This is a genomic window from Streptococcus sp. F0441 (genome assembly GCF_000314775.2).
Taxonomy (GTDB): Bacteria; Bacillota; Bacilli; order Lactobacillales; family Streptococcaceae; genus Streptococcus.
Window position 1 is genome coordinate 1,740,024 of the sequence record NZ_KB373321.1, and the last position, 57,671, is coordinate 1,797,694.

Consider the following 57,671-nt stretch of genomic DNA (forward strand, 5'->3'; position numbering starts at 1 on the left):
TGGTCTGCTGGAAGCAAGGATTTCACTTCTTGTGGAAGGTCTTTTCCTGGCGTTCCGCTTACAAATTCATGTGTTGCCTTGTAAGTTGGTGCTGGGGTAAATTCCCAAGTACCGACGAAGTGGGCATCCGCTCCATTGATGGTTTCTGATGCCTTGTCATAGGACTTAAAGCTCCATGTACCTTCTGCTGTCTTCACTTCTGTTTGACTTGGTTGAGTCGGAGTCGCTTGACTACCATCTTTCAAGTCTGTTTGGTCTGCTGGAAGCAAGGATTTCACTTCTTGCGGAAGTTCTTTTCCTGGCGTTCCGCTTACAAATTCATGTGTTGCCTTGTAAGTTGGCGCTGGAGTGAATTCCCATTTACCGATGAATTTCACATCTCCATTTTCAACAACTTCTGAAACCTTATCGTAACCTTTGAATACCCAGTTTCCTTCTGGAACAGATACTTTAGTAGTTGTTGGTTGAGTAGGATTTACAGTCGTTCCATTTGCAAGACCTGATACTTTAGCTGGTAACAAGTTTGTAACTTCTTGTGGAAGGGTCTTACCAGGTGTACCGCTCTCAAATTCATGAATCTTGTTGTAAAGTAAGGTCGTTGTTACCTTGTTTGATGCGAAATAAAGGTTATCTGGTTGCATAGCTACAATGTTTTCGATAGGTCCTGAAGCTTTGTCACCAACCTTATTATTTGTTACTGTATTATAAGTAATACGAATAGGTGTTCCGGCCTTATCTTTGTTCAAGTAGGCAGCAGCCATCTTGACAGTTACTTTTTGACCTGACTTCTCAACAGTATAGTCTGTATCCTTTGCCAACACAACACCATCTGCATCAACTGTAAGATCTTTGAAATCTAAACGATCATCAAAGGTATCAACGAAATCAAGGCTTGATAAAGCTGCAATGATTTCTTTACCTGGTTTTGGAATCTTGAAAAGAGTTTTATAAGTAACTGCCTCTCCTGCTTGTGCTGGGATTTGAGCTGGATCTACCTCCTTTTCTGGGGCAAACTGTACTTGTTCCATGTAAAGAGAGAAAGTTGCAGAGGCATAGTTCGCTGAACGGTAACCAAAGTTCATGGTGTTGTTAACTGAGCGTAGGGCTAAACCGGAAATATTATTTTCGGCCTCCGCACCACTTGTACCACCACCTGGGCCTGCATTCCAAACAGTTTTATCACCTTCTTGAACCGCTTCCAAATTATTGCGGTTGTTCATCACTCGCTTGTCAACGCTAGTGTTGTAATTGGTAACATAGAAAGCTTCCTTGGTATTCCATAGACCATTTGCATCAATATCAGTTGGTTTCATCACCAATTTCATGTCAGGTTCTGAACCATCTGAATACTTAAGTTCTGCTGTTATATCTGCATCAACCGTAAAGGTATTTTTCATGACATCGTCATGTGCCTCATCAACATATGCGATATTCCCAATTTCAAATTGGTTTGCTCCCCATAAATTAGAAACGTTGAAAAAGTTAACTGTTTTCTTATTAACATCAGCCATTTGAGCCGGAGCTTCTGAGTTGTTGATATAATGAAGAGTAACTTTATTAATCGTTAAATAAGCATCTACTTGCTTACCATTGACTGTTCCAGCATTGGTAAATTTCAAAGACAAAGGTTTATCAAAGGTTTGATCTTCCTTTTTGGTTTTATCTACCTTGAGGGTGAAATTTTCCATTGGATAACCAGGATATTTATGTTGTAGATCTCCAAAACCTGGAGCATCCATATGGTATTGCTGCACGGCAGATGACTTAGATACAACGCTCATGTTATCCGTAGTTAACTGAAACTGGTAAAGACTTAGTGCAGAAAGATCTGTGTCATCCTTTATTTCTTGCGGTGCCGCAAAAAGGCCTTGAAACGGCAGTAAGAAAAACGCTAAAACAAAGGTTATCATTCCAACGATTGTCTTTTTAAGCCTGTTTTTCGACTTTATCATTCTTTTTCTCCTTATTAAATTTCTTTTTACTTTTTATGATTACACATAAAAAGAAATTTATTGCCATTCTCCATATGGTAAGAACTCCGTTATTAGTACCCAAATTAGTAGTTTTCCCAGCTAACCTACCAATTCTTATCAAAAGAGCTTGTCAATAAATGCTTTTTAGTTTAGCACTCAAAGTAAAAGTTAAAGACAAGAGTTATAGCTCTCAGAGAGACTAGTAACCCACACTCAATTATATCATTAATCAAGCATTTTGGGCAAGCACTTCATTAAATTTTTCTTAAACAAAAAAAGGTCAATTAAAAGCAGATATAAAAAATATTTACTTTTTTTGTAGTGTTACAATAGATGTGAGACAAAGTAGAAAATCGCCATTAAATACCATCGTTATAAAGAAAATCTAAACATAAACTTGATATCGCTTTCTGATATTTGTCAGAATATTCCCATTCTGATGCATAATTGTAAGCTAGATAAAAAATATGAATTACCTATATTTTCTATACTAAAATCTGTATCAAAATACATTTATAACTTTGCAAACGAAAAAAGATTGCCCATTCGGACAACCTCTTTTCTACTATTTAATACAAATCTAGATAATTATCAACTTCCCATTGCGACACAAAGGTTGCATAGCTAGCCCACTCGATACGTTTGGCTTCAAGGAAGCTCGTATAGATGTGCTCACCTAGGGCAGCCTTGACTACTTCGTCCTCAGTCAAAGCTTTCAAAGCGTTATGAAGCGTTGATGGAAGGTCTGTGATTCCAGCTTCCTTACGTTCATCAGCTGTCATGATGTAGATGTTTTCTTCGATCGGAGCTGGTGCTTCGATTTTGTTTTCAATACCGTGCAAACCAACTTCCAGAAGAACTGCCATCGCGATGTATGGGTTTGCCATTGGGTCTACCGAGCGCAATTCAAGGCGAGTTCCCATACCACGTGAAGCAGGTACGCGCACAAGCGGTGAACGATTACGTCCAGCCCATGCAATATAAACTGGCGCTTCATAACCAGGAACCAAACGTTTGTAGGAGTTAACAGTTGGGTTCATGATGGCAGTATAGTTGTAGGCATGCTTGATCAAACCACCAAGGAAATGATAGGCCGTTTCAGACAACTGCATTCCTTTTGGATCATTTGGATCAAAGAAGGCATTGTTTCCTTCTGCATCAAACAAGGACATATTACAGTGCATACCTGATCCAGCAATACCAAATTTTGGTTTGGCCATAAAGGTTGCGTACAAACCGTGTTTACGAGCAATCGTTTTAACAACGAGTTTAAAGATTTGAATCTTATCACAAGCGCGAAGCACTTCATCATACTTGAAATCAATTTCATGTTGTCCAACCGCAACCTCGTGGTGACTTGCTTCTACTTCAAATCCCATTTTGGTCAAGACATTCACAATCTCACGACGCGTATTGTCTGCAAGGTCAGTAGGCGCCAAATCAAAGTAGCCACCTTTGTCATTTACCTCAAGAGTCGGATCCCCATTTTCATCTAGCTTAAATAGGAAGAATTCTGGCTCTGGTCCAAGGTTGAAGGATTTGAATCCTACTTCTTCCATATGGCGAAGAGCACGTTTCAAATTGCCACGAGGGTCACCTGCAAACGGTTTACCTTCTGTTGTATAGACATCACAGATCAAACCTGCAACACTTCCGTTTTCATCTCCCCAAGGGAAGACTGTCCATGTATCCAAGTCTGGGTACAAGTACATATCTGACTCATTGATACGTACAAAACCTTCAATAGAAGATCCATCAAACATAGCCTTGTTTGACAAGACTTTATCTAACTGTTCATCTGTAGCAGGAATTTCGACGTTTTTCATCGTTCCCAAAATATCTGAGAACATGAGACGAATAAAGGTAACATTTTTTTCCTTGACTTCACGACGAATATCTGCAGCTGTGATTGGCATGGTTTTTCTCCTTAATATATGACTACTTGCGGTTGCCTAACCGCGACCAAAAGGTGACCGTACTGAAGCAAAGCGTCCCTGCTGGAGGAGTTCATTATGAAGTGCGCGACGCACCTCCGTCTGACTCACCACTTTCTTGGACTTCGCCTCACGTTCAGCATATTTTTTCTTAATGGCAGCGATATTGTAGCCTTCAGAGATATAATCTTTGATCTCAAGCAAACGATCCATGTCATTCAACGAATACATGCGACGGTTTCCTTCGTTTCGATCAGGTTTAATCAACTCTTGATCTTCATAATAACGAATCTGACGCGCTGATAGATCGGTCAACTTCATCACACTACCGATAGGAAAAACAGCCATATTTCGGCGAAATTCTCTTTCCTTCATTTACAATTTCCTTCTTTCTGTCTATTATAGTCTAAAAAAATACATACGTCAATCGATAATGTTATAAAATGTAACATTATTTTTCTTTTTTCTCTAAAAAGAGATGAATACGATCAATATCATAATTTACGAGAATTGCGACAAAAACTCCCATGAAAGTTTCCGATACACGCGCAAACACGTACAAAATTGTTTCACCGCTCGGTATTGAGAGGGTAATGATTAACATAGCTGCTACACCACCAATAACCCCCGATTTATTATTCATGGCCACATTTGTCATAATGGTTAACATAGTGCAGATTGGAACAACCACCAAGGTCACCCAAAAGGCTCCTTGAAATAAGGTATTTAAGAGAAAAAAGATAAGGGCGTAGAAACCACCGATACTATTTCCTAGAATACGTGAAGTCCCAAAATGAACACTCTTATCAAAACTCTCCCTCAGACTAAAAACCGCTGTCAGAGCACCGATTTGAAGACCTTTCCAGCCAAAAAAGTCAAAAATCAAAAGAACTAAAAAAACGGCAATTCCCGTTTTAAAAGTCCGCATACCAAGTTTGAACTGTGACTTATCAAATTTATATTTTTTAAAATAACTCATAATCTCAACTTTCTACTACCATTTTAACATAAATTAGTTGATTTTATGAGCCAAAATCAATAGGAAACGTTTTTAATTTAGGCTATAAAAAAGAGGAAGCAGAGTTCCTCTTTTCTATTTAACTTCCAGAAATTAGTTGCTTTCGTCTTCTTTTCGTTTCAACTGACCAAGTCCTAAAACTCCTACTAAAGCTGCTAAACCAAGATACGGCATGTAGCTTGAATCATTTGTACCTGTTTGAGGTAGAGTAGGGTTTCCTTTTGGATTTGGATTAGAATTAGGGGTTGTTGGCTCCTCTGGTTTCTTAGGTTCTGGTGTTGTCGTGCGAACTGTATTTGAAGCGTAAGCGACTTTGTTCACAGTATTTACATAGGTATTTTCAAAGGTTCCAACAGCAATTCGTTTCATTTGAATATAAGTCTCAGCCTGGAATGGAGAATCCAACTGAATCTCTTGAAGGAATTCTTCCTTGAAGCGAATGGTAAGCATTCCCTTATCTTGATCATGTTCAACCTGTGTTTCAGCTGTTAAGTCTGTCCCTGCCTTAATAACACGACCGTCTTTCAATCGGATATCAACCTTGGCAAGAACTTTATAGTTTCCAGTGTATTGATCACCTTTTTGGTCATAATCATCTACAAAACTATAGTCATTCAAGTCCTCAGAATGATTTTGTGGAATCAAACCTCCGATTAAACGATAATTGAAGTATTGGTTCAACGGAATTGTTTGGCCATCAATATTGTCACTGCTTGGATCCATACTGATTGTCACATCTTTTTTCGGTGTGATTTTCGGTACGTTGTTGACAACTACTTCTGTAGCATAGCCATTTCCAAAGTCAATTTGGTAGGCTTTGTTTTCGTACTTACCACCCGTTTGACCAAATTCAGGTTTAACTGTCATCGGATCTGTGATTAGCAATGATTTTCCTGCTGCTACATAGTTCTTGTAGAATTCTGCTGGATTATCAGCTGAGAAAAGTTGGAAAGTCCCCTTAACAGTGATGTTGGCTTTCTTCAGTAGCTCTTGAACCTTCTTAGGCGCAGCTTCTAAACTATCAAATTGTTGAACACTGATACCTGATACAAGGTTGCCCTCTAGATCACGAATCTTAACCAATTCTGGTTGAAGGGTTAAAGCTTCTTCTGGATAATCATCCACGTAGTAGAAACCGTTTTGAATCGATTCTTTAGAAGATTTATCTCCCTTGTATTGGTCCAAATCCCATGTAAGTTCATAGTAGTTAGTTGAACCGGCTAGAACTTCTTTACCATCAATATTCACACCTTGTTTGTTCTTGTTAACTTTCAAAGGTTTAATGTAGTTGTTATTTGGATTATCGGGATCGTTTGGTTTACCTGGAGTCGTTACACGAACAATGTTTGATTTAACACCATAGGCATCATTGACTGTCAATGTAAAGTTATTTGTATAAGTCGCCCCATCATTCAAAACACGACCAACAACCGTTGGATATAGAGTCTCAAAGGATTTTGTCAAATCTGCATTGAAAGCAGCTAAGGTCTCCTCAGTAGCCTTAAAGGTTACAGTGTGACTAGCTTTGTCATAGCTTGTTTCAAAACCTTTACTTGCAGCCTTGGTTGCTTCCAAATCAAACTGATAGCCAGTTGGAAGTGGATCTACCAATACAAACGAAGTTGTTTTTGGACGACCTGCAGTTAAAGCCTCTGTTTTCAGTTCAAACTTCACTACAGACTGCTTAGCTACTAGAGTACGATCAATATCTACTCCATCCTCATTCTTAATTTCTTTATTAATTTGAGGTTGCGCCAACAAGCTCTTATAATGGAAGTGTACTGTCGGTACCGCTGGAGGAGTCGGCAACTGCTTAGGAGTTGGTGCTAGTGGTGGAGTTGGCAATGGATCATAGTTTGGCGCTTCTGGTTTTGATGGCTCCGGTTGATCTGGAGTCTTAACCGGTGGAGTTGGCTCATTTTCGTAGCTTGGCTCTACTGGAGCTGGTTCCAATGGTTTTTCTGTCTCATAGTTTGGCGCTTCCGGTTTTGATGGCTCCGGTTGATCTGGGGTCTTAACTGGCGGAGTTGGCTCATTCTCATAGCTTGGCGCTACTGGAGCTGGTTCCAATGGTTTTTCTGCCTCATAGTTTGGCGCTTCCGGTTTTGATGGCTTCGGTTGATCTGGAGTCTTAACTGGTGGAGTTGGCTCATTCTCATAGCTTGGTGCTACTGGGGCTGGCTCCAATGGTTTTTCCACATCATAAGTAGGAGCTTGTGGTTCAGTTGGCGTTACTGGTGGAGTTGGTTTTTCCTTAGTAATTTTCGGAACGTTAACTGCACGAATTTTACCATTAAGTGAGTACCAAATGTTTGGTCTTTTACCAGTTTCTACTGCCATAACTGGATCAGAAGGAACTACTTGTGTCGCAGAAATGGCACCAACAGTAACATGATTTGTAGGACCAGACATACTAATGGCTCCTGCACCGTACCAAGAGTTTGGTGCATCTGATGAATCCCAACCTGAACCAGGTTGACTATTTTTATACATGGTCCAACGAGATCCACCTTGGCCTTGTTTAAAGTTCAAGGTTTCTGTAGCATAAATTTTTCCGTCTTTTTCTCCAACAGAAGACCCAGAAATTTTAACAAAAGTACCACTGTAATCTTTAGCCATCTCTATAGAATTATTTTCTCTATTTAGAGATGCTACTGAAAGAAGGGCATTGTCAAAATTAATTGGCTTGTCATTTTCATCATAGAAGGTGAATTCATTTTTAATGAAAATTGACGTATCTTTTTCTACCTGACCCGTAAATGCTGAAGCAAAGACTCCTAGAGTAGGGTCACTAAAGATTCCCAACCAAACTTTCCCACTAGGATTTTTAAATTGAGAAGAAGGATCTACAGTATATTTGTAAACAATCTTAGAAATCTTTTTACCATTGTAGTAGGAATTTTGAAGGTTGGTATAAGTCGCTGTTACGCTTTGTCCACGCTCTAGAAGAACAGAGCCCCATTTAACTTCAGTTTTATTCCCTACATTGGTGGTCCAGTCAGATTTGTCGTTGATGTTACCATACAATTCCACCGAAGAAGTGGTAGCACCATTTTCCAAATTCTTGACATTTAGATTGTCTAACTGAAGATTTTTCTTGCCATATTGTACTGTGTCTTTCTTGAAGGCTTCATCAACTGCTGTTGCTGTAAGAAGTTTTCCTTCTGTTTTAAGATCAAGTTGAGCATTCGGTTCTAAATCATAAACCAAACTCTGAGCAGATGGTTTAGACAAGTATCCATCTTGATCTTTATTCTTTTCAAGCTCTACAAGTGCTGCTTTAATTTTGGCCTGCTCATCTTCATAAGCCTTCAACTTAGCCGGATACTCAGCCAAATCTTTCTTATATTTGGCAATGTCTGCTTCATATTTAGCTAATTTTGCTTCATAGTCAGTTTTAGCCGTGGCATTACGTTGCTTGATTGCTTCATTCTCAGCTTCAATCGAAGCATTTTTTACTTTATTGTCTTCAACTGCCTTTTCATAGGTTGCTTTTGCATCAGCATTTGCTTTTTGAACGCGAGCTAGTTCTGTCTGATAAGCTGCTAGCTTAGTTTGGTAGCCTTTTTCGTTAGCTTCATTTACTTGTTTGACTGCTGCCAAGTCTTTTTCGTATTGTGCTTTTTTAATCTCATAAGTTGTCTTGGCTGATTCATTTCGTTGTTTAATCGCTTCATTTTCAGCTTGGATAGCATTGTTCTTAGCAGTATTTTCTTCAACAGCCTTTTCATAGGCTGCTTTTGCATCAGCATTTGCTTTCTGAACACGAGCCAATTCTGTCTGATAAGCTACTAATTTAGCTTGATAATCAGCATCATTATCTTCTTTAGCTTTCTTAATAGCTGCAAGATCCGCTTCATACTGCTTCATCGCTGCTTCATAATTCGCTTTTGCAGTTTCATTACGCTGTTTAATGGCTTTATTCTCAGCTTTAAGCGCTTCGTTTTTCGCAGTATTTTCTTTTACCGCCTTATCATAGGCTTCTTTAGCTTCAGCATTAGCCTTTTGTACTCGAGCTAATTCTGTCTGATAAGCTGAAAGTTTATTTTGATAATCCTCTTGACTATCTTTGTTTGCTTTTTTGACAGTCGCTAAATCTTTTTGATATTGCGCTAGCTTAGCCTCATATTCTGCTCTAGCTGTTGCATTGGCAGTATTGATTTTTTCGACTTCTTCTTGATGACTTTTTAGATCTTTTTGATACTTGTCATCCGCTGCTTTGTTTTCAGCATTGATTTTATCTGTTTCTGCCTGATGAGCTGCGACTTCTTTTTTATATGCTTCAGTTGTCTTCTTTATTTCTTTAGCCTGTTTAGCATAGTCGCTTTTAATCTCATCTTGTTTTTGAGCATTCTCTGTAGCAGTTGTGGCTGTTCCTTTGTCTTTTGTTTCATCTTGAACTACCTTAACTCCTGCAGTTTTTGCATCAGCAACTGTTTTATCCAAATCAGCTGATGATACTTCAACTGGCAAAGCTGAGTCTTTAGAACCAGCCTTGGCTTGGCTCTCTTTGGCGGCTTGGCTCATATCTCCTTGAGCTTCAGCTAGATTTGTAGCTGGGTTCCCGGTACTTGTAACTTCAACCGCACTTGTGCTTGTTGTCTCTTTTACTTCATCAGCAAAAACTGCCTGATCTGCAAAAGCAATCAAAGCAGTCCCTAAAACAGCACCACACAAAGTTTTTGCAACCTTGCTTTTACGAAATCCATAGACTTCTTTTCTATTTTTCATTGTAATCTCTTTCTGTATCTCATTTTTGTCGTTTACTATCCATAGTATCACTTTAAAACCCAAGATGCAAATATTTAATCCTTTTCTTTTCATATATGCAATAATATACATTTAAAAAGGTACAAAAAAAGAAGATGGTTTCGCCATCTTCTTAATTATACTCTTATTTTTCTGTGAGTGCAGCCAATCCTGGTAATACTTTACCTTCAAGGAGTTCCATTGATGCTCCACCACCAGTAGAGATCCATGAGAACTTGTCTGCGCGACCAAGGTTAATTGCTGCGGCAGCTGAGTCACCACCACCGATGATTGATTTCACGCCTGGTTGTTTCACGATAGCGTCCATCACACCGATTGTACCAGCTTGGAAGTCAGGGTTTTCAAATACACCCATAGGTCCGTTCCATACAACTGTCTTCGCACCAGTCAATTCTTGATCGAATTTAGCGATAGATTTTGGACCGATATCCAAACCAAGGAAACCTGAATCTACTGCTTCACCTTCAGTGTCTTTCACTTCAGTGTAGTCAGCAAATGCGTTTGCTTCTTTTGAGTCAACTGGCAAGATCAATTTGCCGTTTGCTTTTTCAAGAAGAGATTTTGCAACATCCAATTTGTCTTCTTCTACAAGTGAGTTACCGATTTCGATACCTTGAGCTTTGTAGAATGTGTAAGTCATCCCACCACCGATAAGAACTTTATCAGCTTTTTCAAGCAAGTTTTCGATAACACCGATCTTGTCTGAAACTTTTGAACCACCAAGGATAGCCACGAATGGACGTTCTGGAGCTTCAACTGCTTCTTGGATATAGGCAATTTCGTTTTCAAGAAGGAATCCAGCAACTGCTTTTTCAACGTTTGCTGAGATACCAACATTTGATGCGTGTGCACGGTGAGCTGTACCGAATGCATCGTTTACGAAGATACCATCTCCAAGTGATGCCCAGTATTTACCAAGTTCAGGATCATTTTTAGATTCTTTCTTGCCATCAACATCTTCGAAACGAGTGTTTTCAACCAAGAGAACTTGTCCATCTTCAAGAGCGTTGATTGCTGCTTCCAATTCAGCACCACGTGTAACACCTGGGATAAATTTAACTTCTTGTCCCAATTTAGCAGCCAAGTCAGCAGCTACAGGAGCGAGTGATTTACCTTCTTTGTCTGCTTCTTCTTTTACACGTCCAAGGTGAGAGAAGAGGATTGCACGTCCACCTTGTTCAAGGATGTACTTGATAGTTGGAAGAGCTGCAGTGATACGGTTGTCATTAGTAATCACGCCATCTTTAACAGGTACGTTGAAGTCAACACGAACGAGAACTTTTTTCCCTTTCAAGTCAACGTCTTTAACAGTCAATTTTGCCATTAGATATGACTCCTTCTTTTTTTATACGTGTTAATTATATCACAAAATCAACAAAAGAGATAGAAAAACCCTAAACTTTTCTTGTTCTTTCTTATAATTAAAACTAGCATTTTTTAAAATCAAATCTAGAAAAACCTTATCAAATAAGTAATCAATGCGAGATAAAATAATCAAAACAAGGTTTGACTGCAGCCAAACCTTGTTTTTAGTTTTTATGAGGAAATCCAAGAATTCTAAATCGATTAGTCTTCTTTCTTCTTTCTAGCAAGCAAGCCATAACCACTCATTGCTCCGAGAAGTCCCAGAGCTACTAGACTGGCATCTGTTTCTACACCAGTATTTGGAAGTTGATTTGTTGCCTTTTCTGCTTTGACTGGTGTTTCCACCATTGAATTGTCTGTACTTGGTACTAGCTGTTCAACTTTTTCCTTGGTACCAATTTCAACAATTTCTGGAAGGGCTTCCTTGAGAATCTCAGTAGAATGAAGGGTGCGTTTGCCCTGAGCATCAACTTCTACAAAGCGACGAACTTGGCCTTCAACTCCTGCTTGAACTAGCTGGCGTTGTCCTTTGAGAAGGGCTGCATTTGGTCGTTCCTGACGTTCGAAGGAAACTGTCCCCTCTTCAATTTCCAGTTTCGGAGTTTCTAGAACTAAATCTTTCACACCTTCAGCTGGTTGGTTGCTTGATAGAACTTTTGTACCAACTTCGGTGATTTCTGGGATTGCTTCCTTGACTACCTCAGTCGAACGAAGAGTGCGTTTGCCTTGGCTATCTACTTCTACAAAGTGGCGAACTTGACCTTCAACTCCAGCTTGCACAACACGGCGTTGTCCTTTGAGAAATTCGGAGTTTGGTCGCTCCTGATGTTCAAAGGCTGTTGTTTCAGTTTCAATAACTAGTTCAGGAAGAGCTTCAACCGTTGGAGCCACTTCATTTGGATCCATGCTTCCAACATGATGGCTTTCTTCTGCAGGTGCTAGTTTCTTATTCAACTTTTCTTTCATGTCCGCAAAAGCTTGTGGAGTTGGTGTTTGTGAAGACAACAAAGCTTCAGCTTGGGCAATCAACTCATTTTGAGAATCTTTTTCGCGGACGGATTCGAGCAAGCCTTCCAATTCTTCTCTAGCAGTTTGATAACGTTGATTTCCATCCAAGTCCGCTCCAGCTTGTTTCAATTCATTCAAGGCTTTGTTGACTTCTTCTTGACTGGCATCATGGTTTTCTGCAACAGCTTTCGCTGCATTAAGTTTCTCTACTAGTACAGCTTGTTTGTCCTCACTTGAGAAGGTATAGGCAAGGGTTGACTGGCGACCTTGGGCAGCAGTGATTTCTTGTTTGAGGTACTCATCGTTGACAGCTGCTTTTGGAGAAACCAAGACATCGAACTCAGCAATGTGTCCCTTGTAATGCAAGGTCAAGGTTTGTCGTCCAGTCTTCTGAGCATCATAGCCCGTGATTTCAACACCTTGGTCCGTAAAGGCATGACTTTCTTCCGTCTCATCATCATAGAGAACACCGAAGCGACCTTCAGAGAGATCCAGTTGATCTCCTACTAGATAGTCTGTTTTTGGTTTCTTAGTAATATACAAGCCCGCTACTTCTTTTGGTTTTCCTTCATCTTGTCCTGTCACTTGGACTTTCAGATCACCTGACACTGGTAAACCAAGGTATTGAAGTGTTAGCTTCTGTTCCCTTTTTTGATGAGCGTCGTACCCAGATACCGTCACACCTGAGTGAGTAAGGTTAATCAGCTCGTCGGCTTGTCCCCCTTCGTATTGAACGCGGAGTGTTCCGCCTCTGAGGTCCAGTTTTTCTCCTTCTTTATAAACTGTCTTCTTAGGTCCTTTTTCAAGGCTAACAGATTTAATTTTTCTTTCATCCTGTGGAATCGCTACTGCCAAGGTGTTACTGATTTCTTTGCCAGGTAGTTGGGTACGATAATAGAGGAGATTTGGTTGCTTGTCAAAGGCCAATGGTGCAGTTGCCAGATCGCCACCAGTTTCAGTCTTCAAGGTTGCAATTGGTGTTTGTGAGTCTGCCTTGTCGTAAACGGTGATAGTCGCGCCTGCCGGAACATCAGAGAAGCCTAGTTGAACTTGGTGGTTTCCAAGTGAACGAGCAGCTACCTTAGCCATTGGAATATTTTGACTTTCTGTGTCCAAGGTTTCGTACATCTTCCAGTTGTAGATACGAATGGCCTTCCAAGGTGTTCCGTTATCAGATGTAATGACATGCAAACGCCAGTCTTGCGCGGTGATTGGTTTGTCAAGAGTGATATCTGTAACGTGCGCTTTATTGCCACGGACTTCCTTAGCTAGTTTCCACTCGCCATCTGTATCCTTGTAATAAAGATCAAAGTCCTTGGTGTTCATCAAACCATCGTTAACAGACTCACCACCAGCTCCCGCATGATCCATCACCCATCTGACAACACGACGTGGTTGGGTCAAACGAATATCGACACTACCGCTCAATTGTCCTGAAGACCACTTGTCTGACAGACTTGTAATCGTACCGTTCAACATGCCTTCGATGCCTTCCCCGCCTTCAGTATTGGGGAAAGTGCTACCAATAACCGTTGCCCCTGGAACAATATTTTCAGCCAAAGGTCTTGGGAGAGTTGTATCCTGAACTGTCATCCCCCAGTTAAAGGATGCCGTCGCTGCTTCGGAACGGAGGCCATTTTTACCAACTGCGACGACTTTAAATTCCTGAGTCCTACCAATCGCATTAGCAGAACGGCTAACTTTTGGCAAGTAGATAGTGGAAGCAGATGATCCTGTCAACAAACGCCAGTTATCCCCATCTTTTTCGTAGACTTCATAGAAATCTGCATCTTGGTTACCCGCAAACTGGACCACTGCTTCAGCTTCTTGGGCATTCTTGAGAGATTGTTTCACTACATATAGCTCCGTTGGCGCTTGTGGTGCTTGGTGATTGTCTGAAATGGTTAATTGACCTAGGTTGAACTGATAATCTTTTACAGCTCCTTCATGCTTGAAGAAGAGTTTGACTGCATAGATGGTTTTTCCAGCTAGTGAGCTGAGGTCAAATTCTTCATTCTTCCAGTCATCAGATAAAGTCAGTTCTTTCCATGCGTCTGCATCCTCAAATTTGTAGTCTGGTGTTGTAGAGAAAGCCATATAAACTTTAGAGCCTTTTCCTCCCTTGTGGGCAACACGAAGTTTGGTTTTCTCAGTTACTTCTAGTTTGGTAGAATACAAATTCACATCTTGGTCCGTCTTACCAGCTACATCACCTGAGAATTTAAGGGAGTTCCCACCATTATAGGCATCTGTAAAGTCATATTCTGCATGGAGTTTTCCCCCCGTCGAAGTCTGCCACCAACGCCATGTTGGTAAGACACCTGAAACCGAACGGTAGTTCCACTCAGAATCCTTAGAAACTTTACCGTCTACAAACCACTTTCTACCATGTCCTGTATTAAAAGAGGTAGTGAAGGTTCGGCCTACTGCTGGAGTGCGGTCCGCAACTAAATTAGCAATTCCATACCACTCTTTATCACCTGGTTTTTGAGCTGTCGGATCCCCTTGGTAACCTGTAAAGAAGATGTCTTCGTTCTTGTGGTAGTCTTCACCTGTTTTTCCTAGACTGGTAATGGTATCTGGCGCAAAAAGTCCAAGTGACAAGCGCAACTTGCCATTTTCATCTAAGAGAGCATCCCAGTTGACCTTGGTCTTATATGAACCACCTTGCTGCAATTCCAAGCCTGCAAAGACATCATATTGACTACGCTCTAGCCATTTAGCCATCTCTACGGAGTGGTCATTCTTTTCCTTGTTCCAGTTGAAATTGGCAAAAAATTGATCTGCAGGGACCTTGTCACCTTCTTTTTGCATGAACTGATAGTTGTAATCGCCTAGACCATCTTCGTGGTAACGACCGTATTTGTAGGTCATGGCATCGTACCAAGCATACTTGATTGGATGGTTGACCTTAGCTGCGTATTCTTTTGTATAGAGCATGAATTGGCGCATTTTTTCACCAAGAGGTGCTACCAACTCCCCCGTTGTTTCTTGGTTGATGAAATAGCCATCAAAGCCATAGTATTTAGCTAGATCAACGAGTTTGCGTGCAATTGGGAAAGTGCCATCTTCATCTTGTTTCAAGGCAGCGGCAAATTTCTCTTGGTCGGCAATGCTGTTTGACCAGTTGAAAAAGAGGGTTCCATAAACGGGAACTCCGTTGCGGTGCCCAGCATCAATGACATCTGGAGTAGGGACTAGGCCTTCCCAGAAGACCATTGAATCCAAGTATTGCCAGTAGTCAAAAGCATAGGCCTTGAATTCTTCTCCACCAACAGAAGCATGGTCTTTAGCTTTCGAGTTGGTATTTGCTAGCGCCTGAACCTTGGCTCTTCTGCTTGCTTTTTCGTTAACCAACTGACCTCTGTGGCGCTTGGCGAGTTCAACTGAGGAACGGTTAATGGGATCATCCTCACGCGCACCCGGTTCCCATTTCAACAAATCTTCCCATGTATCAAATTTGATTTCTTTTGGTCGGAGACTCTTTTCTTCATTTTTAGGAACGTCTGCTAGAGTCGGTTTGTCGGCTTTCTTCTCAGCAACTTGAGGAGCTTCCTCTGATTTGACTTCTTCTTTTTCAGTTGGTTGAGCAGGTTTGTCAGCTTTATCCGTCGGAGCAGGCTTCGCTTCTTCTTTTTCATTAACTAAATCCGTTATTGCTGGAGTGTTTTCTGAAATGGGTTGCTCAGCTACTTTGTTCTCTGTTTCCTCTAATTGCTTTTCGATAGCTGCGGTGTCTGGATTAGTTGTTTCACTGGCACTTGTCGCTTGAGTGCTCGTATTAGTAGCTGTTTCAGGGGCAGAGACCTGTTCGGCAAGAGCTGGGCTTGCGAATAGAGCTGAACCAATCATCAAGGAACAAGCCCCGATTGACAGCTTTCGAATACTGTAACGGCAACGTTTTTCAAAAAATAGATCTTTCATCTTATCCTCCCAATATAATAAAAAGTAACTGTTCTCAGTGCACACCACCAGAACAGGATCATCTTCATTTTATCCTATATGAAAGCGATGTCAATCTATTTAATATAAAAACTATAACTAGGATAATAATCAGTAAAATTTGGACATAATCCTATAAATCATCTATCTTAAAGGGAAACTATCTCTCATTTTAAAAGAAAGTTCTTGTTTCTTATGGAAATTTCAGCTAAACACTTGTGAGATTTACTTTTATCCTTTAAAATAGAATAGGAGAAATTCCGTTATTATTTTTCGGAGGAAAAAGAAATGTCCATTAATTGGCAGGAAATTTTATTTCACTTTTTGGGAGGTCTAGGACTGTTTTTATACAGTATTAAGACTATGGGAGACGGTTTGCAACAAGCTGCTGGAGATCGCCTTCGTTTTTACATTGACAAGTACACCAGCAACCCCTTCTTCGGTGTGCTGGTTGGTATCGGTATGACGGCGCTGATTCAATCAAGTTCTGGTGTTACAGTCATTACAGTGGGACTTGTCAGTGCAGGACTTTTGACCTTGCGTCAGGCTATCGGTATTGTCATGGGTGCCAATATTGGAACCACCGTTACTTCCTTTATCATCGGTTTTAAGCTAGGAGATTACGCCTTACCTATGCTCTTTATCGGAGCAGTTTGTCTCTTCTTCACCAAGAATCGCTCCATCAATAACATTGGACGGATTATCTTTGGTGTAGGAGGTATCTTCTTCGCTCTCAATCTTATGAGCGGTGCAATGGAACCCCTAAAAGACCTGCAAGTCTTTAGAGACTACATGGTTGAACTAAGTAAGAGTCCTATTCTAGGTGTCTTTGTCGGAACTGGACTGACCCTACTCATTCAGGCTTCATCCGCAACTATCGGTATCTTACAGAACCTGTACGCAAGTGGTTTGATTGACCTACAAGGTGCCCTACCGGTCTTGTTTGGTGATAATATCGGAACGACCATTACAGCCATCATTGCTTCTCTTGGAGCCAATATCGCTGCCAAACGTGTTGCTGGTGCCCACGTTGCCTTTAACGTGATTGGTACGGTTATCTGTATTGTCCTCCTTGTACCTTTCACTGGCTTGATTCAATGGTTTGAATCTGCACTCAATCTAGCTCCAGAAATGACCATTGCCTTTGCCCACGGAACCTTTAATATTACAAATACCATTATCCAGTTCCCATTCATCGGCGCCTTGGCTTACATTGTTACCAAGCTCATTCCTGGTGAAGATGAAGTTGTTAAATACGAGGCTCTCTACTTGGATGAACAACTCATCAAACAGGCGCCTTCTATCGCTCTAGGAAATGCCAAAAAAGAACTTCTTCACTTGGGGAACTATGCTGCAAAAGCTTTTGACCTTTCCTACGACTACATCGTCAATCTAGATGAAAAACTAGCTGAGAAAGGCCATAAGACTGAAGAAGCAATTAACACAATTGACGAAAAACTCACTCGTTACCTGATTAGCCTTTCAAGCGAATCCTTGAGTCAAAAGGAAAGTGAAATTTTAACCAATATTCTTGACTCATCACGTGATTTGGAACGGATTGGAGACCACGCAGAAGGGTTAATCAACCTAACAGACTATCTCCAACGCAAGAATGTTCAGTTCTCTGAGGCCGCTTTGGAAGAGCTAGCTGCGATTTATCACGCTACCACTGAGTTCATCAAAGATGCCCTTGATAGTGTGGAAAACAATGATATTGAAAAAGCTCAAAGGCTGATTGAACGTCATAAAGAAATCAACAATATGGAACGCGTTCTCAGAAAGACCCACATCAAACGCCTTAACAAGGGCGAATGTTCAACACAAGCTGGGGTCAACTTTATTGACATCATTTCCCATTACACTCGTGTATCTGACCATGCTATGAACCTTGCTGAAAAGGTCATTGCTGAACAAATCTAATACTCTTCGAAAATCAAATTCAAACCACGTCAACGTCGCCTTGCCGTACTCAAGTACAGCCTGCGGTTAGTTTCCTAGTTTGCTCTTTGATTTTCATTGAGTATAAGTACCAAGAAGCTATCCTGAATGGGATGGCTTTTTTTGTCTCCTCATCAAGAATGGCTTTTCTGACATAAAAAAATGCTTTGATTCACAGTGTAATCAAAGCATTTTAAAGAGTTCTCCAAACATGATAGCAGAAACTGCAGTGCCCCTGTACTTGGCTTCTTCTCTTTTGATAAAGCGCGCCAAGTTGATCAACTCAGGTGCTGGGTGTTTGGGTTTGATGAGCAATTCACGGGTAACCAGTCCTGAGAGTCGAACTGCTAGTAATTGCTCATTTGTAGTAGGTAGTTTTTTAGCAGTCTCTAGGAGAGCAGCAACTAAATCTTCACTCAAGCCCTGACGGGCATGGTTATAGAGATCTTTTATAAGGCTTTCTAGGGTTTGGTTCTGCCATCCTGACCACCTCCCTTATGTTTAATAATTTTTAATCAAATCAACTGTTGAGCGATTCAATTTTTTCACCAAGGCTTGCAAGAAAGCTTGAGCTTCTAGGAAGTCATCCATAGCGTAGAGGGTTTGGTGAGAATGGATATAACGAGCGCAGACACCGATAGTTGTAGATGGGACACCACCATTTTTCAGATGAGCTGCTCCAGCGTCTGTTCCGCCTTTTCCACAGTAGTATTGGTACTTGATGCCAGCTTCTTCAGCCGTTGTCAAAAGGAAATCCTTCATACCTGGGAGGAGCAAGTGACCTGGATCGTAGAAGCGAATCAAGGTTCCATCCCCAATCTTGCCTTGTCCTCCATAAACGTCACCTGCTGGTGAACAATCAACTGCCAGAAAGACTTCTGGGTCAAACTTAGTTGTGGAAGTATGAGCGCCACGAAGACCAACTTCTTCTTGGACGTTAGAACCAAGATAGAGCTCATTTCCCAGCTTTTGACCTGAAAGGGCTTCTGCTAGCTCACTTACCATAAGAACACCGTAGCGGTTGTCCCAAGCTTTTGAGATGATATTCTTTTCATTGGCTGTAAGAATTGCGCTACTATCAGGGACAATCGTGTCACCAGGACGGATGCCAAAACTTTCTGCCTCAGCCTTGTCTGCAAAACCACCATCAAAGACAATATCCGAAATAGCAGGCATAGTTGGTCCGCCCTTTCCACGTGTCAAATGTGGAGGAACAGAACCTGAGATTACAGGAATTTCACGACCGTCACGAGTAAAGAGTTTGAAACGTTGGCTGCTGACTACCATTGGATTCCAACCACCGATTTCAACGACACGGAAGGTACCATCTGGCTTAATCTCACTGACCATAAAACCAACTTCGTCCATGTGAGAAGCGACTAAGACGCGTGGTGCATCCGTAGCTTCTGAATGTTTAATTCCGAAAATACCACCCAAGCCATCTGTCACTACTTCATCCACATGCGGAGTCAACTTTTCACGAAGATAAGTCCGGACAGGCGCTTCATGACCTGAGATCGCAGCAAGCTCTGTTACTTCTTTGATTTTTGAAAATAATGTTGTCATATCAGTTCCTTCTTTCTGTCCTCCATTTTACCACTTTTTATAAGAGAAGGATAGTGGGAAGGTGGATTGGTTTTTACTCAGTTTTTCCAATAAAAGAGAGTGGCAGATGTAATTTCAGGAATTTTTCTTTCTTTTTACATTAAATTGTCAGAAAATTTATTGACAGATTAAAAAAATCGTGTTACATTTATATCCGCAGGTATCTTTCGATACCAAATCTACACGAAAGGACGGGGTATGAAACTCTCTCATATTTTAACAGGCTTACTTCTACTCCTAGTCTTTCTCTCCATTACCATTGGAACCAGTGATTTTTCTTGGGAAAAATTCTTTGCTTTTGACCAGCAGATCTGGCTTCTCTTTCAAGAGTCGCGTCTTCCAAGAACCATCAGTATTCTCCTCGCAGCCTCCAGTATGAGCATGGCAGGACTCCTCATGCAGACCATTACCCAAAATCAGTTTGCTGCACCAAGCACAGTTGGAACGACTGAAGCCGCCAAACTGGGAATGGTGCTAAGCCTCTTTGTCTTTCCGTCTGCGAGTCTGACCCAAAAGATGCTCTTTGCTTTTGGCTCATCTATTTTATTTACCCTCTTCTTCCTGGCCTTTATGACTATTTTTTCTGTAAAGGAAAGGTGGATGTTGCCCTTGATCGGTATCATCTATAGTGGGATTATCGGTTCTATCACAGAAGTTATCGCCTATCGTTTCAATCTGGTTCAGAGTATGACGGCCTGGACCCAGGGCTCCTTCTCCATGATTCAGACCCATCAGTATGAGTGGCTCTTCTTAGGCCTCATCATCCTGATAGCCGTTTGGAAATTATCCCAAACTTTTACCATCATGAATCTAGGGAAAGAAACCAGTGAAAGTTTGGGGATTTCTTACTCCCTACTGGAAAAACTGGCCCTCTTTCTCATTGCATTAACGACAAGCGTCACCATGATTACCGTGGGTGCCTTGCCTTTTCTCGGGGTCATCGTTCCCAATCTGGTCCGCAAGCGCTATGGAGATAACCTGAGTCAAACCAAACTCATCGTCGCTCTGGTCGGAGCCAATCTGGTTCTAGCCTGCGACATCCTCTCTCGAGTTCTCATTCGGCCCTATGAGCTGTCTGTCAGTCTCTTGCTAGGAATCATCGGTAGCCTCTTCTTTATCCTGCTTCTATGGAGAGGGGGACGAAAAGATGCAGTTTAAAAGCAAACATACCAAGCTCTTCTGCCTTCTCATTATTCTGGCCATCGTAGCTTGTCTCCTCTACTTTTGGCCTATCACCCAGCTGTCTGCCTTTGCTTGGAAACTTCGTTCTCAAAAGATTGTCGTTTATCTCTTGGTAGCTATCGCGACAGGGATTTCGACCATTAGTTTTCAAACCCTGACGGAAAATCGCTTCCTGACACCTAGTATTTTGGGAATCGAATCCTTCTATGTCTTGCTACAAACCCTGCTACTGGTTTTTGAAAGCAAATTTCTACAGCTTGAAAAGTCTCCTGTCTTAGAATTTTTAATCTTACTTCTTGTCCAATCCCTCTTCTTTCTTGCCTTACAAGGCTACTTGAAGACACTGATGAAACAAGATCTGGTCTTCATTCTGCTAATCTGTCTAGCACTCGGAAGTCTCTTTCGAAATATCAGTACCTTCCTCCAAGTCCTGATGGATCCAAATGAATACGATAAACTGCAGAACAGTCTCTTTGCCTCCTTTCAGCATCTCAACACTTCCATCCTAGCCATCGGTTCTCTAATCATCCTCGCTTTGACAATCTTTTTCTTTCGAAAAGCAGTTATTCTGGATGTCTTGCACCTGCAAAGAGAAACGGCTCAGATACTGGGACTCGATGTTGAAAAAGAACAGAGAGAACTCCTCTGGGGCATCGTACTTTTGACCTCAACGGCAACTGCCTTGGTAGGACCTATGGCCTTCTTCGGCTTTATGCTGGCCAATCTCACTTACCTGATTGTCAAAGATTATCGACACAAGTTACTCTTTATCGTGGCTATTCTGATTGGATTTATTAGCTTGACCTTGGGGCAAGCCCTCATTGAACGAGTCTTTGCACTGGAAATTCGCATCAGCATGATTATCGAGAGTGTGGGTGGCTTCTTATTCTTTATCTTACTTTATAGGAGGGCACGTCGGTGAAACTGGAAAACATTGACAAATCCATTCAAAAACAGGATATTTTGCAAGACATTTCGCTTGAAGTCAGTCCTCAGAAACTGACAGCCTTTATTGGTCCAAATGGTGCTGGAAAATCAACTCTCCTCTCCATTATGAGCAGACTAATCAAGAAGGATCAGGGAATTCTCAGTATCAAAGGTCGTGAAATTGAAAGTTGGAATTCGCAAGAACTGGCTCGAGAGCTTACCATCCTAAAGCAGAAGATCAATTACCAAGCCAAATTGACTGTAGAAGAACTGGTCAGTTTTGGACGTTTTCCCTACAACCGTGGTCGACTGAAGGCAGAAGACTGGGAAAAAATCCGAGAAACTCTGGACTATCTGGAACTGACAAACTTAAAAGACCGCTACATCGATAGTCTGTCTGGTGGACAGCTCCAACGTGTCTTTATCGCCATGGTACTAGCCCAGGATACAGACTTTATCTTGCTGGACGAACCACTTAACAACCTCGATATCAAGCAAAGCGTCAGCATGATGCAGATTCTCAAGCGACTGGTGGAGGAACTAGGGAAGACCATTATCATAGTCCTCCACGATATCAACATGGCCAGCCAGTATGCAGATGAAATTGTTGCCTTCAAGGACGGTCAAGTCTTTTGCAAGGGAACGACTGCTCAAATCATGCAGGCTGACCTGCTCAGTCAACTCTATGAGATTCCTATCACGCTAGCTGATATCAATGGCAAAAAGATCTGTATCTATAGCTAGTAACTCAGAAACTCATGTTAGAGAATTCTCTGTCTCTTAGCTAATAAGCCTATCTAAGAGACTCCCTACATCGTTATCACATTTTAAAAAGGAGAAATCATGAAAACATCCCTTAAACTTTATCTTACTGCCCTAGTGGCCAGCTTCTTGCTCCTACTTGGTGCATGTAGTACAAATACAAACTCAAGCACTAGCCAGACAGAGACAAGTAGCTCTGCTCCAACAGAGATAACCATTAAAAGTTCACTAGACGAGGTCAAACTTTCAAAGGTTCCTGAAAAGATTGTGACTTTTGACCTCGGTGCTGCGGATACTATTCGTGCTTTAGGATTTGAAAAGAATATCGTCGGAATGCCTACAAAAACTGTTCCGACTTACCTAAAAGATCTTGCAGGAAATGTCAAAAATGTTGGTTCTATGGTTGAGCCAGACCTAGAAGCCATTGCTGCTCTTGAACCAGATCTAATTATCGCTTCTCCACGTACCCAAAAATTCGTAGACAAGTTCAAAGAAATTGCTCCAACTGTTCTCTTCCAAGCAAGTAAGGACGACTACTGGACTTCTACCAAGGCCAACATCGAATCCTTAGCAAGCGCCTTTGGTGAAACTGGTACACAGAAAGCCAAAGAGGAATTAGCCAACCTAGACAAGAGCATTCAAGAAGTCGCTACTAAAAACGAAAGTTCTGACAAAAAAGCCCTTGCTATCCTCCTCAATGAAGGAAAAATGGCTGCCTTTGGTGCCCAATCTCGTTTCTCTTTCTTGTACCAAACCTTGAAATTCAAGCCAACAGACACTCAATTTGAAGACTCTCGCCACGGACAAGAAGTCAGCTTTGAAAGTGTCAAAGAAATCAATCCTGACATCCTCTTTGTCATCAACCGTACCCTTGCCATCGGTGGAGATAACTCTAGCAACGATGGCGTCCTAGAAAATGCCCTCATCGCTGAAACTCCTGCCGCTAAAAATGGAAAAATTATCCAACTAACACCAGACCTCTGGTATCTAAGCGGAGGCGGTCTTGAATCAACTAAACTCATGATTGAAGACGCACAAAAAGCTTTGAAATAAGCAAGAGAACCCAACATCAAATGATGTTGGGTTATTTTTCTTCTTGGTTTCGTTTGAGTGAAAAGTGGTCTGGTACGGGATCCTTGCCTGTTTTCGACCAGGGATGGCAACGTAAAATCCGAGCCAAACCCATCAAGACACCCTTGAAGCCATGTTTTTCAATAGCCTGGATCATGTAGTTGGAACAAGTCGGCTCAAAACGACAAGAGGGGGGAAAGACTGGTGAGATAAAACGTTGGTAAAAGCGTACTGGCGCTATTAAGATTCGTTTCATTATTTTTTAGTTACCGCCATGGTGTGTAGTTGGCTGATTTCTTTTTTGTTAAGGCGACGAGATTCTCCCGGACGAAGGCCTGTCAAATCTAAGTGTCCAAAACGTGTCCGAGACAACTTATCCACTTGAAGACCGACAGCTTCAAACATCTTTTTAACTTGGTGGTTACGTCCTTCGTGAATGGTCAACTGTACCACAGAGCGATTTTTAACTGGATCCACTTTGAGAATTTCATAAACAGCTGGCTTGGTTTTCTTGCCATCAATCTCAAGTCCGCGGGTCAAGGGACGGAGATTGTCCTTATTGGCCACACCTTTAACACGCGCGACATAGACCTTGTCAATCTCATTACGGGGGTGAATCATTTCATCCGTAAAGTCCCCATCATTGGTCAAAATCAAGACACCTGATGTATCCCAGTCCAAACGTCCCACAGGGTAAATGCGTTCTTTAACATTTGGTAAGAGATCCACAACTGTCTTGCGTCCCTTGTCATCTGTCACACTGGAAATCACTCCACGTGGTTTGTTAAGCAGATAGTAGACCTTTTCTTCGTTGTAGATGGGTTGACCTTCAACTTCGACCTTGTCACCTGACTTGATGGTGGTTGCGAGTTCACGCACCACTTGGCCGTTGACAGTCACCAAGCCTTGCTTGATTAGCTCTTCTGCTTTTCTCCTACTGGCCACACCTGCGTGGGCAATATACTTATTGATTCTCATCTTCTTCTATCCTTTCACCAAATAATTGGCTTTCTTGGGCTTGAATCTCAAGCTCATCAATCACTGGCAGTTCTTCCAAATGGTTAATCCCCATGTAATCTAGGAAATAATCCGTAGTCACATAGAGGTTGGGGCGGCCCAACACTTCTTTTTTCCCGTTTTCTTTAATCAAGTCAAAAGCCTGCAACTTTGCCAAGGCTCCACTCGAGTTAACCCCACGAATAGCATCAATTTCTATCCGTGTGATGGGTTGCTTGTAGGCAATGATGGACAAGGTCTCAAGGGCAGCCCGAGACAAACTTTGGTTGATGGGCGCCTTGGAGTATTCCTTCAAAATCGATGCAAATTGAGGCTTGGTGACCAATCTGTATGCACCACCTGTCTCGATCAGAGACAAGCTGGAATCCTGGTCTTCTCCATACTTATGGGCTAATTTTTCTAAACTCTGTTGGATGCCTGTCGGTGGTAGAGAGAGGAGTTCAGCCAACTGACGGACCCGAATCCCATCTTCACCTGCTACAAACAAGAGCGCTTCTATTTCTGCTAAAGTACTCATCTTTCCTCTCTATCAAGTCTAGCTTTGTGCCTCTTGACTTTCTTCCTTCTTTTCCATGAGATAGATATCTCCGAAACTCTCCTCTTGCACGAGGATCAGTTCCTGGGTTTTGATTAACTCTAGGGTTGCCAAAAAGAGGGTAATGACCTCTTGAACATTCTGGGCTTCCTTGAACAAATCCTGCAAGCGCAACTGGTCTCGTCCTGACAAGGACTCTTTTACGATGACCATCATGTCCTCAATCTTATACTCATCCCGCAAGATGGTCGTGTGATTCTGTGCGAACTCCTCTTTTTTCTTGGCTAGGATACTTGAAAAAGCCAAAAAGAGGTCAATGGTCGTCTTGTCATGCACAAGCTCCGCATCCTCGTAAATCAACTCTGTCGGCGCTTTGGAATAGTACTGGGCTCGATCTTGGTGCTTAGCCTCCAAGTGCTCACCCAAGAGCTTGAACTTGCGGTATTCTTCGATTTGGGAGAGAAGGTCCTGCTCCAGGTCATCCTCCAAGTCTGTCACTTCAGCTACCTTTGGCAAGAGCTTGCGACTCTTGATCAGCATCAGCTGACTAGCCATGACCATATACTCGCCCGTCACTTCCAGACGCATGGCCTGCAGAGTTGAGACATAGGCTAGATACTGTTCGATAACTTCCGTAATGGGCACATCGTAAATATCCATCTGGTACTTAGAAACCAAGTGCAAGAGCAGGTCCAGGGGCCCTTCAAAATCTTTTAATTTAATATCCATTATCTATATTTTTCTAAGGTCAGGACTGTTTTTAATCCTAGTTTTTTTGCAATTTCGTACAAATCGACCTTGTTTTCTATCTGTCTTAGAATGAACTGTTCCCGCAAGGCTTGAGCGGATAAGGTTGGGAAACCTTTCTCCTTGACAAAGGACTCTAGCTGACGAAAGGCCCACTGACGAGAATAGGCTTTCCCTCCCCTTTCAAAGAGATAGGTCTGTCCCATCAAGGGTTCTAGCTCTGGAATCAAGGTCGTGGGTATGGTGACAATCCTCTGTTGGGAAGCCTTGTTAATTCGCAACACCTGAAAATCCAGATTGATATCTGCAACCTTAAGGGCTAAAATCTCACTTGGCAAGAGCCCTATTTCCAAGATAAGAAGCGCCAGCAAGCGTCCTTCTGGATAATTACTTTCCTGCCAAAAAGAGTCTAGGTCTAGAATCTCAGGCTTTTCAGTCTTCTTTTCAGCTTGTTTGGCTAATTCCAAACGATAAAAGCTGTCCACTTCTCCTTTTCGATAGAGAAAGTAGAGAAATTGGTTACAGGCCGAAAGTTTTCGCTTCTGGGCGCTGATTTTTAGATTGGCTAGCTGGCCTTGGTAAATCTTGAGACTAGTCTCAGAAATCCGCTCCCCTACAATGTCTAAAAATTGCTCCAAATCATACTTATAGGACTGCTTGGAATTGACAGACAAACCCTGCTTTCCCTCTAAAAAGTCTGAAATCCTATCTCTTATTTGCATCGAATCTCATATTCCTTACTAAAGTCATGCAAGAGGGCATTGACAGCCTTGAGGATAGATTTCCGCGTGATGATTCCTTGAAAAATCCCTTCATCATCTACGACTGGCAGGAAAGGCTCATCCACCAGTTTATGGAGGACTTCAGTGATGTTATAGTCTGGAGCGACGACTGCCACATCTGTCTTGGTCATATGGATGATATCTGTCGTTGCCATCTGTTCATCCGTCAAACCTTGCTCCATTTGATAAGCCAAAATGTCTCTCAGACCAATGGTTCCGACAAAGCGTTTGTCAAAGGTCACAACTGGGATACGGGTATAAGTGATTTGGCTCAACACCAAAATTGCATGATCAGCGTTATGGGTATCAATCAAGGCTGCTAGATTCTCGGCAGGGGTAAGAAAAGTCTCTTCCTGATCCAGTAAAAATGCTTCAAATTCCTTGGCAATCATCGAGTAAACTCCTTGGACAAGCCTGGATAAACCTCATGGTCACGTGTCAAAAAGTCCACTTTGAAATAGCTATCTTCAATCTCTACACGGGCATAGAGACATTCCCTAATGGTTCCTCGTGGTTGGCTAATGGAGCCTGGATTTAAAAAGAGTGTTTTGCCTTCCATCCAAGCTTTTGGTACATGCAAGTGACCGTAGAGACAGATATCGGCATCTTCTTCCTGAGCCCAGTAGTCCAACTTTTGAAAGTTGAAATTGATATCAAACAAGTGTCCATGCGTCTGGATGATCTTGGTCTGACCAAGTTGAGTCACCAAACGTTCTGGGTAGCCAGCATAAAAGTCCATGTTTCCTTTGACGACATGGATGCCTTCCCAGAGTGGAGAGTCTGGACGGAGTTCAGAGTCACCATCGTGAAAAATGGCATCGACTTTCCCCAGATAGCGATCACGGATTTCTTCGACAATCAAGCTATCGCCATGAGAGTCACTCATTACAATGATGGTTTGCTTTGCCATGATGGAAATACCTCCAAAAGTTTCTTAACGGCTAAGGCACGGTGGGATTGGCTATTTTTTTCTTCAAGGGTTAATTCAGCTGCTGACTTGCCTGTCTCTCCCACAAGGAAGAGCGGATCATAGCCAAAGCCATTTTCACCCTTAGGTTCAAAGTTGATATAACCTGGCCAGTCAGCTTCAACCACCAAGCTTTCCTTGTTTGGACTAGCTACGACTAGGGTTGTGTGGAATTGAGCCGAACGGTCCTTGAGATCAAAGACCATGGCCAATTCGTGCAAGAGCTTGGCATTGTTTTCACGATCAGTTGCTCCTACACCAGCGAATCGCGCTGACCAGACTCCTGGCAAACCGCCAAGGACATCGACTTTGAGACCTGAGTCATCTGCCAAAACCATCTTGCCTGTTAATTGGGAAATGGTTTCTGCCTTGAGGCGGGCATTTTCTTCAAAGGTCATGCCTGTTTCTGCTACTTCAGGTAGATCTGGGTAGTCATTGAGGTTTTCCACGTCGTAGCCTAACTTGTCAAAGATAGCTCGGAATTCCTTGGTCTTGCCTTCGTTGCGAGTCGCAATGAGCAGAGTTTCTCTAACCTTGCTAGTTTCAAAGAAGGCTTCTACATCGACTCCTTCTTTAGGCAATTCGACATGCAAAAGCTGTCCATTTTCAATCAAGAGCAGAGCTCCCTGACGTTGGATAACTTCCAAGTTTCGGCCTGCTTCTGCATTTAAAATCTCAACAATAAAGGAGAGCAGACGGTAGTTAGAAGACCAGCGCATCACCGTTATCGTAATTGGAAAGCCATTTTCCTCATCACGAAAAATCCGCGCCAAATCCATAAAATCAAGCTCAAGAGGATCTTTGATGAGACTGTAGATGCCTCCATAGACGTCCCAGACACCAACATACCAGTCCTGGTCATCCTTGTATTCATAAATTTTGTTTGTCATAAAGTTACATGCTCCACATGAATCTCTTTTTCCAGCCATTCTGCTCCAATTTGGGCAAAACTTTGGCTATTGGCTGTTGTGTAAAAACGATGTTGAAGAGGCCCCGCATCTCGGCTACGATTGATTTCAAAATAGTTAAGCAAAACCGAGATATCCCGTACACACTCTGCCCCACTATCGATGAGCTGAACCTTAGGTCCCATGACATTTTGGATGATAGGGCGAAGGAGTGGGTAATGGGTACAACCCAGAATCAAACTATCCACCTTGCCTACCAAGGGACGCAGGGTTTCATAAACCACTTTCTTGGTGACACTGGTTGACAGGGCACCTGACTCCACCAAGGGAGCAAACTTAGGACAGGCCAAACTCTCCACTTGTAAGTCTGGATCCAGATCATGGATTTTCTGACGGTAGATGTCTGATTGGACCGTCATAGGGGTTCCAATCACACCGATTTTCCCACCTTGACTGGACTTGATGGCTGCCGAAGCTCCTGGCAAAATCACGCCTAGGACAGGAATATCTAGTTGAGCCTTGATTTCTTCCCAGACGACCGCAGTCGCAGTATTACAAGCAATGACAATCATCTTGACATCCTTGGTCAAAAGAAAGTTGACCAACTGCCAAGTATATTCACGAATTTGCTCAGCAGGACGGGGACCATAGGGCGCCCGTGCCGAATCTCCAATATAGACGATTTCTTCATGGGGAAGTTGGCGCATGAGCTCACGAACAACGGTCAAGCCCCCGACACCTGAATCCAAAAAACCAATTGGTCGATTATCCATACAGTCTTCTTTCTAGTCTTCTTTTTCTGATTGATAGTTCATCATGATTCCTTGTCCTGAAGGAACTAACCGACAGCTTGATAAAATGTCAACTGCCTCTCTCTTAATCATAATCAAATATCAATAGAATGCAAGGAAAAAGTCTTATCCTTGAGAACTATTGAACATAGTGAGAAGTCTGGAACTTTCATCCCAGACTTTTCCTATTTATTTCTTTTTATTGTTAGCAAGAGCTGCTTTTTGTTGGCGGATAATTTGGTGGTAAACTTGTTGTACCTTGGCTTCGCTTGGTTTTTGACCATTTGCGCTCAAAAGAGCACGAACTGCCTCAGCGTTCAAACGTGGGTTGTCAGCAAATTCTTTTTCGATTTGCTTACGAACCAAATACATACCTCCAAGAGCTCCTCCTAGAAAAGCTAGCACAATCAAGATAATTGCTAAAATAAGATCCATAATCTTTCTCCTGTTTCTTTTTGAGTCTTCTATATTATACCATAAAGTGACTTTTCTGACTAGTTTGTTTTACGCTTTCAGGGAGGGAGTTAAGCTAATTCTAAGCTAGTCTTACAATCAGAATGAACTATGAAATTACGAATAATTCTTCCCCGTCCTCTCTTTTCTCTACTATTTTAAGAAAAAACAATCTCAAATATGTATTCTATATAAATATTATTGACAATCGCTAGCCAACCCAGTAAATTGGATATAAATAGAAATAAATAAAAAGGAACTTTTAACAAAAATGTAAACGATTCCAAAAACATAAAGGAGATTTCTATGGACAAAAGATTTTGGGAGAAATCCTGTCGCTATAGCATCCGCAAGCTGACGGTTGGGACTGCTTCTGTTTTACTGGGGGCCGTTTTTCTAGTCAACCACACTGTAGTCGCAGACAGTGTTGAGGTCAAACAAACTGAACCAACCTCTGTCGAATCTATCACTAAGCCTGATAGTGAATCCAAAGCTGCTGAAGCGACTGAAACTACAAATCCGTCTCTAGCAGAAAGTCCAGTAGTTTCCGAAAGTAAGCCAGCTAACGAGACTCAGACGACAAATAGTCAAGCTAGTGAGGAAGCCATTGTAGAAGCTAAAGAAAATAAGGAACCTGAAAAAGCAGATCAGCCCGTGACAAAGCAAGAAAACTATCAACTCAACTACAATCAACCAACAGCTCCCTCTTATGATGGATGGGAAAAACAAGCCCTTCCAGTTGGGAATGGTGAGATGGGAGCTAAGGTCTTTGGTCTAATCGGTGAAGAAAGAATCCAGTATAACGAAAAGACCCTCTGGTCAGGAGGTCCCCAGCCCGATAGCACCGACTATAATGGTGGGAACTACAAGGATCGCTACAAGGTCTTAGCAGAAATTCGTAAGGCTCTCGAAGGTGGAGACCGCCAAAAAGCCAAACAACTGGCTGAACAAAATTTAGTTGGGCCTAATAATGCCCAATATGGTCGCTACCTAGCCTTTGGTGATATCTTCATGGTCTTTAATAACCAGAAAAAGGGTCTGGATACCGTAACAGATTATCACCGTGGTTTGGATATCACAGAGGCCACTACGACTACTTCTTACACCCAAGATGGAACGACCTTCAAACGCGAAACCTTCTCCAGTTATCCTGATGATGTCACCGTGACCCACTTGACTAAAAAAGGAAATAAGACACTTGACTTTACCCTTTGGAACAACTTGACTGAGGACTTGCTTGCTAATGGTGATTACTCTTGGGAATATTCCAACTATAAGAACGGACATGTCACTACAGATGAACATGGAATCCTTCTAAAAGGTACAGTCAAAGATAATGGTCTCAAATTTGCATCCTATCTAGGAATTAAAACAGACGGAACAGTCACTGTTCAGAATGAGACTCTAACCGTTACAGGTGCAAGCTATGCGACCCTCTATCTCAGCGCCAAGACAAACTTTGCTCAAAATCCTAAAACCAACTATCGAAAAGACATCGACCTCGAAAAAACAGTTAAGGGTATTGTAGAAGCCGCTAAGGCCAAAGACTACGAGACACTTAAACAGGACCATATCAAGGATTATCAAAGTCTCTTTAATCGCGTTAAACTAAATCTAGGTGGAAGCAAGACTGCTCAAACGACAAAAGAGGCCCTTCAAAGCTATAACCCTAGCAAAGGGCAAAAGCTGGAAGAACTCTTCTTCCAATATGGTCGTTATCTATTGATTAGTTCGTCTCGTGATAAGACGGATGCCCTTCCTGCCAACCTACAAGGAGTTTGGAATGCTGTAGACAATCCACCTTGGAACGCTGACTACCACCTCAATGTCAATTTGCAAATGAACTATTGGCCAGCTTACATGAGCAACCTTGCTGAAACTGCCAAGCCAATGATCAATTATATTGACGACATGCGCTATTATGGTCGTATCGCTGCCAAAGAATACGCTGGTATCGAATCCAAAGACGGACAAGAAAATGGTTGGCTGGTCCACACTCAAGCAACACCATTTGGCTGGACTACTCCTGGTTGGAATTACTATTGGGGTTGGTCGCCAGCAGCTAATGCCTGGATGATGCAGAACGTCTATGACTACTATAAATTCACTAAGGATGAGACTTATCTCAAAGAGAAGATTTATCCTATGCTCAAGGAAACCACTAAGTTCTGGAACTCCTTCTTGCACTATGACCAGGCCAGTGACCGTTGGGTGTCTTCTCCCTCCTACTCACCAGAACACGGGACCATCACCATCGGAAATACCTTTGACCAATCACTAGTCTGGCAACTCTTCCACGACTACATGGAAGTCGCCAACCATCTGAAAGTCGACCAAGACTTAGTCACAGAGGTTAAGGCTAAATTTGACAAACTGAAACCCCTTCACATCAACAATGAGGGCCGTATCAAGGAATGGTACGAAGAAGACAGCCCACAATTCACCAACGAAGGCATTGAAAATAACCACCGCCATGTTTCCCATCTAGTTGGGCTCTTCCCAGGTACGCTCTTTAGCAAAGATCAAGCTGAATACCTAGAAGCTGCGCGTGCTACCCTCAACCACCGTGGAGATGGTGGTACTGGTTGGTCTAAGGCCAATAAAATCAACCTCTGGGCTCGTCTCTTGGACGGTAACCGTGCCCATCGCTTACTCGCTGAACAGCTCAAATACTCAACCCTAGAAAACCTTTGGGATACCCACGCGCCTTTCCAAATCGACGGAAACTTTGGAGCAACCAGTGGGATGGCAGAAATGCTCCTGCAATCTCATACTGGCTATATTGCACCATTGCCAGCCCTTCCAGATGCTTGGAAAGACGGTCAGGTTTCTGGTTTGATTGCCCGTGGTAACTTTGAAGTCAGCATGAAATGGAAAGATAAAAACCTGCAAAGCTTGTCCTTCCTGTCAAATGTCGGTGGAGACTTGGTTGTAGACTATCCAAATATCGAAGCCAGTCAGGTTAAGATCAATGGCAAAGCAGTCAAGGCAACCGTCCTCAAAGATGGCCGCATCCAACTGGCAACACAAAAAGGTGATGTCATTTCCTTTGAACATTTCCCTGGTCGCATAACCAGTCTGACAGCAGTTCGACAAAATGGAGTCACTGCCGAACTCACCTTCAACCAAGTAGAAGGTGCTACCCACTATGTCATCCAAAGACAAGTGAAAGACGCGTCTGGCCAAACCTCTGCAAGCAAAGAATTTGTAACCAATCAAACCCACTTTATTGACCGATCACTGGATCCTCAACATGCCTACACTTATACCGTCAAGGCTATGCTGGGCGAAGTTCCTACCCAAGTATCTGAACAGGCCACTGTCGAAACATACAGCGAGTTGATAGACGACCGAGATAGCCGTATCCAGTACGGAGCCGCCTTTGGAAACTGGGCAGACTCAGAATTATTTGGAGGAACTGAGAAGTATGCGGATCTTTCATACTATGACTATTCAGACGAAGATATCACTGCAACCATTCCTTTCAATGGTGTTGGTATCGAAATCTATGGACTAAAATCGTCTGAGCTAGGTCTTGCTACTGCTAAAATTGATGGCAAAGAGGTCGGCGAACTTGATTTCCACACTGCTGGGGCAACTGAAAAAGGTAGCCTCATCGGCCGCTTCACAGGATTGTCAGAAGGACCTCATACATTGACTCTTTCTGTTAAACGCGAGAACAAGGGACGTGGAAATGAACGCTCGAAAATTTCCTTAGACTACTTCAAGGTCCTATCTGGAAAAGGAAGCACAATTGAAAAAATGGATGACCGTGATTCGCGCATTCAGTATGGTTCCCAGTTTAAGGACTGGTCTGACCCTGAACTCTACGGAGGTACGGAAAAATACGCTGACATCAACAGCAGCGACTCTAGTGCAGCTTCAGAAGCTCAGGCAACTATTTCCTTTACTGGTACAGGTATTCGTATCTATGGCTTGAAAACTACCGAGCTAGGTAAAGCACTTGTGACACTGGATGGAAAAGAAATGCCTGCTTTGGATTTCTATACGTCAGGCGCAACTGAAAAGAGAGCCTTTATTGGCGAATTTACAAATCTCACTGACGGTCCGCACACCCTGACATTACGTGTTGACCCAGATTCACCAGAAGGTCGCAAGAAAATTTCTCTGGACTCTTTTGACATCATCAAAGCCCCAGCTGTTGGTATAGATAGTCCAAGTATCGCTCCTCTCAAGGAAAACGACAAAGAAATTTCCTTAACTCTACCATCTGGAGACTGGGAAGCCATCGCTGTGACCTTCCCAGGTGTCAAAGATCCTCTGGTCCTACGCAAAGTGGACCAAACGCATCTGGTTACAAGTGGGGACCAGACCGTGCTATCAATCCAAGACAATCAGGTTCAAATCCCAATCCCTGAAGCTACTGATCGACAAACTGGAAAAGCGATTGAAGCTTATGCCATTCAAGGTACTACCACAAGTAGCCCAGTCGTAGCTGTCTTTACTAAAAAAGATGAGAAGAAGGTCGACGAGAGCCAGCCAACTACAAGTAAGGGAGACGAACCAGCTCCTACTCTTGAAATTCCAGAATACACCGAGCCTATCGGGACTGCAGGACAAGAAGAGCCACCTACAGTTGAAAAGCCTGAATACACTGACCCTATCGAAACTGTCGGAGAAGAAGAAGCTCCAACAGTTGACATTCCGGAATACACCAACCCTATCGGGACTGCAGGGCAAGAGGAACCGCCTACAGTGACAATTCCTGAATACAATAACCCTATCGGAACGGCAGGGCAAGAGGAAGCGCCTACTGTTGAAAAACCTGAGTACACTGATCCTATCGGAACTAGTGGAGATCAGGCCGCTCCAATCCTTACCTTTCCTGATTATCCAGTTCGAGTCTTAAAAGATAAGGAAACTGGAGTGGAAATCATTGGTGGAGTCAGTGACTTAGAAGGAATTTCTCATATCTCTAGTCGACGTGTCCTAGCTCAGGAACTCTTTGGCAAGACCTATGATGCTTACGACCTACAACTGAAAAATCCAACAGATCTTAGCTTGCAACCAAAAGGCTCTGTCATGGTTCGCTTGCCTATTTCAGCTAGCGTAGAAAAGGTCTACTATATTACTCCGACCAAGGAGTTGCAAGCCCTTGATTTCGACGTTCGAGAAGGAAAGGCAGAATTCATCACTAGTCATTTCAGTACCTATGCTGTCGTCTATCAAGCTGCTGGAACAGCCCCTAGTACAGATGAAAAACCAAGTACTTCAGATGCAGAAACTTTGGCACACGAGGCTGAACAACCTTCAGCTAGTCCTAGCCTTGCTAAAGCTGGAAATCATTCTCCTAAAGAACAACTTCCAGCAACAGGGGAAGCATCCAACCCACTCCTCTTCTTAGCAGGCCTCAGCCTATCCCTCACAGCTGCTTTTATGCTCAAAGGAAGAAAAGATGAACCCATCTAACTTTTAACATCACAAAAACAGGATGAAGTTGTTCTTCATCCTGTTTTATTTTTTTATCAAAGGTTATTCTTACAGCAGGTATAATAAGGCTAAGGTCAAGAGACTTGCTAGAAGTCCAACTCCCCAAAAGAAGAAGTCAACCTTCCACTCGCTCCAAGGATTGCCCTTGCCTGAGAATCCTCCAAGTTCAAAATGGTGATGGACAGGTGTCATACGGAAAATACGTTTCCCACCACTAAGTTTAAAGTAGGTGACCTGCATCATAACAGAGCTTGTCTCAAAGACATAGATAATCCCAATCAACAAAAGAGTCCATTCTTGATGGAGCGCCATAGAGATAGCTGCCAGCATCCCACCAAGAGCCAAACTTCCCACATCACCCATGAAGACCTTGGCAGGTTTGTGGTTAAAGACAAAGAAACCTAGCAAGCCACCAATCATGGCAAGAATCACAAGAAGGATATCTAGTTGATTTTGCATATAAGCAATCACACCGTAAGCTGATAAGCTAATCACCACTGAAATACTCGCTAAACCGTCAATTCCGTCAGTCAGATTCACCGCATTTGAAAAGCCAACTAGCCAGAAAAGGGCAAAGAAAATATAGAAAATACCCAGATGTACTTGGTAGCCAAAGACTGAAAGCATGTCGCCACCACGCTCATAAAAGAGGTAGAAAATCACTCCTCCAAGCAGCTGGAGAGCAAGCTTTTGTTTAGGATTCAATCCTTCGTTGATCTTACGGAAAATTTTGAGGAAATCATCCAAAAAACCTACTAAACCATACAAAACCAAGATAAACAAAATCATGCCTACATTGTTGGTCAATTGTTGGGTAAAGAGAGCAAGCAGAAAGCTCACTACTACTGCAACGATCAGGAAGACAAGGCCTCCCATTGTTGGAGTCCCAGCTTTAGCTTGGTGTTGTTTAACATCCTCGTGCATCTGCTGACCCGTAATCTGTGCTTTTCGATAAAATCGGATAAAGGCTGGAATGCCAATCAAGGTCAATAGAAAGGCTAGAACTCCAGCATTAATGGAACTAATCATCTTAATCTCCTAAAGTTATTTTCATTTTTTTGATGTCTTTGAGGGCCGTATTGGCACGGACACTTTGTTTCTTGACCGTTTTGCCACTACCTTCCCACTCGACTTCTATATTTAGCCATTTAGCAAATGTTTGCACATTTTCATCTGTCCAGCCATACATATCAGGCATTTCTTCGACCTTATCAGACAGAATCAAGATTTGCTGATTGGCCTCCAAATTATCTCCTTCAGAAACCGAGAGCTCCTTGATCTTGGTTCCTGTTCCGATAACGATTGGTTGGACAAGGTTACGACGCAATTCCTCTGCTAGGTCACCCGGAGTAAAGTCCTTGGTAGCTAGCATAGCATAGCTTGTCGTCTTGCTGACCTGATCTAAGCTCTTGGCTGTTGACTGAAGATTGAGGGATTCTTTCATAGCAGAAGCTCGCTCAAGGATTGGGTTGGCAAACTCTCCCAGCTGAACACCCGAATAATGCTCTGGCTGTTGCACCGTCACATAGAGGATAAAGTCAGGGTTTTCTGCAGGATGCATCGACACAACAGAGAAGATATAGTTGGTTTCACCTGTAAGGTAACCCCCATTCTTCTCATCGGCAATCTGAGCAGTCCCTGATTTCAGGGCGACATTCTGACCTGGAACATTGACATTCGGCTTTCCTATGCTGTGGTTGTACATGGTACCGTAGACAGGATCTGTTCCGACCATGACCATGTGCTCCCGAGTAGAGGACGCTGCTGCTTTTGACACAGGATTTCCAACAATTTCCTTTTGAGACTTACGGACAGACTGGTCATTTGGATCATAGAGGGCACTGATAAATTTCGGTTCCAACATAACCCCATCATTGGCAATAGCTGTAAAGGCACGAAGCATCTGGGTCTGGGTGACAGAGATCCCTTGTCCAAATGCACTCATGGCAATATTGACAATGTTATCAGCAGGTAATTGACCTGTGTACTCATCTGTCAGACCAAAACGAGTCGGTACCCCAAATTTAAAGCGATTGAGATAGTCCAGCCAGGTTGCATCTCCCATCTTTTGCTCAAGCAAGGTCATCCCGATATTACTTGAGTGGGCAAAACCTTGAGAGAAGGTCATGGTGCCACCACTAGTCAATCCTTCATTGACGTCCCAGTCTCGAATGGTCGCATCTGCTATTTTCAATTCACTACTGTTAAAGTATTCCCCACCAGGGAAGGTATTGTTATCAATGGCTGAGGCCAACATCATCACCTTCATAGTTGATCCTGGCTCGTAGTTACTTTGATAAAGAATGTCTCGCCAGACAAAGTCTTTCGTGATGCCATCCTTGGTATCGGCATTGAAGGTCGGCCGTTGGGTCGTAGCCAGAATTTCCCCTGTCTTAGCGCTGACCAAGGTAGCCGTCATATACTTGCCTTTTACCTTTTCCTGGAAGGCATCCATCTGCGTTTCCATAAAGGATTGCAAGGGACTAGAAAGGGTTGTGTACACATCCTTTCCATCTACCGTTTGTTGGGAAGCTTGATCTGTACCCGGAACAATATTTCCCAGACGATCCTTCTCATAGGTAATGATCCCATCTGTACCTGCCAGAATGCTATTTAAGGAACTCTCCAAACCAGATGTTCCAATCAAGCTCTTGGTGCCATCCTCATTTTCATGGAGCTGTGCTAAACCGATAAAGGAAGAAGCAAACTGACCATTGGGGTAACTACGATTAGGGCTGGTTGTAAAGTCAACCCCCTCGACACCAGCAGTTTTGAGGTCGTTTTTAATGGCCATCATATTGGCATAGGTAATCCCATTTCCCTTGGTACCAAAGGATACCTGTTTTAGATCTGGCTGAGAAAGCTGTTCTTTGACATAGGACTCCTCCATATCCAGATACTTATGGAAAATTTCAGCTACCTTATTAAATTGAGAATCCTCTACATAGAGAATTTTGCCTGTTGCTGACTTGTAGGTCTTGTCAATAACAGCATAGATATTATATGAAGTCGCATCTTCTGCAATAGGCGTACCATTACGATCGTAGATGGTCCCCCGCTTGGCTGGAATCGTCTTGGTTGTTTGGTGAACCTTGTTTGCTTCTTGAACCAAGTCCTTACCAAATTTTTTACCCGTTCCGATAATGACCGCAAAGTTGACCAAAAAGACAGCGAAGAGTATGACAGCCAATAAACTCAGGCTTTTCCCTACTCTTCGGCGGTTTTCTTCTGGAGATTTACGGTTACGGACGGCATAACGGATGATTTTTTCTTTCCACTGTTTCATTTCTTACTCCGTTGCTCGGATATTCTCGTTATTCAGCTGCAAATCCTTGGAGTTTGCAATCTCTTTCAAACGTTCTGAACGAATCAATTCATTGACCTCTTGCTTGGCATCGTCGAGCTCTGTTTTCTTTTCTTCGATTTGAGCATTGACCTTGGTCAATTCATTCTGAACTTGTAATAGCTTGGTCTGCATAAACACAACGCTAACTGCCAGGATAATCATTGTTGTAGCAATCGAAACATAGAAGGCCTTTTCCACACGTGAAAAACCTTTAAACTTCGTTTGCAATAACTGGCTTGTTTTTTCGATTCTTTCTGCCATGTTTTTCCTCTTACTTGTGAATTTTTCTGGCCACGCGCAACTTGGCTGAATGCGAACGGTTGTTGGCTTCTAGCTCTTCGGCACTTGGCAAGATTGGCTTACGGGATACCAATTCCATCTTAGGCTTAAGATCGTCTGGAATGAAGGGCAAGCCTTTCGGAACTTCCACTGTTGAAGCCTCCTTAAACAACTGCTTGGTCAAGCGGTCTTCCAACGAATGGAAAGTAATGACTGAGATTCTACCATCCAGAGCCAGCATGTCCATGGCCTGCTGGATGGACTCATCTGCTGCACCTAGCTCGTCATTGACTTCGATTCGGATAGCCTGAAAAATCTGCTTGGCAGGGTGCCCCTTTTTCTTGAGTTCCTTGGCAGGTTTGGCAGACTTGATGATCTCTGCCAACTCAGTCGTCGTCTCGATTGGTTTCACTTCACGCGCTTGCTCAATCTTACGCGCAATCTGTTTAGAAAACTTATCCTCGCCATACTTGAAAAAAATCCGAACCAAGTCATGATAGTCATAATGATTGACTACCTCATAGGCTGTCAGACTAGCTTCCTGATTCATCCGCATATCCAGTGGCGCATCCTTTTTATAAGAAAAGCCACGCTCACGCTGATCTAGCTGAGGACTGGACACTCCCAAGTCATAACAAATTCCATCAATTTCCTGGACACCAGCCTCCTGCAAACGTGCCTGCAAATGACGGAAGTTATCCCTGATAAAGGTTACCATCCCTTTTTCGATATAGGGTGCCAACCGTTTTTGCGCATTGTCAATGGCATTCTGGTCCTGGTCAAAGGCATAGAGATGCCCTTTTTCGCTCAATTTACTTAATAAATATTCGCTATGGCCCGCACCTCCCAAAGTCGCATCAACGTAGATACCGTCAGGTTTTACGTCAAGCATATCAATCGTTTCATGAAGCAAGACCGTTACATGATGAAATTCTTTTGTCATATCTTATCTATTTTACCACAAATCCGACCAGCTTGCACTTGTCAGACGAGGCTAAGTTTCTTCGAAAAAAATTCCCCCAAAAAATGTCATATATACTTGACGCCTCACCTCCAAAAGAATATAATATAGTCAAATATATGCGACATATCAAAAAGGAGACCCTATGAATCGTGTCAAAGAATTCCGCAAGGAACTGGGCATTTCTCAGCTCGATCTCGCCAAAGATATCGGTGTCTCGAGACAGACCATCAACATGATTGAAAACGACAAGTACAATCCAACCCTGGAACTCTGTCTCAATCTCGCCCGCAGCCTCCAAACTGACCTTAATAGTCTCTTTTGGGAAGACGATTTTTAAAAAAGGAGCAAACAAATGAAAAAAGAAACTCTCACTGACAAACTTATCAAACGCATATACGGTATTTCTGGTCCCCTCGACGAACACAAACGGCGCGAAGCCGATCGTATCGGGAATCAGGTCTTTATTGTCCTCTTTTATCTGATGACATTTGGCAATCTCATTCCCTTTGTCCTTGCTTATAAATACCCGCAAATTGTCGCTATTGGTTATCCTCTCGTGGTGTTTGGCATTTCGATGATGGCTGCCCTCTATGTGGTCTCCCAAACCAAGAAAACGGGCATCACAGCTATTGATACCGAAATGTTAAGCCAAAAAGAAAGCAAACAGCTACATTTTCCTGGTCTAAGAGTCGGTCTGATCTATGGCATAGCGATATTTTTTATAGTGCCACTCATCGATACTCTAACAAGTGAAAATCCAAATTTCATCAGTTCTCTTCTGAATTCAAAACATATTTTAAAAACTATACTGGGAGCGTTCTTTTTTGGACTGATGATGCAAATTGTTGTCTCTCTTCGCATTCAAAAGGCAAAGAAAGACCAAGAAGACGACTAGGAGGTGCCTTATGAAATCACTAGCTAGACTACTGATCATTCATGTTTTTATCAGTATTTTCCTTTCCTTCGCTCTTATTTCAGGAGCTGTTTCTAATACAGTTTTAATACTATTACTCCTCTTTCTTCCTGTACTCAATAAAGGACTTGAGAAAATGCAATCAAAACGGGTACCTATCCTCAACGCTGCCCTCTTCTTCCTCCTTATATCCTTTCCACAACTTTTAACCAACCCTGTCCAATGGAAATTTTCAATATTCCTAGTCATAACCATTATTTCAAGTTTGGCCTACTTCTATAACTTTTATCAAGTAGTTAAAGAAGGAGATCGAAAACAGTTGATTTAGGAGATTACTCCCATAATTTCTCATTTTATAGACAAATAATCCCATCCAGCTCATGCTAGATGGGATTATTTTATTTCTTAACAGAGGTTGCAAGTCATTTCCCTTTCATCTTAGAAAGTCGACTCTTTCCAACTCACACTACAATCCAAGACTTGTTGCCTTTCTTCTTGATTGCGGCCTTCAATCTGGTCAATCAAAATCTTTGTAGCCTGTTGTCCTTCTTCAAAGGCGGGCTGAACCAACGTCGAAACACTTGGAGAAGAAAAGCAAGTCCACTCCGTATTGTCAAAACCAATCAACCCAACTTGTGGCAAGTTATAATTCAACTCTTTGATAACGGTAAAGACTAGAGGTAGGGCCCAACAGTTAGGGACAAATACCAGAGTTTTTTCATCGGGATTGATTTCTTTTTGTAAAAATTCCTTAATTTGTTCCAAATTCGTATGCTTATCTTCAATGGTTAGACTAGCGTGGCGCATATTAGCATCTGTTAAAGCATCCACAAAACCACTTGCCCGCTCAATCCGAGTACTCAAACGACTCGTATCCGCTGTAATCAAGAGAAAATGCTCATAACCTTTTTCGATACAGGACTGGGTCATGTCATAAACGGCATCATAGTTATTGGTTTTGACCCAGCTAGTCCGGTGTTCATAGAGCTGACTATCAAAAAAGACCATTTTCTTCTTTTTCTCATCGATAATACGAGAATATTTTCGGAAATTAGAGGTCGGCTGAATAATAAATCCGTCTACTCCCAAGAGAAGCATGCTTTCAATATACCTGTCCTCACTCTCTTGGCTGTAATTACTATTTCCTATCATTACCTGGTAGCCATTCTGGCTGGCGATATCCTCAATTCCCTTAACAATTTGGTTTGAGAAACTGTTGGTAATATCACCAATCAAGACACCAATTAATTTTGTTCGTTTGGAGTTTAAGCTACGCGCAACAATGCTCGGTTTGTAATTTGTTTCATGAATAACTTTTTCAATCTTTTCACGTGTCTCTCGGGACATTTTTTCATATTTCCCGTTTAGGTAAAATGACACGGTTGTTTTCGAGGTCTGAGCCATTTCTGCAATGTCTTTTATGGTCAGTTTCTTCTCCAATCTAAAACACCTCCTACTAATACTTATTATAACATATTCACTATTCAAAACGCCTATTTCTAGCACTGCAAGCGAATCATTCTCTCATTTATTTTATCATATACTAGACATTTTCCACGCATTTTTGTTCCGTCAACGAGGCACAATTTTTCACCTATACAAATATCCTCGCTTAATAACAGAATCAGCTTGTCTGTTTCGTCATTTTTCACTTCAAAAGCCAGAGCATTTTCTACTTCATGACCATCTGTCTGGTAGACAGAATGACGGGTGATTTCAAAACTCTCATGCGCAATGATGGTATAATCCAGCATCTGATTCTCAAAGAATTGGTGTTTCGTGAGTTTGCTACTTTTTTCAAGCTCATTGTATTTAGGAGAAATAATGGTATCTTCCAAATCAAAATCAACTTCACTCCATAGTTTCAACTGATTGATTTTCCCATCTTGATAGGTCACATCCTTGTCAAGGATAAACTGAGTCAACGACTCATGCTGACCTTGACACCTGATGTCATCTACCAAGAGCCACACATCCTCTGCCAACATGAGGATTTTTCTCCTGTGAAGATAAGGCAAATCAGGTTCTGCTGACCAATAAGCCCCCTCAATATAATGCACTCCCTCCCTTTCTTTATGGTGACAAAACAGGGAGTGAGGATAGTATTCATATTCCCAGGATCCCGTGATTCTTTCCGGAGCTTTCCCATCTACAATGCAGGTTGAATGACTCCAAGCACTCTTTAAGAGATAACGTTCATCTATCTCCCGATAAGAATAACGCCCAGCATCTATGAAAATCGGTTGGCCTTGATACTGTAAGCAAAAACTATTCTCGTCACTATGGCTATGGGCACTTCCCAGCGGACCGTTTTTGAAAAATAGATAACGATGTTCAGCCTTAATGCAGACATGTCCAGAGTCTTCAAAGATCATAAACTTAGGCTGCCAATCTCTCTTTTCAAATTCCTGCAGTCGCTTGACCTTTTCTCGCCCCAGGAACAAGAGGCTAAGCAAATCGACTTTAACATCCAGACCGTTAAGAAGGTCTTCCTTGTTCAAAACTACAGCAGACAAGCTCAAAATTTCTGTCGTTTCTGTAGAATCACTATCACCAAAAGCTAAGGTCCGTCCATCTAGACCTGTCATCATCTGAATGTAAATCGCCATCTTTTCCAGCAGCTCTTGAAAGCTATCTTGCAAGTCTGGAAGCAAGAGACACAAGTCCAGCAAGGCTTTATAAACCTCTACATGATAGAGAATCGACTGTTCAAACTGGCTTCCATCTTCTAAAATCTGCGTCTCGATCTGCTGTTTCAACTCCTTTGAAGCAAAATAGTAAGCTTCTTCTAGGTCCATCTTATCTGAAAAGAAATGATAGATTGCAAGTATCGGAATCGTTTGTAAAATCCCCCAGTTACTAAGGGTGTACTTGGCGCGATAGTGGCTTTTCATAAAGTCAATCTGCTTTTCTAGACTGACTAAAATTTTCTCTAGTTCTTGCTCCTCTAGCAAGTCAAATTTCAAGAGGAGCAAGAGTAGTTTCAACCAAGTAAAGGAACGAATACCCGTATCCAAGGTTCTAGTCATCAAAGATTGAGGAGAAAACTCTCTCACCTGCTCAATCCAATCAAATAGAAAGAACTTGCACTTTTGAATATAGCCCTTATCTCCTTCTACCAGATACCCAATCATAAACTGCAAGAGATATTCTTGTCGATTGAGCATATAAGCCCATTCTGGATCATCTTCAAATACTTGATACCATACCATTGGCTGGATTTGATGGATTTTTGAACAAGGCTCCATATCCCAAGGACTATCAAACATAAAACGATTGTCCATCAAGCGTTCAAGGGAACGCTTGACTTTCTCATAGTCTTTTGAACAGTGGGACAAGATATAATCACGATATTGATCCCCATCAATTCTTTCAAAAAATTGTCTTCTTTCTTCTTTCATTATCTATTACCAGAAAAAGAACTACTTAAAAAGCAGTTCTTTTGTCTTTCCCATTACACTTTCCTTTTCTACATAGATGACCACACCTTTTGCAATCTGCAAGGAGACCAAGTCATCTTTGATAGAAATGATTTTTCCATGAATTCCAGACAATAACAACACTTCATCACCAGATTTTAAAGAAGCTAAATACTCTTGTCGTTGCTCCATCTGTTTGTGAAGCAACTTTTGCTGACGAATAGATTGAAAGCTTGACAGTAAAAGGGGGCTAACTGCCAAGACAATCACTATTCCATAAAACAATGTTGTATCCATTAAGCTAGAATCTTAAGCCAGCTTCCGATAATTCCGATGATAACTGTTAAAATAACGAGTTTATATGTTGTCCATTTCTTTTCTTTGATCAAGTAGTAAACTAAAAGTGTAAATAGGGCTGGTAGAAGAGCTGGAGCAACCTTATCAAGCATTCCCTGAATACTTACGATACTTTGTTTAGCGTCTGCTTTAACTTCCCCTGCAGCAAAGGTGATCGGCACCATAATCTTAACAGATGTCGCTGCCAAACCAGCAATTACGGTTACACCGATAATATTGGCAATACGAGAAATCGTTGCCATCTGCTCGCTTAGTTTATCAATCACAGTTGTTCCCAGTTTGTACCCATAGAGACCAGTTGACAATTTAATCGCTGTCAAAATCGTATTCATCGCAAGGAAGAACAAGATTGGACCGACAACCAAGCCTTCTTGAGCAAACGAAGCTGCGATGGTTGAGAACAAAGGAGCTAAACAGAATTGAGAAAGAGAATCCCCAATACCTGCCAATGGTCCCATCAAGGCCATCTTGATGCTACGTGTTTCTTTTGCTGGTCGGCCATTTTCCAACATTACAAGGTGCAAGCTGGTAATAAAAGGCAGGAAGTGTGGGTTGGTATTATAGAATTCACAGTTTTCTTCCAAGGCTTGGTAGAAACCTTCCTGATCCTCTCCATAATGTTTTTTCAAAGCAGGATACATCACATTGGCATATCCCAACCCTTGATAGTTACTATAGTTAAATCCATTTTGACAAAAGAATGCCCGCAAAGACGTTTTAAGATAATCACGTTTTGTTAATTTGTTAGATCCAGTCATCGTGTGCTTCCTCCTCTACCACATGATCCGCTGTTTTTGGCTTGTTATAAAATTCAATCAAAGCAAAGATAGTACCAACAATTGCAATACCAATTGTTGGGATATTTAGATAAGCTGCACAAACATATCCCAACAAGACAAACGGAATCAACTCTTTCTTAGCCATCACTGACAAGATCATCGCAAAACCGATAGCTGGGAGCATTTTACCAGCAACTGTCAAACCTGTAAGCAATACTGGTGGAATGTAGTCTACGAGTTTCAACAAGGTATCCATTGAAAGGGCACCCAAGCAACCCAAGGTAAATCCAATAAAGGCAAACAACCAAATTGTTGCATTTAGAGTGAACTTAAATTTCTTCAAATTATGGTTTTTCAAGTGCTTCATCGCTGTTTCAGGCGCACCAGCACGTACAGTGTAGGCGAAAGTTTGTAAGAATTGAATCGCCACAGCAATCGGAGTAGAGAGGGCAAGAGCCGCTTCTGGACTGACTTTACCAGCGCTAGTGATAGCCATCAAGGTACCAAAGATACCAGGTCCGATTGGGTTTGGTGGAACCGTACCTCCAGCACCAACACCGAATCCCATATAAGCCAATTCACCAATAGCTCCCATTGCAAGAGCAGTAGGCAAATCACCTAGAATAATTCCGACACCAAATGACAGAACAATACATCTATTGGTGTAAATCCCTAACAGCATTCCACTAAAACAGAAAGCTGTCCATAATCCAATTAAAATCGCTTGAAATACATTAATCGACATAACGATCTCCTCTTTTAAATATAGTCCAGAATGTTAACTTCAACAGCTCCGTCATTTCCTGTTGGAGTTGTTTTCGTATTAAATGTTACTTGATGCTTTTGGCTCAATTCCTTGAGGGCTGCCTTGTCCTCTTCACCTAGGAAGATGGAGCGGGTCACTTGCTCTTTACCAGGAGCATTGTGAATGTTCCCGATATTGATTTCTTTGATAGGGACACCACCTTCTACCAAGGTTAAAGCGTCCTTCACATCCTTTACAACGATAAAGATTGTTTGAGCAGGATTAGCTTTGTGAATGATATCAATCACCTTTTGCAAAGGGAAGAAACGCATGGCAACTGAGTCTGGCACAACTGTTTTCATCAGAGTTTGTTGCATCTTGTCCGTGCTCACTTCGTCATTGGCAACAATGACCGTATTACAACCTAAGTATTTTACCCAAAGTTGCCCTTGCCCGTGAATCAAACGTTCATCGATACGGGTCATAATAATATTTGGCGTTGTCATATTTCTCCTCCTACCAATATAGGTTCCAGTCTTTGTAGAAACGGATTAGCGCTTCTAGGTAATAGTAGTCACCCCAGATATTGCCTTCATCCACTCCTTTACCTGAATGCCATGAGTACACACCGTGGAGGAGACTTGTCCCACCAGGGGTAAATTGATCATTTGCATAATGTTCGATCAAGGAACGAAGCATGGCATGCATAGCATGTTTATAAATATCTTTGTCAGCATCCACCTCTGGGAGATGTTTTAGCATTTCATGAATCCCACAGACGGCGATAGCTGTTGCTGAAGAATCTCGTGATTGATCACTACCATCATTAAAAATCAAATCCCAATAGGAAACATGATCTTTTGGAAGACGATTCAAGAAATAATTGGTTACACCCTTAAACAAGTCAAAGCAGGACTCGTCTTTCAGGTGACGATAAGTCAAAGGAATACCATAGACTCCCCATGATTGACCACGTGCCCAGCATGAATCATCACTATACCCTTGTCTCGTTACACCTTTAAGGGGTTGACCTGTCTCAGGATCAAAATAGAAGGTGTGGAAGGACGAAGCATCATCACGGATTACATTATTAGCTGAAGCATAGAAATGACTTTCTGCAATATCGTAGTATTTTTGATCGCCTGTTTCTTGATAAGCAAAGAACAAGAGCTGGATGTTGAGCAAGCAGTCGATAATCAAACGGTAATGCTCTTTCTTGCCCAAGTCTCCCCAAGCTTGAATAAAACCACCTTTTTCTTGATAGCGTTCAATCAACTTATCTGCAGCTTTCAAGGCTGCCTCTCTGGCCTCTCCATCTCCATTTATCTTATATTCAGCCATACAAGATGGTGTGTATAAGAAACCAAGATCATGGTGATCCAATTCTACTCTCTTATTGACACGATCCAGGAAAGAAAGAACATTTTTATGAGCGATGTTTTTAAATACATCCTGTTGACTGTATTCATAAGCCAACCACAGTTCTCCTGTCCAGAAACCATTGGTCCATTCCGTGTTATCCATGATTGGATAGACATTATCAAAGGTAGCTGGCGTCGGGAAATCTTCCTTGAAATAGTCAAGGTTGAGTTCTAACTGCCGAATAACCTTATCAATTGCCTGGCCAACTTCTTCTTTCGTCAGAAGTGGTACTTCTAAGAAGCGCTCAGGCGATTTTATTTCTTCAATCGTAACCTTTTTTATCATTCTTTTACCCTTTAAATACCCGATTCGAAATCTTCTTCCTCTGCCTCTGCATCCGTTGAAAACAATTCTTTACCATTTACGACTCCGCCCTGGGCCGCCGCTACTGATTTATTAACAACCTCATCAAAGCTATGAGCCATTCTAGCAAAGACTGCTTCCATTAACATGGCTAAGTTCAAACCCGAGAGAACATTCATTGTTTTGGCTGGATTTTCTCCCATTATGGTAGAAGAAACCTTGAATGGCGATCCTCCCAAGAGATCACTTAGGATTAAAACCTCTTCTTCATTTGAAATTGCAAGTAAGATTTTTTGCTTGAGTTCATCTGCTGACATTCCTTCCACAAAGTCAATCGCCTCCACATTTTCTTGATTGCCTGCAATCAATTGTAAAGAACTATAAATCCCTGTGGCAAAATGTCCATGCCCTACAAGTACAATTTTCATCTTTTCTCCTTCCTTGTTTGAGTTTACCGGTTTACTTTACATTTCCCATTGTAAACCTTTATTTTTATCTTGTCAATAGTTTTTTTAAAAAAATATTAGCGCTTTCATTGTTTATTTAACCATTGCAATAGACAGAAATTTCAAAATCTTCCGTTTTTTAGAAAAACAAAGATTTTTAGAAATAAAAATATTTAATCATTGACAAAACCGGTTTACTAGAATATAATTTGGTTATAGAGAAGTCTTAACAAATTTGAAAGGAAGTATCAAATGACAAATACATCATTCTCAATTGAGCAGTTTTCTTTAAAAGGAAAAATTGCTCTCATCACCGGCGCTTCTTATGGAATTGGATTTGCTATTGCCAAATCCTACGCTGAGGCCGGCGCTACTATTGTCTTTAACGATATCAATCAAGACCTGGTCAATAAAGGGATTGAAGCTTATCGTCAAGTCGGCATCGAAGCCCATGGGTATGTCTGTGATGTGACAGACGAGGACGGTATCCAAGCCATGGTCAAGCAAATCGAACAAGAGGTTGGTGTCATTGACATCCTCGTTAATAACGCTGGTATTATCCGCCGCGTTCCAATGTGCGAAATGAGCGCCGCTGATTTCCGTAAGGTCATCGATATTGACTTAAACGCACCATTTATCGTTTCAAAAGCAGTCATTCCTTCTATGATAAAGAAAGGGCATGGAAAGATTATCAATATTTGTTCGATGATGAGCGAACTGGGACGTGAAACAGTTAGCGCTTATGCTGCCGCTAAAGGAGGCTTGAAAATGTTGACCCGCAACATTGCGTCTGAATACGGTGGAGCCAATATCCAATGTAACGGAATCGGACCGGGTTATATTGCCACTCCTCAAACAGCACCTCTTCGTGAGTTGCAAGAAGATGGTTCTCGCCACCCATTTGACCAGTTCATCATTGCAAAAACACCTGCTGCACGTTGGGGAAATCCTGAAGATTTAATGGGCCCTGCTGTCTTTCTCGCTAGTGATGCCAGCAATTTTGTCAATGGCCACATCCTATATGTAGATGGCGGTATCTTAGCCTACATCGGAAAACAACCTGAGTAAAAATAGAAAGAGGATCTTATGAAAATCGCATTAATCAATGAAAATAGTCAAGCTAGTAAGAATCACATTATTTACGATAGTCTGAAAGAAGCAACAGATAAAAAAGGCTACCAATTATTTAACTATGGTATGCGTGGAGAAGGAGGTGAAAATCCATTAACATACGTACAAAACGGCCTAATGGCTGCCATCCTTTTAAATACAAAAGCAGTTGACTTTGTTGTTACCGGCTGTGGTACAGGTGTAGGGGCTATGCTTGCTTTGAACAGTTTCCCTGGTGTTGTCTGTGGTCTAGCAGTGGATCCAACTGACGCTTACCTTTATTCTCAAATCAATGGTGGTAACGCCTTGTCTATCCCTTATGCCAAAGGATTTGGCTGGGGGGCAGAACTGACCCTCAAATTGATGTTTGAACGCTTATTTGCTGAAGAAATGGGCGGTGGCTACCCAAGAGAACGTGTAATCCCTGAACAACGCAACGCTCGTATCTTAAACGAGGTGAAACAAATCACCTACAATGATTTGATGACCATCCTTAAAACAATCGACCAAGACTTCCTCAAAGACACCATCTCTGGCAAATACTTCCAAGAATACTTCTTTGAAAACTGCCAAGATGATGAAGTCGCTGCTTATTTGAAAGAAGTATTAGCCAAGTAAAGCTATTCTAAACCAGAAAGGAACTAATGGATGACGAAAATATTACTGTTTGGCGAACCATTAATTCGAATCTCACCATTAGATGCCACCAGTATCGGCGATCATGTTGCCAGTTCGACTTATTTTGGCGGATCAGAAATTAACATCGCTTGTAATTTGCAAGCCCTGGGTATCTCAACAAAAGTCTTTACTGCACTCCCTGCCAACGAGATTGGAGATCGTTTTCTCACATTCTTGAAACAGCACCAAATCGATACCAGTTCAATCTGTCGGCTTGGCGATCGAATCGGCCTCTACTATTTAGAGAACGGCTTTGGTTGTCGTCAAAGTGAAGTTTTCTACGACCGCAAACATACGAGTATCAGCCAGATTCGGCCAAACATGCTAGATATGGATTCTCTCTTTCAGGGGATTAGCCATTTTCATTTCAGTGGAATCACCGTAGCTATCGGTCAAGAGGTCCGTACGCTCCTTCTCCTACTCTTGGAAGAAGCCAAGCGCCGAGGGATTATCGTTTCAATGGATCTCAATCTGAGAACAAAGATGATTTCAGTCCTAGAAGCCAAGTATGAATTTTCTAAGTTTGCACGTTTCGCTGACTATTGCTTTGGTATTGATCCTCTCATGATTGATGACCAAAATCTAGAGATGTTCCCAAGAGACAGAACCAGCCTAAAAGAGGTGGAAAATCGCATGCGACAATTAAAAGAAGCCTATGGTTTCAAGGCCATTTTCCATACCCTCCGCTCTAGTGATGAACAAGACAAAAATGTCTATCAAGCCTATGCTCTGGGAGAACGATTTGAAGAGTCTGTCCAACTAAAAACTGCAGTCTATCAACGAGTTGGTAGCGGGGATGCCTTTATATCTGGTGCCCTTTATCAACTACTCCATCATTCCTCCTTAAAAACTACCATTGACTTTGCAGTTGCGAGCGCAACTCTCAAATGTACTCTTCCAGGAGACCATCTCTCCACTTCCGAAACTAGTATTGAAAAATTACTGGCAAATGCACAAGATATCATTCGTTAGGAGAATTACATGACCAAATCAGATACGATTATTGAACTAAAAAAACAAAAAATTGTCGCTGTTATTCGAGGAAATACAAAGGAAGAAGGACTGCAAGCCTCGATTGCTTGTATCAAGGGCGGTATCAAAGCTATTGAAATCGCCTATACCAATCAGTATGCAGGGCAAATCATCAAAGAACTTGTAGACTTGTATCAGGACGATCAAAGTGTTTGTATCGGTGCAGGTACTGTGCTTGATGCCGTAACTGCTAGAGATGCTATTCTAGCCGGAGCAAATTACGTTGTTTCTCCATCTTTCCATGCTGAAACTGCAAAAATGTGCAATCTCTATAGCACTCCCTACATTCCAGGCTGTATTACCCTCACAGAGATAACGACTGCACTTGAAGCCGGTAGTGAAATCATTAAACTCTTCCCAGGTAGTGCTCTCAGTCCAGCATATATCTCTGCAGTCAAGGCACCGATCCCACAAGTTTCCGTAATGGTAACCGGAGGAGTCGGCCTAAACAACATTCCTCAATGGTTCGCTGCTGGTGCAGACGCCGTTGGAATTGGTGGCGAACTCAATAAACTCGCTTCCCAAGGCGACTTTGACCGCATCAGCGAGATTGCTCAACAGTATGTTACACTCAGATAAAATGAAGTGAAAAGGGATAAGTGTTAACTTATCCTTTTTTAAAAGAAAAATCCGAAGATATTTGACCTTCTTCGGATTTTTTCTATTTTCCACAGTTTCATGTGATTCATCTAGATGATGAACAAATCAGTTGTTCTTTTCTCTGCGGAACAGATAAACCGCCCCAAGTAGCAAGAGCCCTAGACTTGCCAAGATTGACTGACCTTCTCCTGTATGAGGGAGATTCTTTTGATCCGAATGGTTCTTTTCTTCTTCAGATTTTTCCTTTTCTTTTGAATCCTGAGTTTGTGGCTGAGCTGCTTGTTCTAACTTTTTAAAGACTTCCTGATCTAGCGCTGATTCCTGGGTTTCAGGATTGTAGTAGGCAACCTTATAGTCATCCCCTTCTTTTCGAATAGTATAGACTCCACGTTTCAAGACTTGGAATTGGTTGGAAATAGTAGAGACAGAATCATCATATTTCACAATGCCCCAAACTCCTTGTTTGGCATCATAAACAGACTGAAGGGTCTCATTGTTATCGATGAGGCTACTTTCTAACTCTTTTACCATTTGATTGAAGGTGGCACGATCCACGTTAGGGATGAGCATATAGCCATAAGAATCTCCATTTTCCTTATGAGCCTGACTAATCGTAAGAAATTCATTTTCGACTTCCTTGTCTGACTGTCCTTCATTGATATCCTTCCAAGATCCCTTTTGGACAGCCTTACTCATACTGATTGAACTCTTCTTAAAGAAAAAGTAACCAATATTCTTTTTCGAATTGGACGATTCTAAAAAGACACTTTGGGTTTCAGGATAATCCTTTTCTTGTTCTGTAAAGGAGGTTTCTTTATCATTGACATAGACTTTATATGGATTACTTGATTCCAGTTTTCTCTGGTCAATTGTAGTTGCAGCAGCATCTGTTGAAGTGTTCTGGATATTGCTTCCTAAAAAGGCGATCTTATCCTTCAGCATAAACCAGCTCTTATGAGCGGTCAAGGTCTGATTCCAGTTGCTGAAATCCATGGTTGCTGTCGCATTAGCCTCATCTAGTTTGCTCGTCCCAACGAAAGCAGATGGCAAAACTTTACCCGTGTCACTATCCGATCTTTTAGAATCCGTCTCAGTTGTACCAGGCATCTTATAAGGGTTGACTGTTGGCCAGTAGCCGTTGCTATAATGACTTAAATCGCCATTATAGAGATAGAACATCCCATCACTTGTATACCAACCACGTTTGTTTTCCTTGTTCATGTGTTCATAGTTTAAGGTACGACTAGAGAAGAGTGACAGACCAAATCCAAACCCTTTCTCTGCATTGTACATAGCTGTTTTATCCATCTTATTAAAGGCAGATAGGTAGCTTGTTCTTGGAGTACTTGCAACTCCTGCATCACTTAACAAGGATTGCATCAAGCTGATATCCTTATAGGTCTTCAAATTCTTAAAGACATCATAATAAGTATCCGATTGGACAATAGTCTTCACAAGACTCTGCAAACGTTGTTTGGTTTCTCCTTCAGACATATCCGCTATCCGGTGAATCCCTCTCAGTACTTCTACCGCTGCCACGTGCCCCTCACTGTTGGCTCGACTAATAGAGCGCCCACGACTCATATCCATCAGCTCTCCATTTACCAGTAAAGGTGCAAAGGATTTGTCAATCCAGTGGTACATGGTTTGCATTTTATCTTTATCAATTGGACTCTTGGTCTTTTGAATGACTGGCAATAGTTGAGACAGGCCATCAATCAAGACATTCCCATAAGCACCTGTATAGGCAACATTGGTATGGTCGATATAAGATCCATCCTGATAAAAACCTTCTCCTTGGTCTACCAGCTTGAACACTTGCTCAATTGAACGAATGGTCGACGAAATTTCCTGATCATCCTTGCGCAGTAAACCAGCTATAACTTTTACCCTTCCCATATCCACTAAGTTTCCACCCAGAGCCTTAAATGGGTTATCCGTCGTCTTTCGGAAATGTTCTGGATCTGGCACAAATTTTTCAATCACATCTGTGTATTTTTTGATTTCCTCATCTGAGAAGTATTCTTTCATCAGAGACAAGGTATTGTTGATTGCGCGAGGAGTTCCAATTTCATAATCCCACCAATTCCCAACAATGCTTTTTTCACTATTGTAGACATGTTTATGCATCCATTCCATGGAATCCCTAACTGTTCGAATAACGGTTTCATCTTGATAATAACGAGAAGAAGGATTGGTCACTTGCTTGGCCATCTCCTCCAATTTCCGATAAGTGGCAGTTAGATTCGCAGACGTTTTATAATTTGAAAATTTCTCCCACAAATAGGTACGATCTGCTTGAGTAGAAAGACTGGCTAAGCTATCCGCCACCTTTCCTTCCAGCTCCTGGTTTAGTTTGACCATCTGTTCATTTTTAGAATCATAGTATTGATTCCCAGCAATGATGCCATTCCAATCATCCAAACGGGCTGTGTATTCATCCTTAACAGACGCCAGAACCTTCAAAGGAACCTTCTTCACTTCCTTCCCATCTTTGCTGACAATGACATTGGTTATCCCTTCCTTAAGAGGTTCTAAAATTCCATTTTTAACTGAAGCAAAGTCAGGATTTTCTACCTTATAAGTATAGTCCGCAAGAGCAAAGACATGTTTTTTCCCAATTGGTAAATCAATCTTTTCCTCAAGCTGTTTATCTGTTTGTGAACCCTCAGAAGGCTGGTCTGCTACCTCTACCAGCTCGATATCCTTAAAAGAAACAGTCCCAGTTCCCGTTTCATAGAATAACTCCAGCTTGATTTTATCCACCTCTAAAGTCAGGCTATAGTCTGCTTCAATAGTCTGCCAGTCCTTTGTTCCTGATGTCGTCGTAGAATTCCATAATTGTTTGTCTTTACCATTTTCCTCAATGATACGAATCTTGGCAAACCCGACTTTATTATCTGTTTTGATCTTGAAACGCAGTTTATACTTTTTCTTAGCTTCAATAGGGACCATACGGTGAACCACCGCCCTTAATTTCTCATGGCTTGAGATAGTGATAGCCCCATCCTTAGCCTCAATGACTCGAGTTGAGGCATCTGCAGAACTATTCTTCTGGTCTACCCAAGCTGACCACCCCTGAGCTTTGCTTCCTGTCCACGGACTGCTTCCATCTTCCGTCTGACCAAAATCACCATTTTCAACTAAATTTTTTGTATCCCTTTGCTGATACTGAACTTCCTTCTGGCTTTGCTGAATGGTATTCGTAGTTGTTTCTTCCGCTCCAACTGTCATATAATGGTTTAATAAAAATCCTGATAAAACAAGTGAAGACAAACTCACAATGAGCTTCTTAGTTTTTGTTTGCATGTGTACACTCCAATAAACATATTGTAAAATCAATAGGAACTAAATCTCAAATTAGAGATTTATAGCAACTAAGTAAACCGGTTTAATTAAATCATACCATTTTAAAAGTTATTTGTAAACGATTTCTATCATATCAGGGGTCTATTTTTCAACAACTTCTCTCATCCAACTCGACGAAAAAAAGAAAAACTGTTACAATGTAGAAAAAGAAAAGGAGACCATCATGACTTCACTCTATGATTTTTCCGTTTTAAACCAAAACAACCAAGTAATCCCCTTGGATATCTATCGTGGTAAAGTTCTCTTGATTGTCAACACTGCTACCGGATGCGGGTTAACCCCCCAGTACCAAGGGCTCCAAGAACTCTATGATCGCTATCAAGATCAGGGTTTTGAAATCTTGGATTTCCCTTGCAATCAGTTCATGGGACAAGCGCCCGGTAGCGCAGAGGAAATCAATAGCTTCTGTAGCCTACACTACCAGACTACTTTTCCTCGTTTTGCCAAGATCAAGGTCAATGGTAAGGAAGCAGATCCTCTCTACCTTTGGTTAAAAGACCAGAAATCTGGCCCTTTGGGAAAACGAATTGAATGGAATTTCGCTAAGTTTCTCATTGGTCGAGATGGGCAAGTCCTTGAGCGCTTCTCTTCCAAAACAGACCCCAAAACCATCCAAGAGTTTATTCAAAAATTACTCTGATTTCTTTTTAAAACGCATCCTTTCATTTAGTTTGAGCCCTGAAAGGATGCGTTTTTTCTTTAAAAAGTAACTTATTTTCTTTAATTTATACTTATTTTTTGCTTTTTTGCTATTGCATTTCTTTTATTAATTTAGTATATTTGTTATATTAAAAACTTTTAGTCATTTTAAGGGAGAAATGGCCTATTAAATTTTTTTATCTTAAAATGAAAGCGCTTTATAAACAGGAGGTAAGGTGGCTTACAAATTATCAGAGAGTTGTTTTCCTTAAGTCAAGTTGTAACCAAGTTAAGCTTGGGCTCGGGTAGTAGCTGACTGCCTTTCTAAAAACTAGGAGTATATTATGAATCGATACCTTTTTGAAAAAGGGCAAACTTTTAGCATTCGGAAGTTAACTGTGGGCGTAGCCTCTGTCATCGTCGGACTGGCATTTTTTGCTTCTGGAACCGTACGTGCAGACGAAACGTCTCCTACCGCAACATCCAATTTAGATCATCAAATTGAACAAGTCGCAGATATAGAGGAAAGCAAGGTTGAACCAGCTAAAGAAGAAGGCCGAGTAGAGACCGAAAAACAAGAAACACCTGCTGCCGATACCAGCAGTGCTAATTTGCTCCCTGAAAAAATTCAGGACCGTGCCTATCCAGACACACCTGTCAAAGAACTCGATACGACAACTATCGTTGACAAGAAAGCTAGTCCAACAGTAGAAACTAAGAGCATTCTAAAGGATAAGGAAGAAACTCCAAAAGAGTCTGAGAATGGAAACCGTGCTATTATTAACGGTGGACAAGACCTCAAACACATCAACTACGAGGGGCAACCTGCTACTGCTGCTACTATGGTTTACAGCACTTACAATGCAGGGGAGCAACGTTACCTCGTTTCAGGCTCTGGTATCTTTGTTGCACCTAATTTGATTCTTACCGTTGCTCATAACTTCCTAGAAGCCAATAAAGAAACTGGAGAAGGCCACATTCGTGGTGGAAAATCTGCCCAGTTCTACTATAACGTTGGCTCAAACAGCGAAAAGAAAAACTCACTTCCGTCTTCTGGAACTACGGTTTTATTTAGAGAAAAGGATATCCATTTCTGGAATAAGAAGGAGTTTGGCAAAGGCTATAAAAACGACCTTGCTCTTGTAGAAGCTCCTATTCCTCTTCCAATTGCTAGCCCAAACAAAGAAGCAACCTTTGCACCTTTAGCGGATCACAAGACGCATCAACCAGGAGAAGCCATTAGTACGATTGGCTACCCAACTGACTCGAGCTCAAAAGAGCTGAAACAGCCTATCCTAGCTGGCCAACTTTACAAGGCTGACGGGACTATCCGATCTGTTGAGTCCTATGATGATAAGGGAACGACCGGTATCACCTACCAAACCACTTCTGTATCTGGTTTGTCTGGTGGTGGGATTGTGGATAGCCAAGGAAAAGTTCTCGGTGTTCACCAACACGGAACCGTTGACAATGGGGTTCCTGAAAAGGATCGCTTTGGTGGCGGACTCGTCCTTTCACCTGAACAACTGAAATGGGTTAAAGACATGATTGCCAAATATAGTGTGAAAGGCTGGTACCAAGGAGATAACGGAAATCGTTACTACTTTACCGATGAGGGGCGTATGCTACGGAACGAAACAGCTGTTATCGGAAGCAACGAATATTCCTTCAACCAAGATGGGATTGCTACCTTAACCAAGGGAGTTGAATACGGACGTGTGGTTATCCAACACGAAGACGAAGAAGGAAATCCAGTCAAAGATAACGATACTTTTATCGAACAGACAGCTGTTGATTCTCCATTTGACTACAATTTCAAAAAAGAAATCGAGAAAACGGACTTCTATCAGAAGAATAAAGACAAATACGAAATTGTATCCATTGATGGCGTAGCAGTCAATAAACAGCTAAAAGATACTTGGGCTGAAGAGCACAATGTTGTCAGCAAAGCACCTGCCGGTACACGTGTCATCAAGGTGGTCTATAAAGTCAACAAAGGCTCCTTCAAAGTTTACTACCGTCAAAAAGGAACCACTACTGAACTAGCGGAAGCGACAGTTGATAACAATGGCGGCCAAGAGTATGACGTTTCCTTTGTCAACGCCTTCCATGCAAAAGACATTG

General features: G+C 41.9%; 46 protein-coding genes and 1 pseudogene (1 of these 47 only partly in view). 15 read left to right on the forward strand and 32 right to left on the reverse strand.

Annotated features, from left to right (window positions below):
* The 7 genes from HMPREF9188_RS08655 to HMPREF9188_RS08690 all read right to left on the reverse strand — a co-directional run.
* Nucleotides 1-1,952: Sgo0707 family adhesin (locus tag HMPREF9188_RS08655; protein WP_009730626.1), on the reverse strand; the 1,952-nt coding region annotated here is incomplete at its 3' end.
* Between the two features lie 590 nt (nt 1,953-2,542).
* Entirely contained in the window at nt 2,543-3,889 is a 1,347-nt protein-coding gene (glnA, locus tag HMPREF9188_RS08660; RefSeq protein ID WP_001122895.1) for a type I glutamate--ammonia ligase, read from the reverse strand.
* A 36-nt stretch (nt 3,890-3,925) separates the two neighbouring features.
* Nucleotides 3,926-4,282 (reverse strand): transcriptional repressor GlnR, encoded by a 357-nt coding sequence (glnR, locus tag HMPREF9188_RS08665; protein ID WP_000664336.1) that lies wholly within the window; start codon nt 4,280-4,282, stop codon nt 3,926-3,928.
* Between the two features lie 76 nt (nt 4,283-4,358).
* Nucleotides 4,359-4,886, reverse strand: coding sequence for an FUSC family protein (locus HMPREF9188_RS08670; RefSeq protein ID WP_000119890.1), 528 nt, complete (start codon nt 4,884-4,886; stop codon nt 4,359-4,361).
* Between the two features lie 132 nt (nt 4,887-5,018).
* Entirely contained in the window at nt 5,019-9,656 is a 4,638-nt protein-coding gene (locus HMPREF9188_RS08675) for an antigen I/II family LPXTG-anchored adhesin (RefSeq protein WP_009730627.1), read from the reverse strand.
* Nucleotides 9,657-9,819: 163 nt separating this feature from the next.
* Nucleotides 9,820-11,019: a phosphoglycerate kinase gene (locus HMPREF9188_RS08680; protein WP_009730628.1), complete on the reverse strand. Its 1,200-nt coding sequence runs from the start codon at nt 11,017-11,019 to the stop codon at nt 9,820-9,822.
* Nucleotides 11,020-11,261: 242 nt separating this feature from the next.
* Nucleotides 11,262-15,992 carry a YSIRK signal domain/LPXTG anchor domain surface protein gene (locus tag HMPREF9188_RS08690; RefSeq protein WP_009730629.1) on the reverse strand — a complete coding sequence of 1,577 codons (4,731 nt, stop codon included), beginning with the start codon at nt 15,990-15,992 and terminating at the stop codon, nt 11,262-11,264.
* A 306-nt stretch (nt 15,993-16,298) separates the two neighbouring features.
* Here HMPREF9188_RS08690 and HMPREF9188_RS08695 point away from each other — a divergent pair, with 306 nt between their 5' ends.
* Nucleotides 16,299-17,930 carry a Na/Pi cotransporter family protein gene (locus HMPREF9188_RS08695; RefSeq protein WP_009730630.1) on the forward strand — a complete coding sequence of 544 codons (1,632 nt, stop codon included), beginning with the start codon at nt 16,299-16,301 and terminating at the stop codon, nt 17,928-17,930.
* Nucleotides 17,931-18,131: 201 nt separating this feature from the next.
* On the opposite strand, the pseudogene HMPREF9188_RS08700 reads toward HMPREF9188_RS08695, so the two are convergent.
* A pseudogene (locus tag HMPREF9188_RS08700) lies at nt 18,132-18,429 on the reverse strand (bacteriocin immunity protein).
* A 20-nt stretch (nt 18,430-18,449) separates the two neighbouring features.
* Nucleotides 18,450-19,514, reverse strand: a complete 1,065-nt coding sequence (pepA, locus tag HMPREF9188_RS08705) for a glutamyl aminopeptidase (protein ID WP_009730631.1) — start codon at nt 19,512-19,514, stop codon at nt 18,450-18,452.
* A gap of 237 nt (nt 19,515-19,751) precedes the next feature.
* Between pepA and HMPREF9188_RS08710 the strand changes: the two genes are divergently transcribed.
* From HMPREF9188_RS08710 to HMPREF9188_RS08725, 4 genes are all read left to right on the forward strand, one after another.
* Entirely contained in the window at nt 19,752-20,711 is a 960-nt protein-coding gene (locus tag HMPREF9188_RS08710) for an ABC transporter permease (RefSeq protein ID WP_009730632.1), read from the forward strand.
* Nucleotides 20,701-21,657 (forward strand): iron chelate uptake ABC transporter family permease subunit, encoded by a 957-nt coding sequence (locus HMPREF9188_RS08715; protein ID WP_009730633.1) that lies wholly within the window; start codon nt 20,701-20,703, stop codon nt 21,655-21,657. The genes HMPREF9188_RS08710 and HMPREF9188_RS08715 overlap by 11 nt, the downstream gene beginning before the upstream one ends.
* The gene (locus tag HMPREF9188_RS08720; RefSeq protein WP_009730634.1) at nt 21,654-22,406 is read left to right on the forward strand and encodes an iron ABC transporter ATP-binding protein; all 753 of its coding nucleotides are present in this window, start codon (nt 21,654-21,656) and stop codon (nt 22,404-22,406) included. Before HMPREF9188_RS08715 ends, HMPREF9188_RS08720 begins: the two co-directional genes overlap by 4 nt.
* 99 nt (nt 22,407-22,505) lie before the next feature.
* Nucleotides 22,506-23,477 (forward strand): siderophore ABC transporter substrate-binding protein, encoded by a 972-nt coding sequence (locus tag HMPREF9188_RS08725; protein ID WP_000858286.1) that lies wholly within the window; start codon nt 22,506-22,508, stop codon nt 23,475-23,477.
* A gap of 31 nt (nt 23,478-23,508) precedes the next feature.
* On the opposite strand, the gene yidD is transcribed toward HMPREF9188_RS08725, so the two are convergent.
* From yidD to HMPREF9188_RS08775, 10 genes are all read right to left on the reverse strand, one after another.
* Entirely contained in the window at nt 23,509-23,751 is a 243-nt protein-coding gene (gene yidD, locus HMPREF9188_RS08730) for a membrane protein insertion efficiency factor YidD (RefSeq protein WP_002876431.1), read from the reverse strand.
* Nucleotides 23,751-24,473, reverse strand: coding sequence for a pseudouridine synthase (locus HMPREF9188_RS08735; protein WP_001222228.1), 723 nt, complete (start codon nt 24,471-24,473; stop codon nt 23,751-23,753). Before HMPREF9188_RS08735 ends, yidD begins: the two co-directional genes overlap by 1 nt.
* The gene (scpB, locus tag HMPREF9188_RS08740) at nt 24,460-25,029 is read right to left on the reverse strand and encodes an SMC-Scp complex subunit ScpB (protein WP_009730635.1); all 570 of its coding nucleotides are present in this window, start codon (nt 25,027-25,029) and stop codon (nt 24,460-24,462) included. The genes HMPREF9188_RS08735 and scpB overlap by 14 nt, the downstream gene beginning before the upstream one ends.
* A gap of 18 nt (nt 25,030-25,047) precedes the next feature.
* The gene (locus HMPREF9188_RS08745) at nt 25,048-25,776 is read right to left on the reverse strand and encodes a segregation/condensation protein A (RefSeq protein ID WP_009730636.1); all 729 of its coding nucleotides are present in this window, start codon (nt 25,774-25,776) and stop codon (nt 25,048-25,050) included.
* Nucleotides 25,776-26,510, reverse strand: a complete 735-nt coding sequence (gene xerD / locus HMPREF9188_RS08750) for a site-specific tyrosine recombinase XerD (protein WP_332248986.1) — start codon at nt 26,508-26,510, stop codon at nt 25,776-25,778. The genes HMPREF9188_RS08745 and xerD overlap by 1 nt, the downstream gene beginning before the upstream one ends.
* Entirely contained in the window at nt 26,507-26,968 is a 462-nt protein-coding gene (cbpB, locus tag HMPREF9188_RS08755; RefSeq protein ID WP_009730638.1) for a cyclic-di-AMP-binding protein CbpB, read from the reverse strand. The genes xerD and cbpB overlap by 4 nt, the downstream gene beginning before the upstream one ends.
* On the reverse strand, nt 26,965-27,486 hold the full coding sequence (locus HMPREF9188_RS08760) for a metallophosphoesterase (RefSeq protein ID WP_009730639.1): 522 nt from the start codon (nt 27,484-27,486) through the stop codon (nt 26,965-26,967). Before HMPREF9188_RS08760 ends, cbpB begins: the two co-directional genes overlap by 4 nt.
* On the reverse strand, nt 27,462-28,472 hold the full coding sequence (locus tag HMPREF9188_RS08765) for a nucleoside-triphosphate diphosphatase (RefSeq protein WP_442852174.1): 1,011 nt from the start codon (nt 28,470-28,472) through the stop codon (nt 27,462-27,464). Before HMPREF9188_RS08765 ends, HMPREF9188_RS08760 begins: the two co-directional genes overlap by 25 nt.
* Nucleotides 28,430-29,224 (reverse strand): glutamate racemase, encoded by a 795-nt coding sequence (gene racE / locus HMPREF9188_RS08770; protein WP_000370379.1) that lies wholly within the window; start codon nt 29,222-29,224, stop codon nt 28,430-28,432. Before racE ends, HMPREF9188_RS08765 begins: the two co-directional genes overlap by 43 nt.
* Before the next feature lie 207 nt (nt 29,225-29,431).
* On the reverse strand, nt 29,432-29,677 hold the full coding sequence (locus tag HMPREF9188_RS08775; RefSeq protein WP_009730641.1) for a YneF family protein: 246 nt from the start codon (nt 29,675-29,677) through the stop codon (nt 29,432-29,434).
* A 324-nt stretch (nt 29,678-30,001) separates the two neighbouring features.
* Between HMPREF9188_RS08775 and HMPREF9188_RS10310 the strand changes: the two genes are divergently transcribed.
* Nucleotides 30,002-35,125, forward strand: a complete 5,124-nt coding sequence (locus HMPREF9188_RS10310; protein WP_009730642.1) for an SIALI-17 repeat-containing surface protein — start codon at nt 30,002-30,004, stop codon at nt 35,123-35,125.
* A gap of 69 nt (nt 35,126-35,194) precedes the next feature.
* Here HMPREF9188_RS10310 and mraY read toward each other — a convergent pair whose 3' ends face one another.
* The 4 genes from mraY to rsmH are packed head-to-tail and all read right to left on the reverse strand — an operon-like array spanning nt 35,195 to nt 39,714.
* Nucleotides 35,195-36,175, reverse strand: a complete 981-nt coding sequence (mraY, locus tag HMPREF9188_RS08785; RefSeq protein WP_009730643.1) for a phospho-N-acetylmuramoyl-pentapeptide-transferase — start codon at nt 36,173-36,175, stop codon at nt 35,195-35,197.
* A 1-nt stretch (nt 36,176) separates the two neighbouring features.
* The gene (gene pbp2x / locus HMPREF9188_RS08790) at nt 36,177-38,432 is read right to left on the reverse strand and encodes a penicillin-binding protein PBP2X (RefSeq protein ID WP_009730644.1); all 2,256 of its coding nucleotides are present in this window, start codon (nt 38,430-38,432) and stop codon (nt 36,177-36,179) included.
* A 3-nt stretch (nt 38,433-38,435) separates the two neighbouring features.
* Nucleotides 38,436-38,753 carry a cell division protein FtsL gene (gene ftsL / locus HMPREF9188_RS08795; RefSeq protein ID WP_009730645.1) on the reverse strand — a complete coding sequence of 106 codons (318 nt, stop codon included), beginning with the start codon at nt 38,751-38,753 and terminating at the stop codon, nt 38,436-38,438.
* Nucleotides 38,754-38,763: 10 nt separating this feature from the next.
* Complete coding sequence (gene rsmH, locus HMPREF9188_RS08800; protein WP_009730646.1) at nt 38,764-39,714, reverse strand: 16S rRNA (cytosine(1402)-N(4))-methyltransferase RsmH; 951 nt, start codon at nt 39,712-39,714, stop codon at nt 38,764-38,766.
* A 163-nt stretch (nt 39,715-39,877) separates the two neighbouring features.
* Here rsmH and HMPREF9188_RS08805 point away from each other — a divergent pair, with 163 nt between their 5' ends.
* From HMPREF9188_RS08805 to HMPREF9188_RS08815, 3 genes are read left to right on the forward strand one after another with little or no spacing between them, the layout of a single operon-like run.
* Entirely contained in the window at nt 39,878-40,072 is a 195-nt protein-coding gene (locus tag HMPREF9188_RS08805; RefSeq protein WP_001082467.1) for a helix-turn-helix transcriptional regulator, read from the forward strand.
* A gap of 15 nt (nt 40,073-40,087) precedes the next feature.
* The gene (locus HMPREF9188_RS10315) at nt 40,088-40,630 is read left to right on the forward strand and encodes a DUF3278 domain-containing protein (RefSeq protein ID WP_000712407.1); all 543 of its coding nucleotides are present in this window, start codon (nt 40,088-40,090) and stop codon (nt 40,628-40,630) included.
* 10 nt (nt 40,631-40,640) lie between these two features.
* Nucleotides 40,641-40,976 (forward strand): hypothetical protein, encoded by a 336-nt coding sequence (locus HMPREF9188_RS08815; protein ID WP_009730647.1) that lies wholly within the window; start codon nt 40,641-40,643, stop codon nt 40,974-40,976.
* A gap of 110 nt (nt 40,977-41,086) precedes the next feature.
* On the opposite strand, the gene HMPREF9188_RS08820 is transcribed toward HMPREF9188_RS08815, so the two are convergent.
* The 8 genes from HMPREF9188_RS08820 to HMPREF9188_RS08855 are packed head-to-tail and all read right to left on the reverse strand — an operon-like array spanning nt 41,087 to nt 48,101.
* Nucleotides 41,087-42,088: a LacI family DNA-binding transcriptional regulator gene (locus HMPREF9188_RS08820; RefSeq protein ID WP_000412460.1), complete on the reverse strand. Its 1,002-nt coding sequence runs from the start codon at nt 42,086-42,088 to the stop codon at nt 41,087-41,089.
* 59 nt (nt 42,089-42,147) lie between these two features.
* A complete protein-coding gene (locus tag HMPREF9188_RS08825; RefSeq protein WP_009730648.1) occupies nt 42,148-44,049 on the reverse strand; it encodes an alginate lyase family protein in 1,902 nt (633 codons plus the stop codon).
* A gap of 21 nt (nt 44,050-44,070) precedes the next feature.
* Entirely contained in the window at nt 44,071-44,364 is a 294-nt protein-coding gene (locus HMPREF9188_RS08830) for a preprotein translocase subunit YajC (protein ID WP_000381743.1), read from the reverse strand.
* Nucleotides 44,364-45,182 (reverse strand): PTS system mannose/fructose/sorbose family transporter subunit IID, encoded by an 819-nt coding sequence (locus HMPREF9188_RS08835; RefSeq protein ID WP_000148013.1) that lies wholly within the window; start codon nt 45,180-45,182, stop codon nt 44,364-44,366. Before HMPREF9188_RS08835 ends, HMPREF9188_RS08830 begins: the two co-directional genes overlap by 1 nt.
* The gene (locus HMPREF9188_RS08840; RefSeq protein ID WP_000026610.1) at nt 45,169-45,948 is read right to left on the reverse strand and encodes a PTS mannose/fructose/sorbose/N-acetylgalactosamine transporter subunit IIC; all 780 of its coding nucleotides are present in this window, start codon (nt 45,946-45,948) and stop codon (nt 45,169-45,171) included. Before HMPREF9188_RS08840 ends, HMPREF9188_RS08835 begins: the two co-directional genes overlap by 14 nt.
* A gap of 14 nt (nt 45,949-45,962) precedes the next feature.
* On the reverse strand, nt 45,963-46,454 hold the full coding sequence (locus tag HMPREF9188_RS08845) for a PTS sugar transporter subunit IIB (RefSeq protein ID WP_009730649.1): 492 nt from the start codon (nt 46,452-46,454) through the stop codon (nt 45,963-45,965).
* A gap of 10 nt (nt 46,455-46,464) precedes the next feature.
* Nucleotides 46,465-47,655: a glycoside hydrolase family 88 protein gene (locus tag HMPREF9188_RS08850; protein ID WP_009730650.1), complete on the reverse strand. Its 1,191-nt coding sequence runs from the start codon at nt 47,653-47,655 to the stop codon at nt 46,465-46,467.
* 11 nt (nt 47,656-47,666) lie between these two features.
* Complete coding sequence (locus HMPREF9188_RS08855) at nt 47,667-48,101, reverse strand: PTS sugar transporter subunit IIA (RefSeq protein ID WP_007519198.1); 435 nt, start codon at nt 48,099-48,101, stop codon at nt 47,667-47,669.
* Nucleotides 48,102-48,371: 270 nt separating this feature from the next.
* Here HMPREF9188_RS08855 and HMPREF9188_RS08860 point away from each other — a divergent pair, with 270 nt between their 5' ends.
* From HMPREF9188_RS08860 to HMPREF9188_RS08875, 4 genes are read left to right on the forward strand one after another with little or no spacing between them, the layout of a single operon-like run.
* On the forward strand, nt 48,372-49,187 hold the full coding sequence (locus tag HMPREF9188_RS08860; RefSeq protein ID WP_000185882.1) for a gluconate 5-dehydrogenase: 816 nt from the start codon (nt 48,372-48,374) through the stop codon (nt 49,185-49,187).
* An 18-nt stretch (nt 49,188-49,205) separates the two neighbouring features.
* Nucleotides 49,206-49,847: an RpiB/LacA/LacB family sugar-phosphate isomerase gene (locus HMPREF9188_RS08865; protein WP_000684788.1), complete on the forward strand. Its 642-nt coding sequence runs from the start codon at nt 49,206-49,208 to the stop codon at nt 49,845-49,847.
* A gap of 30 nt (nt 49,848-49,877) precedes the next feature.
* A complete protein-coding gene (locus tag HMPREF9188_RS08870) occupies nt 49,878-50,879 on the forward strand; it encodes a sugar kinase (protein ID WP_009730651.1) in 1,002 nt (333 codons plus the stop codon).
* Between the two features lie 9 nt (nt 50,880-50,888).
* Nucleotides 50,889-51,518, forward strand: a complete 630-nt coding sequence (locus HMPREF9188_RS08875) for a bifunctional 4-hydroxy-2-oxoglutarate aldolase/2-dehydro-3-deoxy-phosphogluconate aldolase (protein ID WP_007519190.1) — start codon at nt 50,889-50,891, stop codon at nt 51,516-51,518.
* Nucleotides 51,519-51,644: 126 nt separating this feature from the next.
* On the opposite strand, the gene HMPREF9188_RS08880 is transcribed toward HMPREF9188_RS08875, so the two are convergent.
* Complete coding sequence (locus tag HMPREF9188_RS08880) at nt 51,645-54,848, reverse strand: LPXTG-anchored hyaluronate lyase (protein ID WP_009730652.1); 3,204 nt, start codon at nt 54,846-54,848, stop codon at nt 51,645-51,647.
* 223 nt (nt 54,849-55,071) lie between these two features.
* Between HMPREF9188_RS08880 and HMPREF9188_RS08885 the strand changes: the two genes are divergently transcribed.
* Entirely contained in the window at nt 55,072-55,548 is a 477-nt protein-coding gene (locus tag HMPREF9188_RS08885; protein ID WP_009730653.1) for a glutathione peroxidase, read from the forward strand.
* A 343-nt stretch (nt 55,549-55,891) separates the two neighbouring features.
* On the forward strand, nt 55,892-57,671 hold part of the coding region annotated (locus HMPREF9188_RS08890; protein ID WP_009730654.1) for an alpha-L-fucosidase (this coding region is incomplete at its 3' end). 3,074 nt of the annotated region lie beyond the right edge of the window; 1,780 of 4,854 annotated nt are visible.

Bases quoted from the DNA above. Each gene is read 5' to 3' on its own strand.
- HMPREF9188_RS08695 (WP_009730630.1), top strand. From the start codon at position 16,299: ATGTCCATTAATTGGCAGGAAATTTTATTTCACTTTTTGGGAGGTCTA.
- pepA (WP_009730631.1), bottom strand. From the start codon at position 19,514: ATGACAACATTATTTTCAAAAATCAAAGAAGTAACAGAGCTTGCTGCG.
- ftsL (WP_009730645.1), bottom strand. From the start codon at position 38,753: ATGGCAGAAAGAATCGAAAAAACAAGCCAGTTATTGCAAACGAAGTTT.
- HMPREF9188_RS08870 (WP_009730651.1), top strand. From the start codon at position 49,878: ATGACGAAAATATTACTGTTTGGCGAACCATTAATTCGAATCTCACCA.
- HMPREF9188_RS08760 (WP_009730639.1), bottom strand. From the start codon at position 27,486: ATGGCAAAGCAAACCATCATTGTAATGAGTGACTCTCATGGCGATAGC.
- HMPREF9188_RS08670 (WP_000119890.1), bottom strand. From the start codon at position 4,886: ATGAGTTATTTTAAAAAATATAAATTTGATAAGTCACAGTTCAAACTT.
- HMPREF9188_RS08725 (WP_000858286.1), top strand. From the start codon at position 22,506: ATGAAAACATCCCTTAAACTTTATCTTACTGCCCTAGTGGCCAGCTTC.
- HMPREF9188_RS08850 (WP_009730650.1), bottom strand. From the start codon at position 47,655: ATGATAAAAAAGGTTACGATTGAAGAAATAAAATCGCCTGAGCGCTTC.
- HMPREF9188_RS08735 (WP_001222228.1), bottom strand. From the start codon at position 24,473: ATGAGAATCAATAAGTATATTGCCCACGCAGGTGTGGCCAGTAGGAGA.
- HMPREF9188_RS10315 (WP_000712407.1), top strand. From the start codon at position 40,088: ATGAAAAAAGAAACTCTCACTGACAAACTTATCAAACGCATATACGGT.
- HMPREF9188_RS08765 (WP_442852174.1), bottom strand. From the start codon at position 28,472: ATGGCTGGAAAAAGAGATTCATGTGGAGCATGTAACTTTATGACAAAC.
- HMPREF9188_RS08880 (WP_009730652.1), bottom strand. From the start codon at position 54,848: ATGCAAACAAAAACTAAGAAGCTCATTGTGAGTTTGTCTTCACTTGTT.
- HMPREF9188_RS08840 (WP_000026610.1), bottom strand. From the start codon at position 45,948: ATGTCGATTAATGTATTTCAAGCGATTTTAATTGGATTATGGACAGCT.
- HMPREF9188_RS08835 (WP_000148013.1), bottom strand. From the start codon at position 45,182: ATGACTGGATCTAACAAATTAACAAAACGTGATTATCTTAAAACGTCT.
- HMPREF9188_RS08815 (WP_009730647.1), top strand. From the start codon at position 40,641: ATGAAATCACTAGCTAGACTACTGATCATTCATGTTTTTATCAGTATT.
- cbpB (WP_009730638.1), bottom strand. From the start codon at position 26,968: ATGATTGCCAAGGAATTTGAAGCATTTTTACTGGATCAGGAAGAGACT.
- HMPREF9188_RS10310 (WP_009730642.1), top strand. From the start codon at position 30,002: ATGGACAAAAGATTTTGGGAGAAATCCTGTCGCTATAGCATCCGCAAG.
- HMPREF9188_RS08715 (WP_009730633.1), top strand. From the start codon at position 20,701: ATGCAGTTTAAAAGCAAACATACCAAGCTCTTCTGCCTTCTCATTATT.
- racE (WP_000370379.1), bottom strand. From the start codon at position 29,224: ATGGATAATCGACCAATTGGTTTTTTGGATTCAGGTGTCGGGGGCTTG.
- HMPREF9188_RS08825 (WP_009730648.1), bottom strand. From the start codon at position 44,049: ATGAAAGAAGAAAGAAGACAATTTTTTGAAAGAATTGATGGGGATCAA.
- HMPREF9188_RS08675 (WP_009730627.1), bottom strand. From the start codon at position 9,656: ATGAAAAATAGAAAAGAAGTCTATGGATTTCGTAAAAGCAAGGTTGCA.
- glnR (WP_000664336.1), bottom strand. From the start codon at position 4,282: ATGAAGGAAAGAGAATTTCGCCGAAATATGGCTGTTTTTCCTATCGGT.
- HMPREF9188_RS08680 (WP_009730628.1), bottom strand. From the start codon at position 11,019: ATGGCAAAATTGACTGTTAAAGACGTTGACTTGAAAGGGAAAAAAGTT.
- pbp2x (WP_009730644.1), bottom strand. From the start codon at position 38,432: ATGAAACAGTGGAAAGAAAAAATCATCCGTTATGCCGTCCGTAACCGT.
- scpB (WP_009730635.1), bottom strand. From the start codon at position 25,029: ATGAGTACTTTAGCAGAAATAGAAGCGCTCTTGTTTGTAGCAGGTGAA.
- HMPREF9188_RS08775 (WP_009730641.1), bottom strand. From the start codon at position 29,677: ATGGATCTTATTTTAGCAATTATCTTGATTGTGCTAGCTTTTCTAGGA.
- HMPREF9188_RS08830 (WP_000381743.1), bottom strand. From the start codon at position 44,364: ATGGATACAACATTGTTTTATGGAATAGTGATTGTCTTGGCAGTTAGC.
- HMPREF9188_RS08860 (WP_000185882.1), top strand. From the start codon at position 48,372: ATGACAAATACATCATTCTCAATTGAGCAGTTTTCTTTAAAAGGAAAA.
- rsmH (WP_009730646.1), bottom strand. From the start codon at position 39,714: ATGACAAAAGAATTTCATCATGTAACGGTCTTGCTTCATGAAACGATT.
- HMPREF9188_RS08855 (WP_007519198.1), bottom strand. From the start codon at position 48,101: ATGAAAATTGTACTTGTAGGGCATGGACATTTTGCCACAGGGATTTAT.
- yidD (WP_002876431.1), bottom strand. From the start codon at position 23,751: ATGAAACGAATCTTAATAGCGCCAGTACGCTTTTACCAACGTTTTATC.
- glnA (WP_001122895.1), bottom strand. From the start codon at position 3,889: ATGCCAATCACAGCTGCAGATATTCGTCGTGAAGTCAAGGAAAAAAAT.
- HMPREF9188_RS08875 (WP_007519190.1), top strand. From the start codon at position 50,889: ATGACCAAATCAGATACGATTATTGAACTAAAAAAACAAAAAATTGTC.
- HMPREF9188_RS08745 (WP_009730636.1), bottom strand. From the start codon at position 25,776: ATGGATATTAAATTAAAAGATTTTGAAGGGCCCCTGGACCTGCTCTTG.
- HMPREF9188_RS08865 (WP_000684788.1), top strand. From the start codon at position 49,206: ATGAAAATCGCATTAATCAATGAAAATAGTCAAGCTAGTAAGAATCAC.
- mraY (WP_009730643.1), bottom strand. From the start codon at position 36,175: ATGATTAGTTCCATTAATGCTGGAGTTCTAGCCTTTCTATTGACCTTG.
- HMPREF9188_RS08690 (WP_009730629.1), bottom strand. From the start codon at position 15,992: ATGAAAGATCTATTTTTTGAAAAACGTTGCCGTTACAGTATTCGAAAG.
- HMPREF9188_RS08845 (WP_009730649.1), bottom strand. From the start codon at position 46,454: ATGACAACGCCAAATATTATTATGACCCGTATCGATGAACGTTTGATT.
- HMPREF9188_RS08805 (WP_001082467.1), top strand. From the start codon at position 39,878: ATGAATCGTGTCAAAGAATTCCGCAAGGAACTGGGCATTTCTCAGCTC.
- HMPREF9188_RS08885 (WP_009730653.1), top strand. From the start codon at position 55,072: ATGACTTCACTCTATGATTTTTCCGTTTTAAACCAAAACAACCAAGTA.
- HMPREF9188_RS08710 (WP_009730632.1), top strand. From the start codon at position 19,752: ATGAAACTCTCTCATATTTTAACAGGCTTACTTCTACTCCTAGTCTTT.